Below are 56163 nucleotides of genomic sequence, written 5' to 3'. Positions count from 1 at the left end.
CGCATTGCTGTGCGACCGCTTCAGCGTCGCGCGCGGCGAGACGCTGACCCCGGCAGGCACGAGCTGCCCACGCGCCGCGCGCGGGCTCGCCCAGTTCGGCGCCACGCCTTCGTCGGCCACGCCCATGCTGAACGGTCAGCCCGCCGATGCGCCAACCGCGCTCGACACGGCGGCGCAATGGCTGGCCCGTGCGCGCCAGCCGCTCTTCGGCGGCATGGCCACCGACGTCGCCGGCGCGCGCGCTCTCTATCGGCTGGCCAACGCGTGCGGAGCCATCGTCGATCACGCGCATGGCCGCTCGCTGATGCACGGCCTGACTGCCCTGCAGGACCGCGGCGCCTTCACGACGACGCTCGCCGAGATCCGCAATCGCGCCGACCTCATCGTCTGCATCGGCGCGTCGCCTTCGGTGCGGTATCCGGAATTCTTCGCGCGCTGCGCAGTCGGCGCCGATGCGGCTGGCGTGGGACCGGCGCACCGCACCGTAGTCTTCTTCGGCTGCGAGGCCGACCCGGCGCTGGCAAGCCGGGCCGATGTCGAGGCGTTGACCGTGCCGCTGCAGGGCGACCTCTACGACGCCCTCGCCACCACCAACGCGCTGCTCAACGGCAAGTCGCCGCGCGAGACGTCCGTATCCAGCATGGCCGCCCTGACCTCGCTGATCGAGCGCATGCGCGCGGCCGACTACACCGCGATCGTATGGACTCCCGCCGATTTGCCAGGGCCGCACGCCGCGCTGCTCGTTGAAGGCTTCGATCGTCTGCTGAAAACGCTCAACCGCACCCGCCGCGCGGGCGGCCTCGCGCTCGGCGGCGACGACGGCGGCGCGAGCGTCAACCAGACGCTCACCTGGCTCTCCGGCCTGCCGCTGCGCACGGGTGTGCATCGCAGCGGCCTCGAGCATGCGCCGCAGCGCTACGACACGGCGCGCCTGCTCGCCGACCATGCCGTGGACGCGCTCGTTTGGGTCGCGAGCTTCGGCGCGGACCTCCCGCCGCCGCGCACCGCGGTCCCAACGATCGTGCTCGGCCATCCGGGCCTCGCCGCGGCGTGCGCGGACCGTGCCGGTCCCACGCTCTTCGTGCCCGTCTCCACGCCGGGCATCGGCTCGCCGGGGCACCTGTTCCGCGCCGACGGCGGGGTCGTGTTGCCGCTCACGCCGGTCTACGAAGACACGCTGCCCACTGTCGCCGCTTTCGCCGCCACGCTCGGCGAAAAGCTCGCATCCCGAAGGGAGAACGCCGCATGAGCACGTTTCGTCTGCGCGGCGGCCGCGTATTCGATCCCGCAAGCCGGGTCAATGGGCAGATCGCCGATATCTGCGTGCGCGATGGCCGCATCGTCGAGCTTCCCGCCAACGAGCCCGTGGATCGCGAATACGACGCCACCGGCATGGCCGTGATGGCGGGCGGCATCGACATGCATTCGCATATCGGCGGCGGCAAGGTCAATCTCGCCCGCATGCTGCTACCCGAGGACCACCGGCTGCGCATGCAGCGCGAGGAAGCCGAAAATGCGCTGGAGCTGGCCTCGTGCGGCGTCTGCACGCCCGGCACGCTGGCGACCGGTTACCGCTACGCCGAGATGGGCTACACCGCCGCGTTCGAGCCGGCGATGATCGCGTCGAACGCGCGGCACACGCATCTGGAGATGGGCGACACGCCGATCATCGACCACGGCGCCTACGTGATGCTGGGCAACGACGAGCTATTCCTGCGCCTGCTTGCGCAGGGCGCGGACTTCGAGAGGCTGCGCGATTACGTGGGGTGGTCCATCAACGCGACGAAGGCGCTGGGCGTGAAGGTCGTGAACCCGGGCGGCATTTCCGCGTTCAAATTCAACCAGCGCAGCCTCGACGTCGATGAAGCGCACACGCAATACGCGATCACGCCGCGCCAGGTCCTCCATACGCTCGCGCGCGCGCTGACCGAACTGGGCATTCCGCATCCGCTGCACATTCACGCGAGCAATCTGGGCGTGCCCGGCAACGTCGAGTCCACGCTCGCGACCATTGACGCGCTCGAAGGGCTGCCAGGCCACATCACGCACATCCAGTTCCATAGCTACGGCGCCGAGGGGCCACGCAAGTTCTCGTCGGCCGCCGAGCGCATTGCCGAGGCCGTCAACGCGAATCCGCACATCTCCATCGACGTTGGCCAGATCATGTTCGGACAGACCGTCACGGCCTCCGGCGACATCATGAAGCAGGTGAAGCAGGCCGAGTTCGCCTCGCCGCGCAAGTGGATCGCGGGGGATATCGAGTGCGACGCGGGCTGCGGCGTGGTGCCGTTCCGCTATCGCGAAGCGAGCTATGTGAATGCGCTGCAATGGACGATTGGTCTCGAGCTCTTTCTGATGGTGAAGAACCCCTGGCAAATCACGCTGACCACCGACCACCCGAACGGCGGCCCGTTCACCAGCTATCCGCATCTGATCCGGCTGCTGATGGACAAGTCGTTCCGCAACGAGCAGCTCGCGAAGCTGCATCCCGAGGTGGTTCATCAGTCGGCGCTCGCGGGCATGACGCGCGAACTGAGCCTCGACGAGATCGCGGTCCTCACGCGCGCCGCGCCGGCCCGCTTGCTCGGCCTGCGCGAGCGCGGCCGGCTGAGCCCCGGCGCCGCCGCCGACATTGCCGTGTATCGCGAGAACGCCGACCGTGAAGCCATGTTCAGCACACCGGAGTATGTCTTCAAGGACGGCGAACTGGTTGCGCGCCTTGGCCGCATCGTCGCGACTCCCGTGGGCGGCACGCATTTCGTCGAGCCGGAGTTCGACCGCTCGATCGAGCGCACGCTGAGCGAGTATGGCGAGCGCCACCTCGCGTACAACATCCGCCACGCCGCGATAAGCCGCGACGAGCTGTGTTCGTGCTGCAACGGCGGGCGCCTGCTGCCAACAGCGTGCGGCGTGCACCACGAGACGACCGGAGGACAGCCGGCATGAGCGCAACCCCGGGCACCGCGGAAAAGCCGCCGCTCACGATCAACGGCGTGACGATCGACGACACCTTCGCAGAAGCCTTTCCGATGAAGGCCACGCGGCTCGTCATCACCGCGCACAATGCCGTTTGGGCGCGCCACGCGGCGGTGGCGGCCACGGGCTTCGCGACCTCGGTGATCGCCTGCGGCTGCGAAGCCGCCATCGAGCGCGAATTCGCGCCAGACGCCTCGCCTGACGGCCGGCCTGGCATCGCGATCCTGCTTTTCTCGATGTCGGGCAAGGAACTGGCCAAACAGGTCGAGCGCCGTGTCGGCCAGTGCGTGCTCACCTGCCCGACCACGGCCGTTTATGCGGGGATCGCAGAGGGCGAGGCCATCGCGCTCGGCAAGAACCTGCGCTTTTTCGGCGACGGCTGGCAAGTCTCGAAGATGATCGACGGCGTGCGCTACTGGCGCGTGCCCGTCATGGACGGCGAGTTCGTTGCGCAGGAAACGACTGCCGTCATCAAGGGGGTGGGCGGCGGCAACCTGCTGCTGCTCGCACGCGACACCGACGCGGCGCTCGCCGCCGCCGAGGCCGCGGTCGAGGCGATGCGGCGCGTGCCCAACGCCATCATGCCGTTTCCAGGCGGCGTGGTGCGCTCGGGCTCGAAGGTCGGTTCGAAGTATGCGGCGCTGCCCGCCTCGACCAACGACGCGTATTGCCCCACGCTTGCGGGCCTCGCGCCGCGCACCGCGTTGAACGGCGAGACTCGCTGCGTGCTGGAGATCGTGATCGACGGGCTCAGCGAGACGGACGTCGCGAATGCGATGCGCGCCGGCATCGAAGCCGTGACCGCGCGCGGCGCGCAAGCGGGCGTCACGCGTATCGCAGCGGGCAATTATGGCGGCAAGCTCGGCCCCTTCCACTTTCATCTGCACCGGCTGTGCGGCCACGGAGAGACGCCATGAAGCGCATCACGCTGCGCATCAAGCAGCCGCCCGCGCTGCGCATCGACGCGCGCACCCTGCTGCCCGCGGCGCTGGCCGCTTCGAGCGAAGCGGAGATCGAACGCGTGGGGCTCTGGCATGGGACGGAACGCATCGCGCTCGCAGACCTGTTCGACGTCCGCGCGCACGCGACGCCCGACGCGCCGCCGTGCATCGCCTTCGAAGGCGACTTGCGCCGCTTCGACCGCATTGGCTGCGCGATGAGCGGCGGCACGATCATCGTGGAAGGCGGCGTAGGTGACCTCGTGGGCGCGCAGATGAGCGCCGGATCGATCGTCGTGAGCGCGGGCGCCGGCAGCTTCGCGGCCTGTGAGATGGCGGGCGGGCGCATCGAGATTGGCGGCGACACCGGCGATTTCGCGGCGGCGCCGTTGCCGGGCAGCATGGACGGCATGCGCGGCGGCATCCTCATCGTGCGCGGCCACGCCGGCGAGCGCTTCGGCGACCGTATGCGGCGCGGCACGGCGCTCGTGTTCGGCAACGCGGGTGCGTTCGCGGCCTCGCGCATGGTGGCGGGCACGATCGGCATTTCGGGCAGCGTGGGCGAGCACCTCGCCTATGGCATGCGGCGCGGCTCGCTGCTGCTGCCCGGCCAGCGGCAGGCGCCGGGCACCAACCGCTTCGTCGAAAACCATGCCGAAGCGAGCGTCTTCTGGCGCCTGCTCACGCGCAGCCTCGCGCGCGAAGGGGGCGTGTTCGGCGAGCTGGCGAGCGAGGCGCCGAGGCGTTTCCTGGGCGACATTTCCGTGGACGGCAAGGGGGAACTCCTCTTCGCGCGCTAGACGGTTTGGCGAAGCAGCGCGTGCGCGTCACCTTACCGAGACGCGCTACGCCGTGTCGGCCACCTTCTGCGCCTCGTCGATCAACGTCCGCTTGAACGCCTCGATCGCCGCCGAAAGATGCTTGTTCTCGCGATGCACGATATACAGGTAGCGGACGATCGGAAAACGCTCCACGTCCAGCACCTTCAGGCGCAGCGTCTCCAGCTCCGGCAGGATGGTCTGCAACGGCACGATCGATAGCCCCATGCCGGCGTGGACGCAGCACTTGACCGCGTCGTTGCTGCTCACCTCGAGCCCGGGGCGAAAACGGATGCGGTGCTCCGCAAAAAAACGCTCCATGACGCGCCGCGTGCCCGAGCCCGGCTCGCGCACGACGAAGATTTCGTCCTCCAGCGCAGCCAGCGGTATGGCGCGCTGCCGCGCGAGCGGGTGATCGGGCGGCGCGATCGCCACCAGCGGGTTCTTCATGAACGGCTGCGCAACGAGCCCCTGCCCTTCGGGCGGCTGGCCCATGATCGCCAGATCGGTTTCATTGCTGGCCAGTGCGCCCAGCACGGCCTCGCGGTTCGCGAACTTCAGGCGCACACGCACGCCGGGAAACGCCTTCGTAAAGCGTGAAACGCACTCGAGCGCGAGATGGCCCGCCGTGCCCGTCACGGCGCACACGCGGATCTTCCCCTGCTTCGTTTCGCGCATCTGGTCGAGCGACTCTTCGAGTATCTTGAGCTGCTGCTGGATCGAGCGCGTATGGCTATACACCTCGCGGCCCGCCTCGGTGAGGAAGATGCGCCGCCCGATCTGCTCGAACACCGGCATGCCGATGGCTTCTTCGAGGTGCTTGAGTTGTGCCGATACGCCCGGCTGGGTGAGGTGCAGCTCTTCGGCCGCGCGCGAGAAGCTCAGGTGACGCGCCGCCGCCTCGAAAACCCGCAATTGCCGCAATGTCAGGTTAAGCATGCGCTTCCTCTATTCGTCGCCAACCTTCAGCCCCCCCTCGCGGCCGCGCAGAAAAGCGCCCGCACCATGCCTTCACTGTACCAGCGGCGGCTAGTGCGGCAATGCCTACGACGGGGTATTCCTCGCAGGCGCGAGGCCCGCGGCTATTGGCTTGCGCGGCTGGTTATGGGTTGGATAAGAAACCGGAATGAGTCTTTTCGGCCTCGCGCCACTACCATCATTCTCAAGTTTCCCACATCGACCATCCACACAAGGGTGCCCCATGTTCAGCTTCCAGCAGACCATTGCAGCGACCGATCCGGAATTGCGTCAGGCCATCGTAGCGGAGTCCGTGCGGCAGCAGGACCACATCGAGCTGATCGCATCGGAGAACTATACGTCCCCCGCCGTGATGGAGGCGCAGGGCTCGCTGCTCACCAACAAGTATGCCGAAGGCTATCCGGGCAAACGCTACTACGGCGGCTGCGAACATGTGGACGTGGCCGAGCAGCTCGCTATCGACCGCGCGAAAACGCTTTTCGGCGCCGAGTATGCGAACGTGCAGCCGCACTCCGGCTCGCAAGCGAATCAGGCCGTGTATCTGTCCGTGCTCAAGCCCGGCGACACTATCCTCGGTATGTCGCTCGCCCACGGCGGGCACCTGACCCACGGTGCTTCGGTGAACGCGAGCGGCAAGCTCTTCAACGCCGTGGCCTACGGCCTGCATCCGCAAACCGAGGTGATCGACTACGACGAGGTCGAGCGCCTCGCGCGCGAGCACAAGCCGCGCATGATCGTCGCGGGCGCTTCCGCGTATTCGCTCGTGATCGACTGGCAGCGTTTTCGCGCGATCGCGGACAGCGTAGGCGCGTGGATCTTCGTCGACATGGCGCATTACGCGGGCCTGATCGCGGCGGGCCTCTACCCGAGCCCGGTCGGCATCGCCGACTTTGTCACCTCGACGACGCACAAGACGCTGCGCGGCCCGCGCGGCGGCCTGATCCTCTCCAGCGCCGAGCATGAGAAGGCGCTCAACTCCACGATTTTCCCCGGCATTCAGGGCGGCCCGCTCATGCACGTGATCGCGGCGAAGGCGGTCGCATTCCGTGAAGCGATGAGCGACGAATTCAAGCAGTACCAGCAGCAGGTGATGATTAACGCGAGCGCGATGGCCGAAACACTCCAGGAGCGCGGGCTGCGGATCGTCTCGGGCCGCACGGAGTCGCATCTCTTTCTCGTCGACCTGCGCGCGAAAAACATCACGGGCAAGGACGCCGAGGCCGCGCTGGGCCGTGCAGGCATCACCGTGAACAAGAATGCCATTCCGAACGACCCGCAAAAGCCGTTCGTCACTAGCGGCATTCGCGTGGGCTCGCCCGCGATGACCACGCGCGGCTTTGGCGCGGTCGAAGCACGCCAGCTCTCTCATCTGATCGCCGACGTGCTCGAAGCGCCAGCCAACGATCTCGTGATCCGCCGCGTGGCCGACGCCGTGCATTCCCTCACCACGCGCTTCCCGGTTTACGGCGATGCGCCCAAAGAGCGCCACAGCACGGCGGCGAGCCACTCCGCAACCTGATTCGCCACTGCCATCATCCGACCGATACCGTTCTTCATTACATAGGAGTACAGACATGTCGAATACCACTGGAACGCGCATCCCGGGCCGCAACATCCTCGCTGTTCCCGGCCCCACGAACATTCCCGACGCCGTGCTGCGCGCCATGGTCGTGTCGATGGAGGATCATCGCTCGTCACGCTTCCCCGAGCTTGCCAACGGCCTGCTGTGCGACCTCAAGCGCCTCTACAAGACCACGAGCGGGCAGCCGTTCATCTTCCCCTCTTCGGGCACGGGCGCCTGGGAGGCCGCGCTGACCAATACGCTCTCGCCGGGCGACCGCGTGCTGGTCGCGCGCTTCGGGCAATTCAGCCACTTGTGGGCGGACATGGCGCAGCGCCTTGGCTTCGAGGTCGAGATCATTGACGTGGACTGGGGCGAAGGCGTGCCCGTCGAGCGCATCGAAGAGGTGCTGCGCGCCGACAAGAAGCATCAGATCAAGGGCATCCTCGCGTGCCACAACGAAACGGCCACTGGCGTGACGAGCGACATCGGCGCGCTGCGTCACGCGATGGACAACGCCCATCACCCGGCGCTGCTGTTCGTGGACGGCGTGAGCTCGATTGGCTGCATCGACTTCCGCATGGACGACTGGCGCGTCGATCTCGCCGTGACGGGCTCGCAAAAGGGGCTGATGCTGCCCGCGGGCCTCGGCATTCTCTGCGTGAGCCCGAAGGCGCTCAAGGCAATGGAGCATGCGAAGTCGAAGCGCTGCTACTTCGATCTCGGCGACATGATCAAGGCCAACGCGACCGGCTATTTCCCGTACACGCCGGCCCTCTCGCTGCTCTACGGCCTGCGCGCCTCGCTCGAACTGATCTTCGAGGAAGGGCTCGACAACGTGTTCGCGCGCCATCACTACCTCGCACAGGGCGTGCGCGCCGCGGTCACCGAAGGCTGGGGGCTCGAACTCTGCGCGAAGGCGCCGAAGTGGCACTCGGACACCGTGAGCGCCATTGTCGTGCCGCAGGGCTTCAACGCGGCGCACGTGATCGACGTGGCCTTCCGGCGCTACAACCTCGCGCTCGGCGCGGGGCTCTCGAAGGTGGCAGGCAAAGTGTTCCGCATTGGCCACCTCGGCGACCTCAACGAGCTGATGCTCACGAGCGCGATCGCGGGCGCGGAAATGGCCATGCTCGATGTGGGCATCGACGTCCGCCCGGGCAGCGGCACCGGCGCGGCCACGCAGTACTGGCGCACCCACGACCGCACACGCAAGGCGCAACGCGAGGAAGCCGGGCACGCGGAGTCGGTCGAGCCACTGCGCCGCGTGGCCGCGGCCTGAGCGCTTTCTTCCCACGCACACTGCAAACCGGAAGGACACCGAAATCATGCGACACGACATCGTCTTTCTCGACCGCTCCACATTGAAGGCCAAACTGCGCCGTCCCGCCTTCGAGCATTGCTGGGCGCAGTACGACGTGACCGCGCCGCACGATGTCGTGCGGCGGCTCGAAGGCGCGACCATCGCGATCACCAACAAGGTGCCGCTGCGCGCCGAAACACTCGCGCAGTTGCCGCGCCTCGCGATGATCGCGGTGGCCGCGACGGGCTACGACGTGATCGACACGGCGTACTGCCGCGCGCACGGCATCGCGGTGGCGAACATCCGCAACTACGCCACGCATACGGTCCCCGAGCACACCTTCGCTCTGATCCTCGCGCTGCGGCGCAATCTGCTCGCCTATGGCAACGACGTGCGGCGTGGCCGCTGGCAGGCGTCGAACCAGTTCTGCTTCTTCGATCACCCGATTCGCGACCTGCACGGCGCGACGCTCGGCATCGTCGGCGACGGCGCGCTCGGCCGGGGCACCGCCGCCATTGCACGCGGCTTCGGCATGCGTGTGCTGTTCGCGGAGCATGCGTCGACGAAGGACAAGCCGCGCGATGTCGCGTTCGTGCCGCTCGATCAGTTGCTGCGCGAAGCGGACATCGTCTCGCTGCACACGCCGCTTCGGCCCGAAACGCGCAACCTGATCGGGCTCGATCAGATCAAGACGATGAAGCGCAGCGCGCTCCTCATCAACACCGCGCGCGGCGGCCTGGTTTGCGAGGCATCGCTTGCCACGGCGCTGCGCGAAGGACTGATCGCGGGTGCGGGCTTCGACGTGCTGAGCACCGAGCCGCCGAAAGCCGGCAATCCGCTCCTCGAACTCGATCTGCCGAACTTCATCCTCACACCGCACGTGGCCTGGGCGTCGGACGGCGCGATGCAGTTTCTCGCCGACCAGTTGATCGACAACGTGGAGGCCTACGTGAGTGGCGAACCGCAGCATCTGGTCGCCTGAGCACTCGGCGGCATCCCTTTTCTCATCGGTATGGAACGACCATCATGGACATTCACGAATATCAGGCGAAGGAACTGCTGTCCGGTTTCGGCGTGCCCATCCAGCGCGGGCTCGTTGCTTATACGCCGGACCAGGCCGTGTATTGCGCCACCGAGCTGGGCGGCTGGCACTGGGCCGTGAAAGCGCAGATCCACTCGGGCGCGCGCGGCAAGGCGGGCGGCATCAAGTTGTGCGAAACGTATCACGACGTGCACGAGGCGGCGGCTTCGCTGTTCGGCAAGCGCCTTGCGACCGCGCAGACGGGCCCGGAAGGCAAGGTCGTCGAACGCGTGTATATCGAAGTGGCCGAGAAGTTCGAGCGCGAGATTTATCTGGCCATCGTGCTCGACCGCAAGACCGAGCGCGTGCGCGTGATCGTCTCCGCACAGGGCGGCATGGATATCGAGGAGGTGGCCAGCACGAACCCCGAGGCCATTCTGCAGACGATCGCCGAACCGGCGGTGGGCCTGCAGCCGTTCCAGGCACGCGAGCTGGCCTTCGGTCTCGGCCTGAACATCAAGCAGGTGAGCCGCGCCGTCGCGGCGATCATGGGCGCGTACCGGGCGTTTCGCGACCTCGACGCGACGATGGTGGAGATCAACCCGCTCGTCGTGACCGCCGACGACCGCGTGATCGCGCTGGACGCCAAGGTCACGTTCGACGACAACGGCCTGTTCCGCCACTCGCATGTATCGGAGATGCGCGACGCCTCGCAGGAGGACCCGCGCGAATCGGAGGCGGCGCAGTTCGGGCTCAACTACGTGGGCCTCGAGGGCGACATCGGCTGCATCATCAACGGCGCCGGGCTCGCGATGGCCACGATGGACACCATCAAGTACGCCGGCGGCGAGCCCGCGAATTTTCTCGACGTGGGGGGCGGCGCATCGCCCGAGCGCGTGGCCGCAGCCTTTCGCCTCGTGCTCTCGGACACCAACGTCTCGGCCATCCTCGTGAATATCTTCGCGGGCATCAACCGCTGCGACTGGGTGGCCGAGGGCGTCGTGCAGGCCGCAAAGAACCTGCGCGTGCCGCTCGTGGTCCGGCTCGCGGGCACGCATGTCGAAGAGGGGCGCCGCATCATCCGCGAGAGCGGGCTGCCGATCATCGCGGCCGAATCGCTGCTCGAAGCGGCCCAGAAGGCCGTCGAGGCGTCGAAGGCGCATCGCGCCAGAAAGAGCAAATAGGAGCGCAACCATGAGCATCTTGATCGACGAAAACACCCGCGTGATCGTGCAGGGCTTCACCGGCGACAAGGCCACCTTTCACGCGAAGGAAATGATCGCGTACGGCACCAACGTGGTGGGCGGCGTCACGCCCGGCAAGGGCGGCCAGCGCCACCTCGAGCGCCCAGTTTTCAACACGGTGAAGGAAGCCGTGCAGGCCACGGGCGCCACCGCGAGCCTCGTGTTCGTGCCGCCGCCCTTCTGCGGCGACTCCATCATGGAGGCCGCCGATGCGGGATTGCAGCTCGTCTGCTGCATCACCGACGGCATTCCGGCCCAGGACATGATGCGCGTGAAGCGCTACCTTCTGCGCTATCCGAAAGAGACGCGCACGATGCTGGTCGGGCCGAACTGCGCGGGCATCATCAGCGCGGGCAAGGCGATGCTCGGCATCATGCCGGGCAACATCTACCGGCGCGGGTCGGTCGGCATCGTCTCGCGCTCGGGCACGCTCGGCTACGAAGCCGCCGCGCAGCTCAACGACCTCGGGCTCGGGGTGACGACGAGCGTCGGCATAGGCGGCGATCCGATCAACGGCAGCTCGTTCCTCGACCATCTGCGGCTCTTCGAGAACGACCCCGAAACCGAGGCGGTGATCATGATCGGCGAGATCGGCGGCCCGCAGGAAGCGGAGGCCTCGCGCTGGGTGCAGGAGAACATGACGAAACCCGTGGTCGGCTATGTCGCCGGGCTCACCGCGCCCAAGGGGCGGCGCATGGGCCATGCGGGGGCCATCATCTCGGCTGCGGGCGACAGCGCCGCGGAAAAGGCCGAGATCATGAAGTCGCACGGCCTCCTTGTCGCACCCAGCGCCTCCGAGCTGGGTTCCACGGTCGCGCTCGCGTTGGCTCATCATGATGCCCGCCGCGTCGCTTGAGCCGGCAGAGGCCGCCCGGGGCGAAGCACGTGCCGAAGCGCGGCACGATACGCCGGCTGTGACGCCGCGCGGCGTGGAGGCGCCGCGCCACGCCCCAGCCGCCGCGTCCCCTCCCTCCTCTGCGCTCGAGCGCCTCGCCGCGGCTTCTGCGGCGCTGCCCGCGCTCGATGCGCAGTCCTACGAACCCTGTGTGGTCGACCTGCTCTTCGGCCTGCTGTGCGACGTGGCGCGGCGCCGCCAGCCGCAAGTCGAGCGGGCGCTGCGCGGCGAGCCGCTGCCTCCCGACGTATCACGCGCCGTGTGGCGGCGCAGCCTGCAGGCCCAGGGCATCTGGTTCCAGCTGTTGAGCGTCGCCGAGCAGAGCACCGCCATGCGCCGGCGCCGCGAAATCGAGATCGAGAGCGGCTATGCGCGGCTTTCGGCATCGTTCGCGCGCGTGGTGGCCGACGCGGCTGCGGCGGGCGTGCCCGCCGACGAAGTGCGCACGGTGCTTCAGCACCTGAAGATCCGCCCGGTCATCACCGCGCACCCGACCGAGGCCAAGCGCGTCACGGTGCTCGAAATCCACCGGCGCATCTATCGCAAGCTGATGGATCTGGAGTCGCCGCGCTGGACGCCGCGCGAGCGCCGCGCGCTCGTCGCGCAGCTTGGCAACGAGATCGAACTGCTCTGGATGAGCGGCGAGCTGCGCCGCGAGAAGCCCACGGTCGCGCAGGAAGTGGCATGGGGGCTGCACTTCTTCGGCGAAACGCTGTTCGAGGCGGTGCCGCTGTTGTTCGAGCGCCTCGAAGACGCACTGCGCCAGTTCTACCCGGGCGAGCCCTTCGAGATGCCGCGCTTCTTCCAGTTCGGCTCGTGGATAGGCGGCGACCGCGACGGCAATCCGTTCGTCAACAACGACGTCACGCGCGCGACGCTGCACGAGAACCGCCTTGCGTGTCTCAAGCGCTACCGGCAACGCATCGCCGAACTGGCGCAAACGCTCAGCATCACCGCCGAGGCCCTGCCCGTGCCCGAGGCGTTCGGCACGGAACTGGCGCGCGCACTGGAACACAGCGGCGACGGCGCGGCCATCGCCACGCGCAATCCCGGCGAGGTGTTCCGCCAGTATCTGACCTGCATGCTGCGCAAGCTCGACGCGACGCTCGCCGACGCGCAGCGGCGCGGCGCCGGCACGCCCGTGCCGGGCGGCTATGCCAGCGCGGATGAACTGGCCGCCGAGTTGCGGGCAATGGAGCAGGCGCTGCTCGCAACGGGCAGCGACGGGCTCTGCGTCGCGTATATGCGGCCGCTACGCCACGAGGTGGAGACGTTCCGCTTCTGCACGGTGCAGCTCGATTTGCGCGAGAACTCCACGATCATCAACAAGACGCTGCTCGCGCTCTGGCACGCACGCGCCGCGCCTGGCGCCGAGCCGCCCGACTTGCAGTCCGCGGCCTGGAAAGCGTGGCTGCTCGCGGAGCTGGCGCGTCCGCACGCGCAGGATCGTCAGCCAGGCGAGGAAGGCGACGACGCCACCCTCGCACTGCCCGAGGTCGAAGCGGAAACGCTGCAGATCTTCCGCATGGTCCGCACGATGCGCGAGCAGGTGGACCGCAACGCCTTCGGCGCGTTCATCCTGAGCATGACGCACCACGCCACCGACGTGCTTGGCGTCTATCTGCTTGCGAAGGAGGCGGGCCTCTTCAGTGATGCCGCTTGCGTGGAAAGCTGCACGCTGCCGGTCGTTCCGCTGCTCGAAACTATCGACGACTTGCGCCGCGCGCCCGAGATCCTGCGCGAACTGCTGGCCGTGCCGATGGTCAAGCGCAGCATTCGCGCGCAGGGCGGCGTGCTGGAAATCATGATCGGCTACTCGGACTCCAACAAGGACGGCGGGTTTTTCGCGAGCAACTGGGAGCTCTCGAAGGCGCAAACGAAGATCGCGCGCGTGGGCCGCGAACTAGGCATCGCGATCTCCTTCTTCCACGGCCGCGGCGGCTCGGTGAGCCGTGGCGGTGTGCCCGCGGGCCGTGCCATCGCGGCGCTGCCCGCGGGCTCCGTGAACGGGCGTTTTCGTGTGACCGAGCAGGGCGAAGTCGTCTCGTACAAGTACGCGAACCGCGGCACCGCGCAGTATCACGTGGAGCTGCTCGCCTCGAGCGTGCTCGAGCACACGTTCAAGTCCGAGCGCGAAGACGAACTGCGGCCGCGAGGCGAATTCGACGACGCGATGGAGGCGCTGTCGGGCGCGTCGCGCGCGGCCTACGTCAAGCTCATGGAGCAGCCCGAGCTGATCGCTTATTTCCAGTCGGCGAGCCCGCTCGAAGAGCTCTCGATGCTGAATATGGGCTCGCGTCCCGCGCGGCGTTTCGGCGCCCGCAGCCTGCACGATCTGCGTGCGATTCCGTGGGTGTTCGCGTGGTCGCAGAACCGCCACGCGCTCACGGGCTGGTATGGGGTGGGCAGCGCGATAAGCGCGTTTATCGCGGTCCGCCAGGAGCGCGGACTCGACCTGCTGCGCCGGATGTTCAGCGAATCGCGCTTGTTCAGGCTGATCGTCGACGAGGTCGAAAAGACGCTCGCCCAGGTCGATCTGGAGATTGCGCGCGACTACGCGAGCCTCGTGCCGGACGCGCGCCTGCGCGAGGCGGTGTTTACGCAGATCGAGGCGGAGTACCGGCTCACCGTGGAGATGGTGCTCAAGGTGAGCAGCAGCGCCGAGCTTGCGGAGCGCTTCCCGCAGTTTCGCGAACGGCTCACGCGGCGGCTGCCGGCCATCAACCAGGTGAGCCGCCAGCAGATCGAGCTGCTGCGCCTCTACCGCGCGGCCAGCACCGATCAGGAACGCCGCGGCTATCTGGTGCCGCTGCTCTTGTCCATCAACTGCATCGCATCGGGATTCGGCGCGACGGGCTAAGCCGCGCGAGTCCCATCATCGAGGAGATGACCCATGAGCTTTACCGCGATCGAACCCGCCACGCCGCGCCTGCACCGCTCGGAGCTCGCCGTGCCCGGCTCCAATCCGGCCATGTTCGAAAAAGCCGCGCGCTCCGCCGCCGACATCGTTTTTCTCGACTGCGAAGACGCGGTCGCCCCCGACGACAAGGAGCAGGCGCGCAAACACATCATCGAAGGCCTCAACGATATCGACTGGGGCGCGAAAACGATGATGGTGCGTATCAATGGGCTAGATACGCATTACATGTACCGCGACGTCATGGACATCGTCGAGGCCTGCCCCCGGCTCGACATGATCCTGATTCCCAAGGTGGGCGTGGCGGCGGACGTCTATGCGATCGACATGCTCGTCACGCAGATCGAGACGGCGAAGCGGCGCACGCGGCGCATTGGCTTCGAGGTGCTGATCGAAACGGCGCTCGGCATGGCCAACGTCGAGGCGATCGCGCAATCGAGCCGGCGGCTCGAAGCGATGTCCTTCGGGGTGGCCGACTACGCGGCCTCCACGCGTGCGCGCACCACGGTGATCGGCGGCGTGAACCGCGACTATGGCGTGCTGAGCGACAAGGACGAGCACGGCAAGCGCGCGTACTTCTGGGGCGATCAGTGGCACGCGGCGCAGACGCGCATGATGGTGGCCTGCCGCGCGTATGGACTGAGGCCGGTTGACGGCCCGTTCGGCGACTTCAGCGACCCGGACGGCTATGATGCGGCCGCGAAGCGCGCGGCGGTGCTGGGCTACGAGGGCAAGTGGGCGATCCATCCCTCGCAGATCGAGCTCGCGAACCGCGTATTCACGCCAGGCGACGCCGAAGTCTCACGCGCGCAGCGCATCATGGATGCGATGGCTCAGGCTGCGAAGGACGGCAAGGGTGCGGTGTCGCTCGATGGACGACTGATCGATGCGGCCAGCATCCGCATGGCCGAAGCGCTGCTTTCCTCGGCGCGGGCGATTGCGGCGTCTGAGGGCAAGCGCTGACGCCCGCCGCGCTCGCCGATGGCATATGGCGAGCGCGTGCCCGCATGCTCGTCTGCGGGCGCTATACGTGCGCCGCGTCTGCCGGGGTGTCGGCCGCATTCCGGTACGCTAGCCGCACCGCCCGCCATGACTCGATCATCGAAGTGGCGCTGCGCTCGATATCATCGCCGCTGGTTGGCCAGGCCGTCACCGAGACGCGCATGACGCGGCGCCCCCGCCAATGCGCGCCCGTTGCAAAGCAGACACCGGCTCGCTGGAGGTGCGCGATCGTCAAGTCCGTGAGCGCGTCGCCGCGCGCTGCCGGCTCGTCTGCGCCGAACCGCACGACGACCTGATTCAACTGAACTTCGTTGAGCACCGCGACGCCAGGCTCAGCAGCAAGACGGCGCGCGAGATGCTGTGCGAATACGCAGTGCCGCTCGACCATCGCCGCGATCCCGCGTCTGCCGAACGTGCGCAGCAGCGTCCACAGCGCGAAGCCGCGAGCGCGGCGCGAGAGCTCCGGCGCGTAATGAAGCGGATCGCGGATAGACTCGTCAGCGGCGCTCGGCAGGTAGCCCGCGCCTATCGTCATGGCGCGCCGATGCGCGTCGGCATCGCGCACGAACGCGCAGCCGCACTCATAAGGCGCATTCAGCCACTTGTGAACATCCGTCGCCCACGAATCCGCCAGCTCGACGCCGGCCGCGAGCGGCGCGCGCGAAGGACACGCCCTCGCCCACAGGCCGAAGGCGCCGTCCACGTGCAGCCAGCCGCCGCGCTCGTGCGTGAGCCTGGCGATTTCGTCTACCGGATCGAATGCGCCGGTCATGATGTGGCCCGCCTGCGCGATCACGACAGGCGCTCCGTTGCTGCGAGCCAACGCTGCCCGCAGCGCGTCGGCCTGCATGCGTCCTGCGCTATTATTCGCAATCCTGACTATTGAGCGTTCCCCGAAGCCGAGATAGCGCAATGCCGCGAACACACTCGCATGCGCCTCGTTGCCGATAAATACGGTAATGGGTGGCGCGCCGAACAGGCCGTCGGCCTCGATGTCCCAGCCCACGCGCCGCAGCAGTGCGCCGCGCGCCGCTGCGAGGCAGACGAAGTTGCCCATCGTCGCGCCGGATGTGAAGCCAACGGTACACTCCAGCGGGAGCCGCAGCAGGTCGACCAGCCATTGTGCGGCCACCTGCTCGGCCACGGCGGCGGCCGGTGCGCCCTCGTAGCAGCCGGCATTCTGCCCCCACACGCTCGTGAGCCAGTCGGCCGCCACGCCAGCCGGATGCGAAGCGCCCACCACCCAGCCGAAGAAGCGCGGCCCCGCCGTGCCCATGAGGCCGGGGCCCGCCGCCTCCGCCAGTTGCTCGATCGTCTCGTGCGCCGGCATGCCGGTCTCGGGCGTCGGGCCGCCGAATGCTTCCATCAGCGTCGCAAAGCTGGCTGTCGAGGCAGGCGGCTGCGAATGGCGCGCGCCATAAAAAGCGAGCGCGTGACGATACGCCGCGTCGAGCGCGGCGCGCCCATCGTCCGCATCCATCGTGCCTTCAGCCACGCCCGCTCCTTCCCACGCCTCGCGCGCCACTCACGTACCCACTAGCGTGCCGTCATCTGCCAGAACGGCTGCGCTGGATGAAACGCCTCGCCTTGTGCGAACCGCTCCGCCGAACGCAGCGTATTCTCGATCAGCATCGTCACCGTCATCGGCCCCACGCCGCCGGGCACCGGGGTGATCCACGCGGCGCGCTCACGCACGGCCTCGAAATCGACGTCGCCGACAATGCGCCCGTCGGCCAGCCGGTTGATCCCCACATCGATCACGATCGCGCCTTCCTTCACCATCTCCGCCTTGATGAGCCCGGGCTTGCCGGCCGCCACGACGAGAATGTCCGCGTGAATCGTGTGATGCGCGAGATCGCGCGTCTTCGCGTGGCAGACCGTGATGGTCGCTTCCTTTTGCAGCAGCATGAGCGCCATTGGCTTGCCGACGATGTTGCTCGCCCCCACCACCACCACGTTCTTGCCCGCCACGTCGATGCCCGTGGTCTCCAGCAGCAGTTGTACGCCATAGGGCGTACAAGGCGGAAAGATCGAATTGCCGACCACCAGCGCGCCCACGTTGTACAGGTGAAAGCCGTCCACGTCCTTGTCGACGACGATGCTCTCCAGCACGCGCCGCACATTCACCTGCGGCGGCAACGGCAGTTGCACGAGAATGCCGTGCGTGGCCGGGTCGAGATTCAGCTCGCCAATGCGCTCGAGCAGTTCCGTTTCCGTGCAGGTGGCGGGGAACCGGTGCATGAACGAGCGCACGCGGCTCTCCTCGCACGCCTTCACCTTGTTCGCGACATAGACCTGCGAGGCGGGATTGTCGCCCACCAGCACCACGGCGAGCCCGGGCACGACGCCGCGCATGGACAGCGCGGCGACGCGCTCGCGAAATCGCGCGCGCAGCCGCCGCGCGAGGTGCTTCCCATCGATGATCTGAGCCGTCATCGCGAATCAGACCACGCCCGGGATCCAGTTCGTGCCCGCGAGCGGCACGCGCGCCATTGCCGCCGCCTCCACCGTGAGCGCGACGAGGTCCTCGGGCTCCAGGTGGTGCACGTTCTGCTTGCCACAGGCGCGCGCGATCGTGGTCAGCTCCATGTTCAGCGTCTTCAGATAGTTGCGCAGACGCTTCGCCCCCACGTCGGGCTGCAGGCGCTCCTGCAACACGGGATCCTGCGTCGTGATGCCAACGGGGCACTTGCCGGTATGGCAATGGTGGCAATAGCCGGGCGCGGTGCCGAGGTTCGCGTAGTCGTCGAGCGCCGGAACGTGCTGGCCCTTCTCGAGATACGAGGCGCTGTTGCAGCCCAGCGAGACCAGCACGCCCTGGCCGATCGCCACCGCGTCCGCGCCCATCGCTAGCGCCTTCGCCACGTCCGCGCCGCTGCGGATGCCGCCCGAGATGATGAGCTGCACCGTGCCCTTCATGTTGAGGTCTTCGAGCGCGTCCACCGCCTGGCGCAGCGCGGCGAGCGTCGGAATGCCGACGTTCTCGATGAAACAGGTTTGCGTGGCCGCGGTGCCGCCCTGCATGCCGTCCACCACGATCACGTCCGCGCCCGCGTGCACCGCGAGCTTTACGTCGTTGAACGTGCGCGTTGCGCCCACCTTCACGTAGATTGGCTTCTCCCAGTCGGTGATCTCGCGCAGCTCCTGGATCTTGATGAGCAGATCGTCCGGGCCGGTCCAGTCGGGGTGGCGGCTCGCCGAGCGCTGGTCGATCCCTTCGGGCAGCGTGCGCATTTTCGCAACGCGCGGCGAGATCTTCTGGCCGAGCAGCATACCGCCGCCGCCCGGCTTCGCGCCCTGACCGATCACGACCTCGATCGCGTCGGCCTTGCGCAGGTCGTCGGGATTGAAGCCGTAGCGCGACGGGAGGCATTGATAGACCAGCGTCTTCGACGAGCGCCGCTCCTCCTGGGTCATGCCGCCGTCACCGGTCGTGGTGGAGGTGCCCATCTCGGACGCGGCGCGGCCGAGCGCCTCCTTCACATTGGCCGAAAGCGCGCCAAAGCTCATGCCTGCGACCGTGATGGGGATCGCGAGCTCGATGGGCTTCTTCGCGAAGCGCGTGCCGAGCACGGTCTTCGTCGCGCATTTCTCGCGGTAGCCTTCCAACGGATAGCGCGAGAGCGAGGCGCCGAGGAACAGCAGGTCGTCGAAGTGCGGCACGTGGCGCTTCGCGCCCAGGCCGCGGATCTCGTACAGCCCATGCGCCGCGGCGTTCTGGATATAGTTGATCGTCTTGCGGTCGAAGCCCCAGGATTCTTCCGTGGCGATTTGCTTCAGGTGGATCGGCTTGATTTCCATGGCGGGGTCCTTGGGTCAATATTCCTGGTTCGCGTCCGCGTTCCAGTGATAGAGCGAGCGGGCCGAGGCAATGCGCTTGAACTCCTTCGGCTCGATGCCGGCGAACGCCGGGCCTGCCGCGCGCAGCAGTTGCGCGATGCCTTCGATGTCGGCGGCCGTCATGGGCTCTTCGCGCGCGTCGGCCCCCAGCGACTTGATGTTGCCGCGCACGTACAGCACCGCTTCGTATAGCGAATCACCGAGCGCGTCGCCCGCGTCGCCGCAGATCACCAGCCGCCCGGCCTGCGCCATGAATGCCGAGAAGCTGCCCACCGACCCCTTCACCACGATATCGGCGCCCTTGAGCGAGATGCCGCAGCGCAGGCCCGCGTCGCCCTCGATCACGAGCAGGCCGCCCTGCGCCGACGCGCCCGCCGCATTCGACGCGAAGCCCTTCACGTGCACGCGCCCGCTCATCATGTTTTCGGCGACGCCGGTGCTGGCGCTGCCCGCAATGGTGACCTTCGCCTCCTTGTTCATGCCGGCGGCGTAGTAGCCCGCGTGGCCGTCGATCTCCACCTCGACAGGCAGGTCGAGACCGACCGCGATGTTGTGCGCGCCGTCGGGGTTGGCGATACGCACCATTTGCACGCCCTTGCCGGCGGCGTCCTTGTGCAAGAACCGGTTGACTTCGGTCACCGACGTGCTTGCCAGGTCAAAGTTCACACTTTCCATACGTACATCTCCTCGGGAGCCGGTTCGAACACGCTTGCATGCTTGATGTCGGGCAGGTGCGCCAGCGAGCGGAACTCGGAAGCGATCGCCACGTAGTCATCGGTTTCGGCTACGACCGCCGGCTTGCAGGCGAACGGGTCGCGGATCAGCGCGAGCTTGTCGGGCGTGCCCATCAGGAACGTGTAGAAGCCGTCGAGCTGCTCGAAGCCCTTTTGCAGCGCGGATTCGAGGTCATCGCCTTCGCGCAGCCGGTATTCGAGGAAGCGGCAGGCGGCTTCCGTGTCGTTGTCCGTATCGAAATGAATGCCGTGCGGTTCGAGCATGCGGCGCACGCCGAAGGGGTTCGAGAGCGAGCCGTTGTGCACGAGGCAGAAGTCCTCGCCCGCCGTGAACGGGTGGGCGCGGTCGGGCGTGACCGCCGACTCGGTCGCCATGCGCGTGTGGCCTACCAGGTGCGTGCCGGTGAGCTTCTGGAACGCGTAACGGTCGGACACTTCCTTGGGCGTGCCGATATCCTTGTACAGGTCGATCGCGCGCCCCGTGGAAAGGATGTGCAGGCGCGGATGCTGCTCGGCAATCCAGCGCTTCGCGGTCTCTGGCGAGATATTGACGCTCAGCACCGCATGATTGCCCTGTGCATGGACCGAGGCGCCCGCGCCCAGATGCGCGTTCATATCGTGCGCGAGCCCTTGCCAGTTGAAGTCTTCGGCTTCTTCGGTAAGGCCCGAGTAGAGGCTGATCTTGCGCACGTCGGCGGCCACCGGCTCGGTGAAAACGGCCAGCCCCGCCGAGTCGGGCCCGCGCTCGGTCATGCCGAGCAACATGGGGACCATCAGCTCGCCCAGCCGCTCACGCAGCGACGGCTGCTTGATAAGCAATCCTACAATTCCACACATGAGTGCTCTCCTACACGTGTTTCCTGCGTTTTGTGGGTGACTGGCATAGCGGCGCCCGCGCGGCGCCGCTATGCGCGCTCAGAAAAATTCGAGGTAGGACTTCTGCTCCCAGTCCGACACATGGCGCATGTACTCGATCCACTCCATGTGCTTGAGGCGCAGAAACTCGCCGCCCGCCGGGCCAAGCGCTTCCAGCATCACCTCGTCGCGCTCTAGCGCGTGCAGCGCCTCCTGAAGGTTCTGCGGCAGGATGCTGATCTCGTGCTTGCGCAGGTCCTCCGCGCTCATTTCGTACAGGTTCTTGTTGCACGGCTCGCCTGGATCGAGCTTGTTGTTCACGCCGTCGAGGCCGGCTGCGATTACGGCGGCGGTTGCCAGATACGCGTTGCAGGCGGCGTCGGGCAGGCGCAGTTCGATGCGCCCGCCCGGAATGCGGACCATCGAGGAACGGTTGTTGTCGCCGTAGCTCACATAGGCGGGCGCCCACGTCGCGCCGGTGAGCGAGCGGCCCACCACGAGACGTTTGTACGAATTGACCGTGGGCGCGCAGATCGCCGAGAGCGCCGCCGCGTGCTTGAGCAGGCCGGCCGTCCAGTGGTAGGCGAGCTTCGAGAGGCCGAGGCCGCGCTCGTCGTGCTTGTCGGCGAACAGGTTGCGCTCGCCATCCGAAATCGACATGTGCATATGCATGCCGTTGCCGGGCCGGTTCGAGAACGGCTTGGGCATGAAGGAGCAGATCAGCCCAAGCTCGTTGGCGATTTCGGCGGCCGCCATCTTGAAGAATACGTACGAATCGGCCGATCTCAGGCAGTCGGAATACGTGTAGTTGATTTCGAACTGGCCGTTCGCGTCCTCGTGGTCGATCTGATAGACGTCGATGCCGCATTTGATCAGCGACTCGGTCAGGCGCTCCAGAAATTCGCGCGAGCGCGAGAGCCCTTTGTAGTCGTAGCACGGCTTCGGCAGCGCGTCCGATTCGTCGCACGGCACGATGCGGCCGTCGTCGGTGCGGCGCAGCAGCGAGAACTCCGGTTCGAGGCCCGTGTTCAGAATCCAGCCGTGCTCCTTCAGCCGGTCCACCTGCTTCTTGAGCGTCACGCGGCTCTCGAACTGCCACGGCTCCTTTTTCACGTAGCCGTCGCAGGCGATGCGGGCATAACCCGGCTGCCACGGCACGAGCGTGAGCGTGTCGAGATCGCCGACCGCCATGAAGTCCGGCCCCTGCGGATCGATGCCGAGACCCCACACCGCGAAGCCGGCAAAGCCCGCGCCGTCCGTGAGGATCAGGTCGAGATGCGCTGCCGGCACGGACTTCGTCTTCGCGACGCCGTGAATGTCGACGAATTGCGCGAGGATGTACCTCACGTTGTTCTCTGCAAGGAACTGCTTGGCTTCTGCGGGTGTCATGTCGATTGTCCTCAAGCGTCGTGAATACGGTGTCGAAGAAGCGTCCTGCTGCCTGATGGGCCTAGCTCGATGGTGCCTGGTCGATTTCGTCGATCACGGCGAGACCGACCGGCCCGCCTCCCAGTTCGGCGGCAATGCCGGCGAGGGTTTCCCACAAGTACACGCCGTACGTGCCGTCGGCCCAAAGACGGTAGTACGGCCGCCCCAACCGCTCGCCCGGCAGGACGGTCACAGCGACACCCGCCATCGAAGTCAGCACGACGGGTCGGACTGCAAGATCGAGTGCGCGAAAATTCACGTTGCAGGTCTGCAGCAAGAGCTCGTCGATCGCCTCGCCGCACAGGACGATCGCGAGGTCCTGGCGCAGCACCGGGTAGACCCGCAATGCCGGCTCGCGATGGGCCAGCTTCGCCGACGCCCTGCCGCTGATGCCGTCCTCGATCAGGTACTCGTTCAGGCCGAGGCGCGCGATCAGCCCGCCGTTGCCAAGCGGCGCCCAGCTATTGGGCTGCGGCGGCACCGGCAAACCCTGCTCGGCCAGCCAGGCGGCCACGCCCTGGCCCTTGAAGCCCATGCGGTACAGGTGCGAGACGTCCGCAATTCCCGCGCTGCGTGCGCGCGCTTCGTCGTTCGCACCGAAGCGCTCCACGACCTGCATGTTCTCGACCACACTGCACTGCGGATCGATGCCGTGCAGGGCGTCGCGTACCGGGCTCGTGCGCAGCGACACATTCGCTGCGCTGGCTACGTTCGTTGCGCTCATGCGGTCTCCTTCCTCGGTGCGGTGGCCTGCGCGGGCGCGGCGTCTTTCTGGCGCAGATTGTCGGGGTCATAGAAAGGCAGTGACACCACCGTGGCGCGCACCATGACGCCATCGCTCAGACGGAAGCGTATGTGCGTGCCCGGCTGTGCCATCGCGGGCCGCACGAACGCGAGGCCAATGGTCTTTTGCAACGTCTCGCTCCATGACACGCTCGTCACACGGCCCGCGATCTCCTTGCCCTCGATGGCGAGATGGCACTCGCGCAGCGCCGGGTTCTTCACGCCGTCGTCGAGCGCGAAGCCCACGAGGCGCTGCTGCTGCGTCTGCTGGTCGATCGCCTGCAGGCTGCGCTGGCCGACGAAGAACGGCTTGTCCATCTTGACCGCCCAGTCCATCGCGGCGTCGCGCGGCGTCGTGAGGCCATCGGTGTCCTGACTCACGATCACGTGCCCCTTCTCGAGGCGCAAGAGCCGCTGCGCCTCCACGCCGAACGGCCGGATGTTGAATTCCCTGCCCGCTTCGTAAAGCGCGTTCCACAACGCGGGGCCATATTCGGCGGGAATGTGAATCTCATAGCCCCATTCGCCGACGAAGCCCACGCGCATCAGCCGCGCCGGCACCCGGTTCGCACCGAGGGCGACGCCCGTCACGCGAATGCCGAGATACGGAAACGCTTCGGAGGACAGATCGATATCGACCAGCTTCGAGAGCACGGCGCGCGAATACGGACCCGCAAGGTTGATGGCGGCATAGGCGCCCGTCACGTTGACGATGCCGCAATCGAGCCGCCAGATCGTGTTGAGACGGGACAGCTCGCGGTAGATGGCCGCCGCGCCCGAGGTCGTGGTGGTGAAGTAAAAGTGATCGTCGGAGAGGCGCGCAATCACGCCGTCGTCGATCACCACGCCCGCCTCGTCGCACATCAGCGCATAGCGCGTCATGCCCGCCTTCAGCCCCGCATACTTCGACACATACACGCGTTCGAGAAACTGCGCAGCCTGCGGCCCGCGCGCCTCGAGCTTGCCGAGCGTGCCCACGTCGATCATGCCCACGCCGTTGCGCACCGCCTGGACTTCTTCCTGAATGCAGCGGGCGCGGTCCTTCCCCTGTACCGCGTAATACTCAGGCCGTTGCCACACGCCCGCGGGCATCCACTTCGCGCCGAGGCGCTCATGCTGCGCGTGCATCGGCGTGCGGCGCTCGGGGTTGAAGCCGCGGCCCGCGAGCAGCGCCATCGGCACAGGATGGAAGAATGGCCGCGCCGTGGTCGTGCCCACTTCCTGCGGCGCCTTGCCGGTCAGGCGGGCCAGAATGCGCAGGCCGTTCATGTTCGAGTGCTTGCCCTGGCTCGGGCCCATGCCGTTCGTCGAAAAGCGCTTGAGCAGTTCGATGTTGTCGAAACCTTCCTGCACGGCGTTTTCGAAGTCCTTCAGTTGCAGATCCTCGTCGAAGTCGACGAAGTTCTTGCCCGCCGGATGCGGCACGATCGGCCAGGCGTGGGACGGCGACTCAGGCTCCGCAGGAATGGCGATGGACGGCACGCTGCCCGAGGACGCTTCGAATCCCACATGGGCGGCGGCCTCGGCCCCTGCGCGGCGGCCGTCCATCAGCTTGCTCCCGAACGTATGCACGCCGTTCACGCGGCCGCACGCGAACACCCCTTCGGGCAGGCGCGCGGGAACGAACTGCTCAACGTCCGTGTCATAGCGCATTGCGGTGCCCGCCTGATACAGCAGGTTGGCGGCCGGCGCCCAGCCCACGCTCATCAGCAGCGTGTCGCATTCGATCTGCCGCGTGTGGCCCGTCACGGCGCTCATGCCCGCGGGCGGCGTGGGGCCCACGCGCACCGCCGCGAGGCGGTCGCCCGCTGCGTTGGGCACCGCTTCGATCACGCAGCTCGAGTCCAGCACCTCCACGCCGCGCGCTTCGAGCTCGCGGGCGAGTTCGCCGAAGCGATGCGTGGCGCGCAACTCGATCAGCGTGGTCACGGCAATGCCGCGCTCGAGCATGTCGAGGGCCGCGCGATAGCCGTCGGCGTTGGCGGCCAGCACGGCCACGCGCTTGCCGGGCGCCACGCCATACCGCCAGACGAGGCGCTGCGCCGCCGAGGCGAGCATCACGCCAGGCAAGTCGTTGTTGCGGAACACTGCAGGCTGTTCGAACGCGCCGCTCGCCAGCACCACCGCCTTCGCGCGCATTTTCGTGATGCGCCCGGCGTCCACGAGCGGCACCCAATGGTCCGCGTAATACGCCGCGGCGAGCGTGCGGTTGAGCATGCGCACCCGCGGATGGGCACGCACTGCGGCTTCGAGCGCACGGACCTCTTCGAGGCGCGCCACGTCGCCGCCGGCCTGGTAAGTGCCGCTGCCGCCGGAGCGCGCGTTCTCGTCGACGATCACCACGTCGGCGCCCTGCTGCGCCGCCTCCAGCGCCGCCGCGAGGCCCGACGGGCCAGCGCCGATCACGAGCACGTCGCAGAACCCGTAGCGCTTGGGCGTGCGCACGTGCGGCGCACTGAGGTCCACGCTGCCGAGCCCGGCCATCTTGCGGAACATGCGCTCCCAGCGCGGAAACCAGCGTTTGCTGTAGAACGCCTTGTAGTAGAAGCCCACGGGCAGGAACGGCGCGAGCTTGCCGACCCAGCGCCCACGGTCGGCGGCCACGCCGCCCGCGGTGTTGACCGCATGCCAGTTCGCGCCCGCGATCAGCTCGGTGACGTCGGCGCGCACGTTCAGGCGCGCGCCGTCCTGAAACATCGCGTTGATGTCGTGATTGGCGAGCGAGAGCACGCCGCGCGGCCGGTGATACTTGAAGCTGCGCCCGAGTACCTGGACGCTCGCGCCCCAGAGCGCGCTCGTGATCGTGTCGCCGGCGAAGCCCGTGTAACGCTGCCCCTCGAAGCCGAATTCGATCTGCTTGCTGCGATCGATCCATTCGCCTGCATGCGGTGCCAGACGCATTTAAGCCTCCTCGTCATTCAGATACGTGCGGATGACACGATCCTTCGCGGTGTCACGCTCGGCGATGAACCAGGTGTTGCTCGGCGTGTGGCACCACCATTCTTTCTTCACTCCCGCGGCGCCGTTGCGGCAGAACACGTAGTCGGCCCATTCGTCGTCCGTGGCGCTCGCCGGGTCGGGCATGTCGCGCATTTCGCCCCAGTAGGTGAACTCGGATACGGGGCGCGCGCCGTTCACGGGACAGGTCATGATCTTCATCGTCGTGTCCCCGGGTCAGTGGCCAACCGAAGCCGCGCCCTTCTCGCCCGTGAGCGAGTAGCGGCGGAAGCGATCGAGCGTGAAGCCGTTGATGAGCGGATGGTTCTCGTCGTTCACGACGGTGTGCGACATCGTCTTGCCGCACACCGGCGTGGCCTTGAACCCCCAGGTGCCCCAGCCGGAGTCGAGATAGAAGCCTTCCACCGGCGTCTTGCCCATGATGGGCGCGAAGTCCGGCGTCATGTCGGCCATCCCGGCCCACTGGCGCATGACCTTGGCGTTCGAGAGGAATGGGAACATTTCGAGCATGTGGGCCGTCAGGCCCTCCACGAAATCGAGCGTCGAGCGCGTGGCGTGCAGCTCGTAGGGATCGAGCGAGGCGCCCATCACAAGCTCGCCGCGCGCCGACTGGCTGATATACACGTGCAGGCTGCCCGACACCAGGATGGGGTCGAGCCAGGGCTTGAGCGGCTCGCTCACCATGGCCTGGAGCGGGTGAATGTAGATGGGGGTGCGCAGCCCCACCATGTCGGTCATGCGCGGCGTGGAGCCCGCCACGGCGCACAGCACCTTGTTGGTCGATATATAGCCACGCGAGGTATTCACGCCCTTCACCTTGCCGCCCACCACGTCGATGCCGAGCACTTCGGTCTGCTGATGAATCTCGACGCCGCGCTGGTCGGCGCCGCGTCCATAGCCCCAGGCCACGGCGTCATGGCGCGCAACCGAGCCTGGCGCGTGATAGAGCGCGCCGAGGATGGGCGCCACGCCGCCGCACGAGAGATCGATCATCGGCGCCGCCGCTTTCACCTCTTTCGGCCCGACCACTTCGGAGTCGACGCCGTAGTGCTTGTTCACCTCGGCGCGCCAGCGCATCGTGCGCATTGCCGAATCGGTGTGGGCCAGCGTGTAATGGCCGCGCGTCGAGTAGAACAGGTTCAGGTCGAAGTCCTGCGAGAGGTCCTCCCAGAGCTTGACCGAGGTGTCGTAGAACTGCACGCCTTCCGGCGTCAGGTAGTTCGAGCGGATGATGGTGGTGTTGCGGCCCGTGTTGCCGCCGCCGATATAACCCTTTTCCAGCACCGCCACATTCTTGATGCCATGCTCGCGGGCCAGGTAGTAGGCGCTCGCGAGCCCGTGGCCACCCGCGCCGATGATCACAACGTCATAAGAACGACGCAAAGTGTCATGCCGGGTGAACATCCTCGGCTCGGGGTGTTTCTTCGACACGGCAAAACGCACGAGACGCCACGGCATAGCTTCACTCCTTGTTCGCGCCCGCGCGCTCAGGCGCGCGGGCGATCCGGGTTGGACTGCGGCGCTGGTTCAGCGAAGAACGATCGTCTTGTTGCCGTGTATCAGCACGCGGTCTTCGAGGTGATAACGCAAGCCTCGGGCCAGCACGGCCTTCTCGATGTCGCGGCCAAGGCGCACGAGGTCGTCGGGCCGGTCAGAGTGGCGCACGCGGATCACGTCCTGCTCGATGATCGGCCCTTCGTCGAGGTCCTCCGTCACGTAGTGGCAGGTCGCGCCCGTGAGCTTGACGCCCCGCGTGTACGCCTGGTGATAGGGCTTCGCGCCGACGAAGCTCGGCAGGAACGAGTGGTGAATGTTGATGATGCGGCCCGGGTACGCCGCGCACAGCTTGGGCGAGAGCACCTGCATGTAGCGGGCGAGCACCATCGTGTCGGCGCGCGAGTCCTCGAACAGCCGCTGCACCTCGTCGTAGGCCCGCACCTTGGTTTCCGGCGTGACCGGCACGTAGTGGAACGGGATGCCGTGCCATTCGACGAAGCTGCGCCACGTTTCGTGGTTCGAGATCACGCACGGAATCTCGATGTCGAGCTCGCCGGCCTTCCAGCGCGCGAGCAGGTCGTACAGGCAATGCTCGAGCTTGGAGACGAGGATCACCACGCGCTTTTTCACGGCGTGGTCGGTGACCTTCCAGTCCATGTCGAACTCGCGGCCAATGCGGGCAAAGCGCTCGCGGAAGGTCTCGAGGCTCACCGGCAGCGAGTCGGTCGCGATCTCGTGGCGCATGTAAAAGCGCTTCTCGATCTCGTCGGCGTGGTGAGTCGCCTCGATGATCAGGCCGTGGTGCTCGGCGATGAACGCGCTCACCGCAGCTACGATGCCAACCCGGTCGGGACACGACAGGGTCAGGGTAAAACGACGGGTGGAGGACATGGGCATCGCCTGGTTCTCGACAGGGTTAGATGTTGATTAACAGTAATCAGCGGAATTGTTGTTGTCAATGGGGATAAACTTTTTTTCCTGTCAGGAACCTACTCGGCCGTACCTCCTGAGGGGTAGGCGCTACCTCCCCCGAGTGTCGCGAGGCCAGTGGAACGGTTACGCGCGAGCCGCGCGATGGGTGCGATTGAAGGCTTCCCAGCGATACCGCGCGGTCCCGTAGGCGTCGAGCACCGCGATCGCGTAGACGAAGATACCCCCCGCGTGGCGGCCGACGAACGAGCGCTCTGGCGCCGCCAGTTGCAGGGTGAGGAAACCCAGCGAGAGCATGAAGAAGACCATGGTGAGCGCTCGCGTGGGCATGCGGTTGAGCACCTGCCCCGCCCCCGGCAACAACACCGCCGCGGCGAGCACGACGTAAGGATGCCAGGGGCGGCGCGGGCGCGGCACGGGCAGGTCGTCCCGCGTTTCGTCGATCGCGGCCGCTGCGGCACCGGCTTCAGGCGTTGACATGTTCACCTCCTCGCATCAGATCGGCGCAAACGGCCGTTGCCCGCTCGAGCAGGGACTCGAGCAGCGCCACACTCACCTGTGCACCGCGAAACGTCGCGTTGCGCAGCAACAGGTACTCGCTGCGATCCGCACCCTGCACCTGGTAGACGATACGGACCCCGCGCGGCGCTACAACCAGCTCCTTCGTGCGCGGGTCGGCGAAGAGCGTGCGCACGTGGGCGTCGAGTGCGCCCAGCGGTAATTCGGAGCCCTCACGGTCTGACTTGAGCGTCGCGTGATCGGGCCACTCGCGAGGCAGCGGGATGTTGCGTGGCAGATCCCCCGCCGACGAATAGAATTCGACGTTGCGCCTGCGCGCGAGCAGGTCTACTGTCCCGGCGATCGGCAGGTCCTGCTTCACCGACACGACGAGCCAAAGCGAAGGCACCTGCCGGAAAACGACATGGTCCACGACCGGCTCGATGCGCACGCTGCGCTTGCGGTAGGAGCCGGTGAGCACCGGCCACGCAATGTCGTCCTGCGTGAGCCGCGCATGATCGAAAAGCGCGAGGCAGCCGTCGAACAGTCTCAGGCGCTGCGCCTTGCAGGACCTGTGCTCACGACGGTAGAGGATGACGAGCGCCACGGCGAACACCGCGGCGAGAGCAGCACCTGCGAAAGGCATGACGGGAATCTCCGGTTATGCAGACGGCGCGGGCGGTGTGACCACCCGCCCGCGCCGCCGCCGCCCAATGGAACCGCGGTGATGTCAGTAATCCTTGGGTCTGGGCCAGTTCATCGTGAACTGGTCGCCGCGCTTGACGTATTTGTAGCGGTGCAATGCGAACCAGATCGACGCGACGATGTAGAACGCCATGATCGAGAGCAGCGAGGCGCCGTAGCCGAGGTAAGTCGCGAAATAGGTTGCCGCGCACAGGCATACCAGCACGATGGCCGGGATCGGATGGAACGGGTGGACGTAGCCACGATTGATACTGCCGAGCGGCCACATACGCCGGAACTTCACGATGTTGATCGACATGAACGTGTAGCCGAGCAGGCCGGACAGGATGGAGAACGTAATCACCTGATCCAGCAGGCCCGTGAACGCGAACGAGATCGCAATCGGCACGAGGAAGATGATCGCGCGGTACGGCGTGCGGTAGCGCGGGTGCACCGCGCCGAAGAACATCGGCATGTAGCGGTCGCGCGACATGGAGAACCAGGCGCGCGAAGCGTCGTTGATGCAGCCGTTGGCCGACGCCACCGCGGAGAACAGCGTGCCGACGAAGAGCAGCGTCTGCAGCCCCTTGCTGCCCGTGAGGCGCGCGGCGTCGTAGAGCGGCGTCACGGCCTGGCCGAGGTACTCCCACGGCATGAGCCCCGTGGCGACATACCAGGTGAGCGCCGCGGCAATGAGCAGCGTGATCATGCCGCTCATCGTCCCGAGCGGAATCGAGCGCCCCGCCGAGCGCACCTCTTCGGCGGCCTGGCAAGTGCCCTCGATGCCGAGGTAGTACCACATTCCGAACTGCAACGCGGCAACCACGCCGAGCCAGCCATACGGCAATTGCGTGAGCAACTCGTGATGCAGCAGGACGCGCCCCGGATTCCACGGCTGCACACCGAGGAACAGGACCACGATGGCGAGGAATGCCACGGCTGTGATCACGAAGTTGACCGTCAGCGTGACGAACACGCCGCGATAGTTGAGCCACGCGAGAAAGGCGATCGTGACGAGCGCGAACGGACGCGAGTCGAGGCCCGGATAGCCCGAGTCTGCGGCCACCGCCTTGATCAGGTCGCCGACCACCAGCGCATCGGCCGCCTCCAGCATCGTATAGGCCATCACGAGATAAAGGCCGACGTTGAACGCCATGAGCGGCCCGATGATGTGCTTGGCCTGCGTATATTGCCCGCCGGCCGCGGCGACTGTCGAGGTCACCTCCGAATCGATCATCGCGACGCAGGTATACAGCAGGCCGATGATCCAGCAGGCGATCAGCGACCCATACGCGCCGCCTTTGGCGACCGAAAAATTCCACCCCATGAACTCGCCGACCAGCACGATGCCGACGCCGAGCGCCCACACGTGAATCGGGCCCAGCACCTTCAAGAGCGCGATCCGCTGGTCCTGCTGTACCGACGCTGCTGGATTACTCATGAATGCTCCTGTCCGACGCAAAGCCAAAGAGGTTGAGTACGGCGTGCCAATACGGGGTTCGTCCGGGGTCAGTGCTATTCGGTGCCCTCGGTCGAGCTCATCAGGAAGTCGTCGTCATAGTCGCGGTGGACCCGAAAGGCGTCGACGAGGATCCACACGAACAACAGAATTGCTAGCGCCCACGCGGCTTGACTCAACAGTTGCCAGAAGTTCATCGCATCACTCCGGAAATTTTTCGGCGATCACCTGCCGGTATTGCTTGTCGGAAACACGCAGCACGAACACGAAATAGCCGACGATCACGAGCGCCGTGACGATCAACGAAGCCGGATCGATGACGTAGTCGAACCTGGTCGTGATGATGGGCTTGGCCTGCGCGGCGTCGAAGCCGAGCTTCTGCCATTGCGCCTGCATCGTCGGGTTCTGGCCTAGCGTCTGCCATGAAACCTGCGTTTTCGCGGCCTGGGCGGCGTCCGGCTGCGTGTCCGGCGCCTTGAGCAGCAACGGGACCAGCAGGCTGCAATAAACGAGCACGAGCAGAAACAGGCTATCCACCAGCTGACCAAAGCCCTTCTGTACGGGAGGAACGTATTCGGATGCCATGTCGAGCGACCTCTTGAGGTGGCATTGCGTTGAGTGGTTCAGCGTCGCGGGAAAACTGCAGCGAGGCGCGAGCGCGCCTCGTGACCGTGCTACGCAAGCGCTTCCTCTTCGTTGTCGTCGAGGGCGGCTTTGCGCGCGCGGTTTTCGTCGAGATGGTGGATGTCGAGGCCGTAGATGTGGTCCTTGTCCTCTTTGTAATGCCGCACCATCGCTGTGACCGACGCGGTGTTGAACACGACCACGCCAACGGCGCCGATCGTGAGTGCGACACGCACCGCAGGGTCCACCGCTGCCATGCTCACCGAAAAATACACGTACCCCAGGGTAATCCATAGTCCCAGCAACGCGATGCCCGCCATCAAACGGTCCCGGGCAAACATGCCGTCGATGCGCTTGCGCAGTCCATGATCCATGCTCAAACCCTCCATAGGTAACGCGACACGATTGGGTTGTTCAACGCGGTGCTTCGAGTTTCCTTACCGGCAACTAATTTTCACCGTGGTATTTATTGTGGATGGGCGGCCTGGTGTCAATACTGTTTTTGTGGGTAGATAAAGACCCTGGGTTCGGCGGCATGTCCGGCCGGGGCCGCGCACGCAAGCATGGCGCGGTGCAATAATTTCGTCTTCGCGCGCACACCAGCCAGATACATGACTTATCAACTTTATAACGCCGACGCGGCAGAGTAGCACGAACCAGGCGCGCTAGGCCATGTTGCGTAAGGCGTGGGCCGTGCGGGTGAAATGCTGCATGAGCGTCGCCTCGACATCGGCGTCGTAGCCGAGCGCCGCAATGGCCTTTCGCATGCACGCGAGCCACGCTTGCACCTGCTCGGGTCCGATCTCGATGTGCGCATGCAGCGCACGCAGGTTCGCGTGCCCCATGCGTTCAAGGTAGTACTGCGGGCCGCCGAAGAAGCCCGAGAGGAATTCGAACTGGGCCTGCCGCACGTGCGCGAGGCCAAAGCCCCGCAGATGCAGCGCATGAATGCCCGCGCCCGCGGGATCGGTTTCGATGATGTCGTAAAACGTTTCGACGAGGCATGTCAGACCGGCGTCGCCTCCTATCGTCTGGAATACTGATTGACGTTTTTGATCCACGATTTCCCCACTCAGGCGGTTTGCCCACGGTGTCCGGCGAGCCCCGCCACACACGCACCCACGCGGCGTCGAGCCTTCATTGCCTCGGCCACCATGCGCTCGATCACGTCGCCCGCCGACATGCGCGCGTTCACGAGCGCCGACGACTCGCCCGCGAAGAGCGCCATGCGCTCCAGTTCGCCCGTTGTGCTGCGCAGCGGCGAATCGGTGCTGAACAGGTAAATAGGGCGCCCGTCGTCGTGGCCGATCACCTCGCGCGGCAAATGATCGGGGTGATGTCCGAGGCGTTGCCCGCGCGCCTGCGCGGTTACGCTATTCGCCAGCACGCGCACGGGCGAATGCGGCGGCCAGTTGATGGCGAAGAGGTCCGTGTAGACGGTCTCCCCCGCGCGCGCCGCACAAATGCGGTCTTTGTGATAGTCGTGCGCGCAGGATTCATGCGTCGCAAGAAATGCGGTGCCGCAATGCACGCCCGAGGCGCCCAGCGCGAGGGCCGCGACCAGGCCGCCGCCCGTCGCAATGCCGCCCGAGGCGACCACCGGCACGCACACGCGCTGAGCGACCTCCTGCACCAGCGTGAGCACGCCGGTGCGCCCGCGCACATGTCCACCCGCCTCGATGCCCTGCACGATAACGGCGTCAGCACCGGCCTGCTCCGCGGCCAATGCGTCTTCGAGCGAGCCGACCTGATACAGCACGACGGCGCCGGCGTCCTTCGCGCGTTTCACGGCCCCGGGCACGACGTCCCAGAAGAAGCACATCGCCGGCACGCGGGCCGCGAGGCAGGCATCGAGCTCTGCCGCGAACAAGGCGGGCTCGGTGGCCGCCGGAATCAGGTTGACGCCGAACGGCTGCTGAGTCGCCGCGCGCACGCCGGCGATCTCCCGTTCGATCAGCTCCGGCGATTCGCGCACCATGCCTAGCAGGCCAAAGCCGCCCGCTTCGGAGACGGCCGCGGCGAGTTCGGACCGGGCCGGGCCGCCCATGCCGGCCGACACGATCGGATAACGGCACCCAAGCAAACGGGTCAATCCGGTCTGCAGGCAAGCGGTTTCTGGATTCGCACGCATTGGGCACGCTCCGGCGGTGATGTGGACATGGCAACGATCCTTCAGCGCCGTCTGGATCGACGGGCGTGAGCGGCTTACGCCGCACATTCCAGCGTATATCGGCGCTGCGCGCCCTACCCCCTGGGGGTTACCCACAACGAATCATTGATGACGTAGTTTTGTTCACTGATGCTGGCCGCATTGAATCGTGGCTCCAGTCGCCCCGCCGCTATGGAAACTTGCCGTTTCGACGATTTCGTTGCCGGTCGCGCCCTTGCCATGCATGGCTTGCGCGCGCGGATCACGGCCAGGCGCCGCAGCGAGCTTGCGCACGCGATGGCCGAAGTGGACGCCGCACGCAAGGAGGGTTACTGGGTCGCCCTGATCGTCGATTACGAGGCCGGTTACTGGCTGGAGCCGTCGCTCCACGAAGAGGACGAGGACGAGGTCATGGCCGGTGAGCCCCCCCGCTTGACCGCACTCGTCTACGACCATGCCGGCGAGGAGCCGCCGTGCGAATACGACGGCATGAAATCGGATGGCGACATCATTTCGATCCGGCCACGCATCGACAAAGACCGCTATATCGAGCGTATTTCGGAGATCCGCGACCTGATCGCCGCGGGCGAGGTCTATCAGATCAACTATACGTTTCCGCTCGACGTCAGCACGCGCGGAGACGCCCTGTCGCTGTACCGCCGCCTCGCAAGCGCGAATCCAAGCGCGCATGCGGCGTATATTGAGGACGGCGAACGCCGGATTCTTTCCTTCTCGCCGGAACTCTTTCTCCACTACGGCAGCGGCAAACTCACGACGCGGCCAATGAAGGGCACCGCGCCGCGCGACGCCGACCCCGACCGCGACTTGCGACTCGGCGCGCAGTTGCAGGCGAGCACGAAAGACCGGGCCGAGAATCTGATGATCGTCGATCTCCTTCGCAACGACCTTGGCCGCATTGCGCGGACGGGTTCGGTCGCGGTGGAGAACCTGTTCGCGCTCGAGCAGTACGCAACGGTCTGGACGCTCACGTCGACGGTTACGGCCGACGTTGGCGAGGCGAGTCTCGAACGCATCCTGCGCGCGCTCTTTCCCTGTGGCTCGGTCACGGGCGCGCCGAAGATCGCGGCCATGCGCCACATACGGCGCCTCGAAGTCGCGCCGCGCGGCGTGTACTGCGGCAGTGTAGGCTGGCTCGCGCCAGACGGCCTGTTCTCCATGAACGTTGCCATACGCACGCTTGTCCTCGACCGAAGCGGAGAGGGTGTGTACTGCGTGGGCGGCGGCATCGTCATGGACTCGGACCCAGCGCGCGAGTGGGAAGAATGCAAGTGGAAATCCCGCATCATCGGTTCGTGGTGAAAAGGCATCTTCACGTTTCGGATACCTGAATGGCTGTCGCCGCAGTCCGGCACGGCTCCTGATCGGCCCGATGGCATTTCAATAGCAGCGCGGATCATCTTGTCCGCGCCCAACAAGAAGGCTATCCCCATGAGAAAGCGCGTTCTTTATGCCGCCGTCGCGGCACTCCTCCCCCCTTGCTACGCCCACGCCCAGAGCAGTGTCACCTTGTACGGCACACTCGACGAAGGCCTGAACCACACCTCGAACGCGCGAGGGCATAGCGCCTGGGCGATGGTGAGCGGCGACACCGGCGAATCGAGCTTTGGATTCAAGGGCAACGAAGACCTGGGCGGAGGACTCGCCGCCATTTTCACCCTGGAAAGCGGCTTCAACCTCAACAGCGGCGCGTTGAACGAGGGCGGCAGGCTGTTTGGCCGGCAGGCGTTCGTCGGGCTCCAGTCTTCGTCCTGGGGCACGCTCACGCTCGGGCGCCAGTACGACGCCACCGTCGACCTCTGGAGCCCCTTCACGGCGGCAGGCAGCTCGATCGGCGACCTCGCGGCGCATCCTTTCGACAACGACAACGCCGACCAGGACTTCCGCTTCAATAATGCCGTGAAGTATGTGAGCCCGACTTTCCAGGGGTTCCAGGCCGAAGGCAGCTACGGATTCAGCAACGCCACCAATTTCGCCGACAACCGCGCGTACAGTGCCGCGCTCGGCTACAGCATCGGGCCGTTCTCGGCCGCGCTCGCCTACATGCGCATTGGCAACGGCAACCTCAACACCACGGGCGCCGTGGGCGGCGATGGTGTCTTTACCGCGGCGCGGCAGCAGAACATCAACGCCGGCATCAAGTGGACCTTCAGCGACAGCGCCAACGTTGCCCTCGCCTACTCGCACGTCGACGTTTATCAACCCACCGGCAACGCCTACGCCCCGGACATCGGCAGCGTGGCGTGGTCCTCGTGGAAGTTCGACAATGTCGAGATCAACGGCCAGTACTACTTTGATCCGCAGATCTACGTTGCCGGCGCGTATACCTACACGCATGGCGACCTCAAGGACACCCTGGGGGGAACGAGCCCGAACTGGCATCAGGTCTCGCTCATGTTCGGCTACTTGTTGAGCAAGCGCACGCAAGTCTACGTTCAGGGGGCTTATCAGCACACCAACGGCAAGACCGGTACCGACCTCGATTCCGCGCATATCGTCGGCGCCGCGGACCTTTCTTCGAGCGGAAACCAGACCGTCGTGCGGCTCGGCATCTCGCACCGCTTCTAGGCCCGCGGCGCCAGTCGCTACCACGATGGGCGTACCCCCTCTGCTGGATGGCGGCCGCGGTGCAGATCGGAAAAGATGCAGTCAGGGCGATGGCACGCACGAGCGCCGGCATGCGGTGGTTTTAGGACATGCCCGCGCTGCGCGTCTCGCCGCCTCCTCATCGACAATCTACCGGAGAGTCAACCATGGCAAATTCGTGGCGCATTTCGGCACTCGCGGACCGTCACCGCGCGCTGGGCTCCCGCCTGGAAGACTGGAACGGCATGGGCATGGCGTGGAGCTATGCGACGGATCTCGCAGACCATCACGAGGCGATCCGCACGAAGGCCGGCCTGATGGACGTCTCGGGCCTGAAGAAGGTGCACTATGTGGGCCCGCACGCGCAGAGCCTGCTCGACTGGGCGACCACGCGCGACATCGGCAAGCTCTACCCGGGCAAGTCGGCCTACGCCTCGATCCTCAACGAGGACGGCAAGTTTATCGACGACTGCATCATCTATCGCAACGGGCCGAATGCATTCATGGTGGTGCATGGTGCGGGCACGGGCTACGAGCGGCTCGTGCGCTCCGCAACCGGCCGCCAGGTGGCCGTGCTGTTCGACGACGACCTGCACGATCTCTCGTTGCAGGGGCCGGCCGCCGTCGACTTCCTTGCCGAGCACGTGGCGGGCATTCGCGAACTGCCCTACTTCCACCACATGCATACGCGGCTCTTCGGCCGGCCAGTCACGATCTCGCGCACGGGCTATACGGGCGAGCGTGGCTATGAAATCTTCTGCAAGGCAATGGATGCGCCGCTGATCTGGGACACGATCCTCGCGAAAGGCGCGGGCTTCGGCATTATTCCTTGTGCGTTCGCGGCGCTCGACTGGCTGCGCGTGGAGAGCTACCTGCTGTTCTATCCCTACGACAATTCGGAAACCTACCCGTTCAGCGACGAAAAGGCCGGCGACACGCTGTGGGAGTTGGGTCTCGACTTCACGGTGTCGCCGGGCAAGACCGAATTCTGCGGCGCCGGCGAGCATTTCCGGCTGGCCGGAAAGGAGCGCTTCAAGATCTACGGCGTCGATGTCGCTGCATCGAGAGCCACGGCGGCGGGCGACACGTTATGGCAGAACGGACGGCAGGTGGGCGTCGTCACCTGCGGGATGTACTCGCGCCTGACTGGCCGCTCGCTCGCCATCGCTCGTCTGGGTGTCGAACAGGCACGCGAGGGTGTGCCGCTCGAGGTGAGGGGCAGCATCGAAGCACGCGCCACGGCGGCCGCCCTTCCCTTCGACGATCCGGAGAAGAAAAAACGCACCGCAGTGGGGTGATCGCGGGGCGCCGGCGCTTACGGGAGCGCGCCAAATCATGAGCCGCACGAACACGCGAAGTCTGGTCAGGCGGGTGGCGCAAGACGGCGATCCGCACGCCGCGCTATCGCTCTATGAGCAAAGCATGGTGTCGGGCCACAAGCGGATCGCCTTGCTGCGCTATATGGATGCGCGGGATCTGGCCGTGCCGCTCACGCCGCGGCACCATGCCTACGCCCACGCCATTGCGAGCGTCATGAGCGATCGAGACATGCAAGCCATTGCGCGCGAGGCGCTCAGGCGCAGCCGCGAGCGCCAGGCGAGGCGCGGCTAGTCTCGCCCTAAATTTGCCAGCCGGCCTTCAACCCTTCGTACACGGCTTCCTCTGCCGTGCGCGGCGCCATGCAGTCGCCAATCACATGCAATTCGACCAGCGGCTGCAATGCCGCTTCGAGCCCGGACTCGGGGTGGTGTCCGTGACACCGCACGAGCGTATCGACGCCTTCGAAGATAACGGGCGCTTCGCTCGTGGTGTGCTGCATGAACACGGCAATGTCAAGTTAAGGGCGGCGGTGGCTAGAATGACGGCATGAAGAAGATCAAGTCGCCTTACCACGGTTTCCGTTTTCCGGCAGCGATCATCAGCTGCGCGGTACGCTGGCACCACCGCTTCAATCTGAGCCTGCGGGACATCGAGGAGTTGCTGCTCGAGCGCGGCGTGACGGTCACCTACGAGTCGGTGCGCAACTGATGTGACCGGTTCGGTGCGCAGTGTGCGCGTTGCGCGAAAGCCGTGCGCGGCAAGCCGGGTAGCACCTGGCATCTCGATGAAGTGTTCGTGAGGCTGCGCGGTGAGCCGTATGTGCTGTGGCGCGCGGTGGACGACCACGGCGCCGAACTGGACGTGCTGCTGCAAAAGCGGCGCGACAGGGCCGCGGCCAGACACTTTTTTCAGGAAGCTACTGCGTGCGCACCCGGTGCCCCGAAAGATCGTCACCGACCAGCTACGCAGCTATCCGGCGGCAAAGGCCGAGGTGCCCGAGCTGGTCGGCGTGAAACATGTCTTCGTCAAGGCCTCAGCCCGCGTGAATAACCGCGCTGAAAACAGCCATCAGCCCACACTCCGGCGTGAACGTCAGATGCAGGGCTTCCGCGACCCACAGCGCACACAGGCGTTTCTCTCCCGCTTCGGCCCGATTCGCCAGCACTTTGCCTTGCCCCGGCACCGGGTGAAGGCGGCCTGCCATCGCGCGCAGCTCAAGGCGCGTTTGCTCGCATGGTACGACTGCGCAGGCGTGCAGTTCCCCCATGCAAAGTAATCAGCAATCCATATTATCCGGGAAGTCACGCGCCGTTATCCTAAACTTGACAACGTCGCCAGGCCGCCACCAGTGCGGGCCAGGCGCGCGCCATCACCGAAGACAGCGGCCGCGCCGTGGAAGCCATGACGGTGACGATGCAGTGCATTACCGAGGCCTCGCGCAAGATCGGCGAGATCATTCAGGTGATCGAAGGGATTTCCTTCCAGACCAATATTCTCGCTCTCAACGCGGCCGTGGAAGCGGCGCGCGCGGGCGAGCACGGACGCGGTTTCGCCGTGGTGGCGAGCGAGGTGCGCAATCTCGCGGGCCGCGCGGCGATGGCCGCCAAGGAAATCGCGGGGCTGATCGTCGACTCGACGCAGAAGGTTCAGGAAGGCTGCCAGCTCACCGAAACGGCGCGGGAAAAGATGCAGCAGGCGGTTCAGGCCGTGCGCGACGTGAACGTGCTGATCGACGAAATCAATACCGCGAGCGACGAGCAAAGCGCCGGCATCGCCGAGATCAAGCAGGCTCTCGATCATATCGAGGCGCTCACGCAGCAAGACAGCGCACTCGTGAATCACTTTTCGATTTCGGCCAACACGCTGGGCAGGAATGCGCAGACCGTGATCGAAACGGTGGACGCGTTCAGGATTTGATGGGCTGAGCCGCAGTCAAGCGGAGACGATGCCTCCGCTCTCACGCCAAACAAAAAAACGGCGCGGCAGTGCAATCCGCACCGCCGCGCCGATCAATCCAGCGCTGTTGCTAAACCAGACTCAGTGTGCCGCGCTCACCTGCGTAGCCGGTTCCGAATGACGTGCACGCTGCGAAACCAGGATCGCAATCGCCGCGAGGACGGCCGGTACGGCGAGCATCGCGAGAATCGCCGCGAATTCCCAGCCAAGGCCCAGCAACGCACCGCCGATGGCCGAACCGAAGATGCTGCCAAAGCGGCCCATGCCCAGCATCCAGCTCACACCGGTTGCACGCGCAACGGTCGGATAGCGGCCCGGTGCGTAGGCGTTCAAACCGGTTTGCGCACCGCTCATGCAGAAGCCCGCGGCGAATACCAGCAGGGCGAGCGACGAGGAAAGCGCGCCCACGCCGGCCAACGCCAGCACGCAAATTCCGCCGCCGACATACGCCGCGCTGATCACGCGCGCCGGACGCACCTTGTCCATGATCCAGCCCACCAGCACGGCGCCGATCGTGCCGCCGATCTGGAACATGGCCGTGACGTTCGCCGCCACCGTGATGGACAGGCCCGCGTCCTTGATCAGCGTGGGCAGCCAGCCGGTCAGCAGATAGATGACGAGCAGGCCCATGAAATACGTGACCCACAGCGCGATGGTCATCACGCCATAGCCTTCCGAGAACAGCACGCCGATCGGCTTGCGCGTGGGCAACGGCGGCTCCGTCGAAACGAAGTTTTCGTCGCCGGCGAAGTTCGCGCCGGTCACACGGTTCAGCGTCGCGGCAATACGCTTGCTCGTCGCGCCCCGCACGGCGAGCAGACGCGCCGATTCCGGCAGCAGCCAGGCCTGCAGCGGCACGAGTGCGAGCGGAATGGCGCCGCCGAAGATCAGCACCGCGCGCCAGCCATGGTTCGGCACGAGCCAGCCAGCCGCGAAGCCGATCAACGCGGAGCCGAGGTTGAAGCCCGTGAACATGATCGTGATGAGCAGCGCGCGGCGGCGTTGCGGCGAGTACTCCGAGAGCAGCGTCGTGGAGTTCGGCATGGCTGCGCCAAGACCGATGCCGGTCAGCACGCGCAGCACCGCCATCGAAACCGGCGACTGCGTGAACGCCGTGAGGATCGTGAACACGCCGAACAGGAACACGGAGGTGATCAGCACCCACTTGCGGCCAACGCGGTCCGAGGCCGGGCCGGCGGCCAGCGCGCCGATCACGAGGCCGATGGGCGCCGCGCTCATGACGAGCCCGAACTCGGGGCGCGAAATGCCCCACTCGTGAATGATGGAGGGCGCGACGAAGCCCATGATGGCCACGTCCATGCCGTCGGCGGTCACCGCGAGGAAGCACAGCGCCACCAGTAGCCACTGGTAGGCCGAAATGTGGCGTTCGTCGATGAACGCCTTGATATCGATTGTTTTGCTGCCAGACATCTGTAGTCTCCTGTCCGTTCTGTGGTCTGCCGCTCGCTCGTGCCCGAGTCGAATTTCAACGAACTGCTATCCGTCGGGGGCACGATAGGTGGCCAACCCCTCGCCTGAAAGTGCGGGTTAACCACATATTGGATACATCTGCGCCCGTCTGCATGGGCGAGTTCGGCACGCCCGGACCCGCGATACCGCCCGGGAAGCCGCGCCGCGTAAAGGCCGGGCGCATTCGGCCGGCGCTTTGCCCAACGCGGCCCGGGGCTGGAATCGAATCCAGCGTGATAAGCAAAATCGATGTTCTCCGAAAGGATTCGCAAACGCACTGGACGATCGTGCGGAATTCAGTTGCCGCTACATCGGCGGGCGGCGCTCTCGTGCGCGCCGCTTTTCGAGGCGGCGGCGCCGTTCGAGCCGCCGCGCCTGCTCCGCACTTATCATGCATTTTATTTATCGTGATGCAAACGAAACCAGCCCCGAAGGGCTGGCCGGTTCGACGATGAATCATGCGAGTGTGCCCGAAGTTTGCCCGTTAAGGCGCGGCAACACCCTGCGTCGTCGGCGTGTACGTCGCATAGAAGCTCGAACCTGCCCAGCTATGCGTAGGCTGGTTGTACAGCGGTGCACCCTGCGTCCAGTTCGCGCCAAGGTGCCAGTCGCCGGTGCCCGTGAACTGCGCGACTGCCGGGTACGGATAAACCGGGCGGCTGGCCGTCACGTTGTTCGACGAATCGGTCTGATACGTCATGACCGCGTTCGGCGCGGTGCCCTGCTCGGCCCACGCCGTGATCTGCGAGACGAGGTCGATGTTCGGGAAGCCTTCACCGCCGCCGCAGTGGGCCACGCCGGGCACGAGGTACATTCGCGCGAAATCGCTCACGTTCGAAGCGCCCATCGTGTTCTGCATCGCTTCGTAGTACTGGATCGTGAAGAGCGGCGAAATGTGCTGATCCGCCCAGCCGTGCCACAGGATCAGCTTGCCGCCCGCTTTCCTGAACGCCGACAGGTCGGGGTTCGTCGCGTCCATCAGCGGATGGTTGGCCTGCAGGTAGGTCCGGTAGAAGCTCGCATCCGTGTAGCCGAAGGTGTCGATGGTCGGCATGCTGGGCGAGCCCGTGAAGATCAGGTTGTAGGCACCCGTCACGATCATGTAGCTGAACAGGCTCTTCACCGAAACCGGCGTGGCCGTCGAATTCGTCGTCGGCACTTCCACGCCGACCCAGTTCTCCTCCGAACCCATCTGCGGGGAGCCCGCCAGCATGCGCTCGCCCGTTGTCGCGTCTACCGGTCCGCCATAGATCTTGCTCGCGGTGGCGACTTCGGTTGCGGTCAGGCAGCTGCTCGTGTTCGTCGCGCCCTGCGCACACTGAATCGAGGCGGGATCGAAGTTGCAGGTGCGCGGATCGGCGATCAGGCCATCGGGCACGCCCACCTGGCCGCCGCATGCCGCGACGACGGCCTTGTGCAGCACGAGCGCCTTGTCGGCGTAGAGCGTCGCGTTGCCGGTGCTGTCGCCGGTCGTGCTTTGCGACTCCACGCTCCAGCCGTGATACAGCGAGTTCTGGATCTGGAAGTGCGCCGCCGGCGCGCCCGCGATGATGCCGTTATAGTCGTTCGGGTAGCGTTGCGCGGCCATCAGCGCTTCGCGGCCGCCGTCCGAGCAGCCGATGAAGTACGCGTACTTCTGCGTCTGCCCGTAATAGGCCTTGATGAGCTTCTCCGCCGTGAGCGTCGTGATGTGCTGCCCGCGATAGGCGAAATCGGCCTGTTTTTGCGGGTCCGTGGTCCACGTCGTGTCGTTGCCCGAGTGGCCCATGTCGGTCGCCGCGGTCACGAAGCCGCCTTCCTGCACGAGCGGGCACGTGTAGCTGAAGCTGAACGACGACTGCTGCGTCGGGTCGCTCAGGTTGCCGCACAGGCCCCCGCAGCCCAGCGCCGCAAAGCGCTGCGTCCACGTGTTCACCGGCAGCGCTACTTCGAACGTATTCGAAGGCGCAAGCGTGCCCTTCACGGTACAGAAGTTGACCGAAGCGCCGTTGATGGTCGCCGTGGTCACGCTGGCCGAAGTAATCGCGCTGCCCGTGCCGCCAATATCGGTGATGTCGACCGAAGCCAGCTTCGAGCAATCCACCACGGGCGCGACGACCGCGAGCGGCGCTTTCGAGGCATCGGCGCTACTGCTGCCACTGCCGCACGCGGCCACGAGCGTGGCCGCCGCGAAGAGGGCGCACAGGGAGAGCAGCGAGGCGGCACGAGCGCGCACGCTCGTGAAGAGCCGCCGGGTATGCAGGGTTCTCATGCTTGCCTCCTGGGGTTGTCCGTCCTGGTGTTCTTCTGATTCACTTTTCACGCCTCCGATTCTGTTTTTTCTGATTAGTAAGCCTAATTAATTTGGATACGTGGACCGTGCGACATGAGATGTCCAATCCAATCGCCTTATTGCTCCTTCTATTGCTCTTATTGCCGTCCTGCTGGCGCCCTGCCGCCCTGCTACAGCCCGTATGCCGCGTTGCCGGCCGGCTCCATGCCGAACGCCCGCTTGGTCGCCTCGGCCCGTGCCGAACCGAGGAACGCGACGAAGTCCGCCGCCGCCTGCCGCTGCTGCGACACCGCGCAGATCGCCGCGGAAAAGACCGTGACGAGTTGCGCCCCGGCCGGCAGCGGCCCGATCACGTCAACGCCCGGCACATCCTTTAGCTCGCTCAATTGCTGAAACCCGATCTCGACCTCGCCTTGCGCGATCAGGCTGGCCACCGGCACGCCCGGCTGCGCCATCACGAGGCGCGGGCCGAGCATTTCGGCCACGCCCCAGCGCTCGAGCAGCCGCAGCAGATGGTCGCCGCTAGGCCCCGTCGAGTAGCCGATGCGCGCCGCGCGCAGCATCGTCTCGCGCAGTGCGTCTTCAGTGCCGATATCCGGGTGCGCCGCACCCGCGGCGACGGCCGCCGCCATGCCGGAGCGCACGACGTCCGTGCGCGCGCCAATGAGGTGCCCGCCCGCCGCCAGGCGGTCGATCGCCGCCGACGCCAGCACGGCAAAATCGAACGCCGCGCCGGCCTGCACGCGCCGCGCGGCTTCCACGCCGCCTATCGCGGCAACAGTCAGCCGCTGCCCCGTTTCGCGCTCGTATTGCTCGGCGAGACCGGCGAGCAGGAGGCGCGTCGCCATCGACCCGACCCCCGCCAGCGCGGCGTTGCTTTTCACATCGTCCTTTGTCATTGACTTCCGTTTCAGTCGAGAGTGAGCGAGGCTGCCTTGTCTTGCGCTTCGCTGGTATTGCACGGCTTGCGAGCCGCAGCGTGCGCGCTCACAGCCCCTTTGCCTTCAGCCGCGCGTCGAGGCGCGGATACACGCGGCGCGCGTTGCCTTCATAGATCTTGTAGCGATCCGCGGCATCCACATGCGCAGCTTCGATATAGCGTTTCGTGTCGTCGTAGTTGTGCCCCGTCTCGGGATCGATGCCGCGCACCGCACCGATCATCTCGCTCGCGAACAGAATGTTGTCCACGGGAATCACGCGCGTGAGCAGGTCGATGCCGGGCTGGTGATACACGCAGGTGTCGAAGAACACGTTGTTCAGCAGATGCTCGCTGAGCGGCGGCTTCTTCAGCTCCTGCGCGAGGCCCCGGAAGCGCCCCCAATGGTAAGGCACCGCGCCGCCGCCGTGCGGAATCACGAAGCGCAGCGTGGGGAAGTCGCGGAACAGGTCCGACGTCAGGCACTGCATGAATGCGGTCGTGTCCGCGTTCAGGTAGTGCGCGCCCGTAGTATGGAAGCACGCGTTGCAACTCGTGCTCACGTGGATCATCGCGGGAATGTCGTATTCGACGAGCTTCTCGTAGATCGGGTACCAGCGGCGATCGGAAAGCGGCGGGCTCGTCCAGTGGCCGCCCGAGGGATCGGGATTCAGGTTGACCGCCACGTTGCCGTACTGCTCCACGCATTTGACGAGTTCCGCCACGCACGTGGCGGGATCGACGCCCGGGCTTTGCGGCAGCATCGCGGCCGGCACGAAATGGTCGGGAAAAAGCTCGCTCACGCGGTGGCACAACTCGTTGCAGATGGCGGCCCAGGTGCTCGACACCTCGAAGTCGCCAATGTGATGGGCCATGAAACTTGCACGCGGGCTGAAAATCGTCAGGTCGAGACCGCGCTCGCGCATCAGCTTGAGCTGATTGAGTTCGATGGATGCGCGCAATTCGTCGTCGCTGATCTTCAGCTCCGATACCTTCGGCATCTCCGACGGATGGGCGATGCCCGCTATCTGGCGTTTGCGCCACGCTTCCAGCGCTGCGGGCGCCGTCGTGTAGTGGCCGTGAATGTCGATGATCATTGGGACCTCTGCTGCTGATTCGAATCGTTGCGCTACGGTACGAATTGGCCCCACCGCGCTAGTAGCCAGGGCTATTACCTAGATTGCGCAAAAAATACCGCTCATGCCAATAAGCGGGTGCGGCAGCCGACGGCTGAAAATAGCGGAAACCACGGACGCTGCAGGGTTTGCGCCGCGCCGCGCTGCCCCGATGAGGCGTCGCGTGGCCCCGCCGCGCTGCCCAAACGCCGATAAATGAAATGGATGCCTCGATAAACATCTGGTAAGCGATGGATGGAATTCGAAGGGTCGCTGGGGGCGGCCGATGCGCGGCGGCGAATTCGCTCATAATGGTCAGCTCCCCGGCCTGCCAGCGTGCGGATGAACCACCATGCATATCGACCGATTTGAAATTCGCGTACCCGAAGAGGCACTCGACGACCTGCGCCGGCGTTTGCGCGCCACACGCTGGGCCAACGCTACGCCGTCGCCGGCGTGGCAACAAGGGGCCGATAATGCGTGGCTGCGCGAGCTCGTCGCGTATTGGGCAGATGAATACGACTGGCGCGCCGCGGAACGCGCGCTGAACCAGTTGCCGCAGTTCATGGCCGAAGTGGGGGGTGCGGGTGGCGCAGGCGGCCAGCGCGTGCACTTCGTGCATCGGCGCGGCGCGGGCCCGAAGCCCTACCCGCTCGTCGTCACGCATGGCTGGCCGGGCTCGTTCGTCGAATTCCATGCGCTGCTCGACCGGCTCTGCGACCCCGCCGCATTCGGCGCGGACCCGGCCGATGCGTTCGATGTCGTCGCCCCGTCGCTACCGGGCTTTGCCTTTTCACCCGCGCCGGCGACACCCGGCACCTCCGCGTTCCAGATCGCAGACCTGTGGGCCGCGCTGATGCGCGGTCTCGGCTACGAGCGCTTCGGCGCGCAGGGCGGCGACCTCGGCGCGGGCGTGTCCATCGCGCTCGCCGCGCGGCACAGCCAGGCCGTGGAGGGCATCCACCTGAACTTCCTGCCCAGCTCGTACGAGCCTGCAATCGATGCCGCGCAGGCCCCGCTCACTGAGGCGGAACAGGACTATCTGCGCGAAAAGGCCGACTGGGCAGCGCTGGAGGGCGGCTACGCGCATATGCACAGCACGAAGCCGCAAACGGCGGCAGCATCGCTCAACGACTCGCCCGCGGGGCTGGCCGCGTGGATCGGCGAGAAGTTTCGCGCATGGAGCGACTGCGACGGCGACATCGAGCGCCGGTTCTCGAAGGACACCTTGCTGACGGACCTTTCGCTGTACTGGTTCACGGGCAGCATCGGCACGTCCATGCAGATGTACTGGGAAAATCGTCTCCAGCCGTTTCGCTTCGCGGCCGGGCAACGCGTGGCGCCGCCCGTCGCCTTCGCGCGCTTTCCCAGGGAGATCAATCACCCGCCGCGGTCGTGGCTCGAGCGCGTGTTCGATGTCGCGCAATGGACCGAGATGCCGCGCGGCGGCCATTTCGCCGCCATGGAAGAGCCCGATCTGCTCGCGGCGGACATTCGCCGCTTTTTCAAACGGTTCCGCGAGTGAACGTCACTGCGCGGTGTTGTCGCCGAACGGGTGCGCGGGGGCATCCGTCGCGCGCCACGCGTAACGCCTGAGCAGCGCGGCGTAGCCTTCGATCACGAAACCGCCGCATTTGTGCCGATAGTCGTCGCGCCGCATGCGGTAGGCGCGCGCCAGCTGAAACCACGGCAAGCGCGGCAGATCGTGGTGCACGAGGTGATAGTTGTTGTTCAGATACAGAAAGCGCATGACGAGCCCGGCCTCGTTGATGGCGATGCGCGCCTTGGGATGCGACGCCGCGCGATGCTCGTACAGCGAGCGGACCATCGCGAGCCCGAGCGCGGGCCAGCTGACAGCGACGAGATACCACCACCAGGGCACGCCCGCGTAACGCTGCACCCACGCGAGCAGCAGCACGACAGCTGCGCAGTGCGCGAGCCACATCGGCACGTCTCGCCAGTCGCCGCTTCGCAGCGCTTTCGCCGCGCCGGCGAGCATGGCGGCCACGCTCATCGGCGGCCCGATCACCACCCGGCCCACGAAGCTCTTGCGTGCGTGCCATAGCACGCGATGCCAGCGCGGCAGGCGGGCCCACTGCGCGTGCTGCACGTAGTTCGTTTCGGGGTCGATGCCGGGCACGGTCAACGCTTCGTCGCGATGATGCGCCATATGGCTCTCGCGGTACACCGCATAGGGAAACCATATAGCAAGCGGCGGCCAGCCCAGCGCCATGTTCAGCCAGGCGAACCGGGTGGGATGACCGTGCAGCAATTCGTGCTGGAGCGACATATGCCAGGCGCACAGCACGATGAGGCATGGCGTGGCGGCCACGAGGGTGAGCAGACCTGCACGCACGAACGCCAGCAACGCGAACCAGCCGCCGTAGATCACGGCGATCAGCAGCCACGTGGGCCATTCCGTGCGTGCTGTGAACCCGGTGGCGAGCGCGGCGACTTCCCGCGCGTGGTCTGCGTCGAAGTATTCGGCCATGTTCGCCAGCTCCCGCGATGAAGGATGGTGCCACTCCATACGGAGAGCAAAGCAACGCAGGTCCTCACCCTACCGAACGCGCGGCGCTTCACCAACCAACGAATTGCCATTTGCTTATCTCACCGCGCTGCGCGACGCGCCACGTGCGTGCGGCGTAGAATGCGCCGATGACCCGCTGGATCGCCTCCCTGCCGATGTACAACGTGACGCCGCAACATGCGGCGGCATGGCGCTCGCTATTGAGCGACAGTCTGGCCATCGTTGCGCGCTCGTTCGACATGGGCGACATCGCGATCGAGAACGCGCCGGAGGGCGAACTCATGCCTCACTGGCGCCGCGAGGACTTGCTGCTCTCGCAGACCTGCGGGTATCCGTACCGCATGCTCGGACTCGCCAACGACGTCCGTCTGATTGCGACCCCGATATTCGACGCACCCGGTTGCGAAGGCCCGCGCTATCGAAGCGTGCTCGCCGTTTCGGCGCAGGCGTGGGAGCGCGGCGCGCAAATGCTCGAAGCGTGCCGCGGCCTGCGCGCCGCATGCAACAGCGCGGATTCGCACAGTGGCATGAACGCGTTTCGCCACGCAGTGGCGCCGCTCGCACGCGACGGCCGCTTCTTCGCCTCGGTGCGCTGGACAGGCTCGCACGCGGCCACCTTACGCGCGCTGGCGAGCGGCGCGGCCGACGTGGGCGCCATCGACTGCGTCACGTTCGCATTGCTGCACGATTCGCACCCCGAACGGTTCGACGGCGTGCAAACCATCGGCATGACAGCCAGCGCCCCCGGCCTTCCGCTGATCGCCTCACGCGCGCTCGGCGAGGATCAGGCGCAAGCGCTGCGTAATGCGCTCGACGCCGCACTTTCGGCCGACCCCGAACGTGCGCACAAGCTGCGGCTGCGCGGGTTCGCCAGGCTCACTGGCGAGGCGTACGCCGAGATCGAGGCGTTCGAAAACACCGCCGCCCAACAGGGTTATACCGAGCTGCGTTGAGCCGCAACGTCAGGCGCATCCGCGTAGTCTTCGCTATCGATGTCGTAGCCCGAGGGTTCCCACCGGATCGCGAGCAGCACGAGCAGCGAAGCGAGCGGCGCGATGGCGATCACCCAGAAGACCTTCGTGCCGAGCGCCGCGGCGAGCACGGGAAACAGGAATAGCGACACCGTGGAGGCGGAGCGCACGAGCGTCTGATTGAAACCCACGCCAATGCCGCGCAGCGAGGTCGGATAACTGAGCGATGCATAGGTCATGCAATGCGAACCGGGACCGAACCCCTGCCCGAACAGATAGCCGCCCAGCAGCAGTATGGCGAGCACGACGAAAACGCCGCTGCCCGGATGGCCGATCAGTGCGAGACCGATGAGCGAGACGAACTGCAGCGTGTGGCCGAGCACGGTCATTTTCCACGCGCCGACAGTGGGCGCGGTACGCACGCCGATCAACCCGCCAACGAATGCGAACAAGAGGTTGAGCGTGAGCGAAGCGACGATGGTGGTGAGCGGACCCTGCTGGAGAAAGCTCGCGATGATCACGGGCAGGCCGAAGATGATCGCGTTGTAGCCGAACGAAGACGCCGCGCCGATCGTTGCGGCCAGTATCGTGCGGCGGCGATACGTGGCGTTGAAAAGCACGCCATAGTTGCGCCACGAGGCGGCACGCGGCGCTCGCGTGGGCGCGTCAGCGCGTTCGACCACGGCATCCACGCCATACGCGCGCTTGAGAATGCGCGCCGCGCCTTCCAGATCGCCCTGATTCGCGGCCCACACGGGCGACTCGCTGATATAGCGGCTGCGCACGGCGATGATGACGAGCGCCGGCACCGCGCCGAACGCGAGCGTGATGCGCCAGAGCCAGCCAAGCTGATGTTCGGGCAGGATCGCATAGAGGCCGAGAATGAGCAGATAGCAGGTGCTCGTGGCCGCGTACCACGCGGGGCACCACGCGGCCACGCTGGCCGCCTTGTTGCCCTTGCCCGCCACGCGCGAGAACTCGGCGAGAAACGCCATGGCGACCGGCAGATCGAGCCCCACCCCGAAGCCCATGAGAAAGCGTGCGCCGCCCAGCACCCAGGCGTTGGGTGCGAGGCCGGCCGCGATCGCGGCCACGACGAAGAACAGCATGTCGGCCATGAATACGCGGTAGCGTCCGATGCGGTCCGTGAGATAGCCGCCGAACAGGGCGCCGAGAATCGCGCCGAACGTAATGGCCGCCGAAACGAAGCCGACCTGCACGGGCGACAGCGAGAATTCGCGCGCGATGTCCTTGATGCCATAGGCGAGCGAGGTGAGATCGTAGGCATCGAGAAACACGCCGCCCAGTGCGATGGCGATCACGATGCGCGCGTTGCTGCCCTGCGCGGCCCCGGCGTTGACGATGCGGGAGACGTCCCGAGCGGAACGGATCACGGCATGTTGCGGGGCTTGCGCCAGCCCGGCGGCTTCGACGAGTTCAGAAGCGGGAACGGCGAGAGTGGACATGGAACGAGACTCGCGTGATGGATGGAATCGCTGCATCCTAGCCACGCCGCTGCGCGCCGCAAAACGACGAATATAGCTAAGCAATCCTCCGAAAATTGGTTGTCCGCTTGCCGTGCGCTCTCTAGCATCGCCTTATCCACAACGCTTCGAATAATGGATCCTATGAAGAAAAGAACATTGCTGGGCGCGATGCTGGCTTCGCTCGCGCTGGGCGTAAGTTTCGGGGGCGCGACGCTCGCACACGCGGCCGACCAGACGTTGCGCGTGGGCATCATGTCGGGTGAAGACGAGGACGTTTGGCGCGTGGTCGCCGCCAACGCCGCGAAGCGCGGCCTCACGATCAAGGTGACCACGTTCTCCGAATACACGCAGCCCAACGAAGCGCTTTCGAGCCACGACCTCGACGCCAATTCGTTCCAGCACAAGCCGTATCTCGACGCGCAGATCAAGGCGCGCGGCTACAAGATCGTGCCTGTCGGCTTTACCTACGTGCAGCCGATCGGGCTGTATTCGCGCAAGGTGAGGTCGGTGGCGGACCTGCCGCAGGGCGCGACCATTGGCGTACCGAACGATCCGAGCAACGAAGGCCGCTCGCTGCTGCTGTTGCAGGCGCAGGGGCTCATTACGTTGCGCGACAACGTTGGCCTGCTGCCGACCGCACGCGACATCGCGAAGAATCCGAAGAATATCCATATCAAGGAACTCGATTCGGGTATTGTCGGGCGAGCGATTGGCGATCTGGACGCGGCCGTTGTCAATACGGACTGGGCCGTGAAATCGGGGATCAAGATTCCACAGGAGCGGATTGCTCAGGAGAAGGTGACGGGCAATCCTTACCGCAACTTCATTGCCGTGAATGAGAAGGATGCCAACGCGGCTTGGGTGCATGCGCTCGTGGAGAGCTATCAGCAGCCTAATGTCGCTTCCGAGATTATTGCTGTCTATCACGGGGCTACGCTGCCTGCCTGGAAGGATGCTCCGCAGCAGTAAGGGGGTGGGTGCGGTTTGCCGCGGAGCGCCGTCATGTTTTTTGTTCGCGGCTCCTCGGCGCTTTGGCCTCTCCCATTGGCCTTTCCTTGTTTTCTCGAACACAAGGAAAGGCCAAAAGCACCAAAGATTCCAACAAAAAATCCCAATCAAACCACCTCGGTCCCCCACCGATACCCCGCCCCAGCATGCCGCTGCGGCAAGGTAGCCTCACCACCAAACAACTTCTCCCGCAACGTCCCCGGCGCATAAGCCGTCTTATACCGCCCGCGCGCCTGCAACTCCGGCACGACGAGATCCACGAAATCCTCATAGCTCTCGGGCACGACAGTGCGGCTCAAGTTGAAGCCATCCACATCCGCCTCGTCGATCCATGCCTGCAGCTCATCCGCCACCTGCGAAGCGCTGCCAACAATCGCCGGATAGCGCCCGCCCAGTTCGAACATCTCGAGCAGCTTGCGCCGCGTCCAGCCATGTTGCTTCGCCGTGCGCGTGGCAGATTCGATCGCGTTGCCCGGCGCGTAATCCACGGGCGCGTCGAGATCGTATTGCGCGTAATCGATGCCCGTGCTCGACGCGAAATGCGCCAACCCCGCCTCGCGGCTCGCATACTGGCGGTAGTCGGCATACTTCTCGCGCGCTTCACGCTCGGTCGCGCCCACCACCACCGCAGCGCCAACGAAGACTTTCACGTCGTCGGGCCGGCGCCCCGCCTGCACCAGTTGTTCGCGCAGCGCACGCACCGTCTCGCGCGCGGCAGCGCGTCCGGGCGGCGAAATGAACACGCATTCCGCGTGACGTGCCGCAAAGCGCTGCCCGCGCCCCGAACTGCCCGCCTGGAACAGCACCGGCGTGCGCTGCGGCGAGGGCTCCGCCAGGTGATAGCCGTCGACGCGGTAGTAACGCCCGGCATGCTCCACGCGATGCAGTTTCGCAGGATCGGCGAAAACACGCGCGGCCTTGTCCCGCCGCACGGCGTCCGCTTCCCAGCTACCCTCCCAGAGTTTATAGAGGACTTCCAGGTACTCGTCCGCACGGTCGTAGCGCTCGTCGTGCGGTAGCTGCTGCTCGAGTCCCATGGCGCGCGCCGCGCTGTCCAGATAGCCCGTCACGATGTTCCAGCCGATGCGGCCTTGCGTGAGGTGATCGAGCGTCGAAAAGCGCCGCGCCAGCAAATAAGGCTGCTCGTAAGTGAGGTTCACCGTCACGCCAAAGCCGAGATGCCCGGTCACGGCGGCCATGGCCGGCACGACGAGTGTGGGGTCGTTCACCGGCAACTGGATCGACTCGCGCAGTGTCACATCCACGTTGCGCTGATAGACGTCGTAGACACCCACGATGTCCGCTAGAAAAAGCCCGTCGAAAAGCCCGCGCTCCAGCGTGCGCGCGAGATTCGTCCAGTACGCGAGCGTGCGGTAGTCGGTCGAGCGGTCGCGCGGGTGCGTCCACAGCCCGTGATTGATGTGCCCCACGCAATTCATGTTGAACGCGTTGAGCAAAATGGGTTTGTTCGTCTTCGCCATCGTAAGGCTCGCTCCTGCGGCATCGAAGGTCCAAATGCCCATTGGAACAGCCTGCGTCTCGATCCCCTACCAGTTAATTCGCAATTGCATATCAGCTTTGCGGATGTGAGCCGAACCTACGCTTTCACGGCGTCCTGCGCTTCAACCTGCGCCTCGGCCTGGGGTTCGCGCTTGAGCGCGAAAAGCGAAGCGGCAACGATCAGCATGCCGCCGATCCACGCGGGCAAAGTGAGCCGCTCGCCCAGCCACACGCACGCAAAGAGCGCGCCGAACACCGGCTCGCTGCCCATCAGCAACGCCACGCGCGTGGGGCTGCTGCGGCTCACGGCATAGTTCTGCACGAAGAACGCGAACAGCGTGCAGCCCGCCACGAGATAGATCACGCTGCCCCAGAACACGCCGTGCCCCTGCCAGTGCGGCAGCGGTTGCCACTGTTCGGGCGCGACAGTGATCGCGAGCGCGGCGCAGCCGATCGCCACGACGGCGGACTGGACCGCCGTCACCGTGAGCGCCGGCACGGCGCCCGACTTCATCACGCGCTTGACCGCGCAGGTCGCCAGTGCGCGCAGCAGCGCGGCCAGCACGACCAGCAGATCGCCGGGGCTCGCCGCCACATGGCCGCCCGTCAGGAGCAGCGCGCCAAGCAGCGACACGCCGGCCGCTGCCCATTCCACCGGACGCGGCGCGCGCTTGAGCCACGCCCACTCCACGAGCGGCGTGAGGACCACGCACAGGCTGATGAGAAACGCGGCACTCGAGGCGTTCGTGAGCGACACGCCAAACGTCTCGGCCAGAAAGATGCCGAGCAGCAGGAGTCCCGCGACGAGCACGCCGATCTGCTCGCGCCATGTCACATGACGCAGACCGCGCAACGCGGGCGACAACAGTACGAACGTGATGCCAAAGCGCAGCGCGAGCAGACCCAGCACCGGGTAGACGAGCAACGCACCCTTCACCACGCCATAGCTCGTGCCCCAGATGAGCGCGACGGCCACGAGCAGCAGATCGACGGTGCGAGAACGGGTCAGAGCATTCATGGGGAACGAGCCTGCAGATGAGCCGGGAACGGGCACATTGTCCGATAATGATTTCGCGGCGATAATCCGCTACAACGGAACATCATTTATGCTCCAAGTGCACAGATGACTTCGCCCTGCCTGCCATGAATCCGGCCGACCTCCTGCCGCTGCTGCCCGATCTGGCCACCTTCGCCCGCGTGGTCGACGCCGGTAATTTCTCGGTCGCGGCGCGCCAGCTCGGCAGCACGCCTTCCACCGTGAGCCGCCAGATGCAGCGGCTCGAACGCGCGCTCGGCACACGCCTGCTGGAGCGCTCCACGCGCAGCCTGCGGCTCACGGAATCCGGTGCCGAGGTCTACCGTCACTGCACCGACATGCTCGAAGCCGCCGCGAGCGCGGCGCAAGCCGCCAGCCGCCTGACCGGCCGCCCGCATGGCCGCGTCAGCATCAGCGCGCCGATTTCGTTTGCGCAAAGCGTCATTCATCCGCTGATTTCCGGCTTCCTGCGCGCGTATGAGGAGGTCGCGGTGCAGATCATCTTCACCGACCGCGACGTCGATCCCGTGCGCGACAGCGTCGATATCGTGATTCGCCCTACGCCCACGCCGCCGCCGGGGCTCGCGGCGCGGCGGCTCGGCACGCTGCAGTGGATGCCGTGCGCGTCCCCCGCCTATCTGCGCGCGCACGGCACGCCGAAGCACCCGAAGGATCTCGCCAGCCACGACTGCCTCTATCTCGGCGAAACGCCCGACGACAACCGCTGGACCTTCCGGCGCGGCGCGCAAACGCATGCCGTCGAGGTGAAAGGCCGCTATATCGCCAACGACGTGGGCGCGCGGCGCGATGCGGCGCTTGCGGACTGGGGCATTGCGAGCCTGCCCGAATTCGCGGCGGCGGATGCGCTGCGCGACGGCCTGCTCGTGCGCGTGCTCCCCGAGTGGTCGCTGGAGCCCCGCGCGTACAGCGGCCCGGTGTGGATGCTCTATCCGCCCAACCGGTTTTTGCCGCCGAAGGTGCGCGTGTTGATCGACTGGCTCGCGCAGCACATGCCCGAGTGACCGGCGGCTCGCGCCGCGCCGCCCGTGAGACGATCGGGCATGAACTTGAGCAGCGCCGACATTCACCCGCGCGGGTGGACCTCCTAGACTGGGTCATGGAAACGAATGCATGAACCCCTCAAGGAAACGCGATGCAAACCCTGCGAACGGATGTCGCCATCATCGGCGCCGGCACGGCCGGACTTTCCGCCTACCGCGCCGCGAAGGCGGAAGGTGCAAGCGCAATCATCATTGAAGGCGGCGCTTACGGCACGACGTGTGCGCGCGTGGGTTGTATGCCTTCGAAGCTGCTGATCGCGGCGGCCGAGGCGGCGCACGCGGTGACCATGGCGCCGCGTTTCGGTGTGAATCCGCTCGGCATGGAAATCGACGGCCGGGCCGTGATGGAGCGCGTGCGCAGCGAGCGGGACCGGTTCGTCGGTTTCGTCGTGGACAGCACGCTCGCCTTGCCCGAAGCGGACCGCCTCATTGGGCACGCCCGCTTCATCGACGACGGGCTGCTTCAGGTTGGCGAGCACACGCAGGTGCGCGCGAAAAGCGTCGTGATCGCCACGGGCTCGACGCCCACGGTGCCCGACTCGCTCCGCGGACTCGGCGACCGGCTGATCGTCAACGACGACGTGTTCGCGTGGGAGGACTTGCCGCGCAGCGTGGCGGTGGTCGGCGCGGGCGTGATCGGTCTCGAACTCGGCCAGGCGCTTGCGCGGCTCGGCGTGCGGGTCACGTTGTACGGCGGCTCGCACGGCAGCGTAGGCCCGCTCACGGACCCGCGTCTGATCAGCGAAGCGCACCGCGTGTTCGGCGCGGAAATGCAGTTCGAGACGCAGGGACGCGTCGTATCGGCTACGCGCAGCGATGCGGGCG

49 protein-coding genes and 2 pseudogenes (2 of these 51 only partly in view) are annotated in these 56163 nt (G+C 66.1%); 22 read left to right on the top strand and 29 right to left on the bottom strand.

The annotated features are described in order from the left end of the window. The 4 genes in view from AB4Y40_RS25145 to AB4Y40_RS25130 are tightly spaced (each overlapping or abutting the next) and all read left to right on the top strand, a layout consistent with a single transcriptional unit that may run on beyond the window. Window positions 1-1249, top strand: partial view of a formylmethanofuran dehydrogenase gene (locus AB4Y40_RS25145; RefSeq protein WP_368690114.1) — the 3' portion only. 44 nt of this gene lie to the left of the window's left edge; the window shows 1249 of its 1293 coding nt (coding positions 45-1293); its start codon lies beyond the left edge, outside the window; the stop codon is at window positions 1247-1249. Continuing rightward, entirely contained in the window at window positions 1246-2946 is a 1701-nt protein-coding gene (locus AB4Y40_RS25140; protein ID WP_368690113.1) for a formylmethanofuran dehydrogenase subunit A, read from the top strand. The genes AB4Y40_RS25145 and AB4Y40_RS25140 overlap by 4 nt, the downstream gene beginning before the upstream one ends. Next, the gene (gene fhcD, locus AB4Y40_RS25135) at window positions 2943-3893 is read left to right on the top strand and encodes a formylmethanofuran--tetrahydromethanopterin N-formyltransferase (RefSeq protein ID WP_368690112.1); all 951 of its coding nucleotides are present in this window, start codon (window positions 2943-2945) and stop codon (window positions 3891-3893) included. The genes AB4Y40_RS25140 and fhcD overlap by 4 nt, the downstream gene beginning before the upstream one ends. Next, window positions 3890-4714 carry a formylmethanofuran dehydrogenase subunit C gene (locus tag AB4Y40_RS25130; protein WP_368690111.1) on the top strand — a complete coding sequence of 275 codons (825 nt, stop codon included), beginning with the start codon at window positions 3890-3892 and terminating at the stop codon, window positions 4712-4714. The genes fhcD and AB4Y40_RS25130 overlap by 4 nt, the downstream gene beginning before the upstream one ends. Before the next feature lie 45 nt (window positions 4715-4759). Here the strand turns inward: AB4Y40_RS25130 and AB4Y40_RS25125 are convergent, their stop codons facing one another. Further along, on the bottom strand, window positions 4760-5671 hold the full coding sequence (locus tag AB4Y40_RS25125) for a LysR family transcriptional regulator (protein WP_368690110.1): 912 nt from the start codon (window positions 5669-5671) through the stop codon (window positions 4760-4762). Between the two features lie 262 nt (window positions 5672-5933). Here AB4Y40_RS25125 and glyA point away from each other — a divergent pair, with 262 nt between their 5' ends. From glyA to AB4Y40_RS25090, 7 genes are read left to right on the top strand one after another with little or no spacing between them, the layout of a single operon-like run. After that, window positions 5934-7229 carry a serine hydroxymethyltransferase gene (gene glyA, locus AB4Y40_RS25120; RefSeq protein ID WP_368690109.1) on the top strand — a complete coding sequence of 432 codons (1296 nt, stop codon included), beginning with the start codon at window positions 5934-5936 and terminating at the stop codon, window positions 7227-7229. Between the two features lie 55 nt (window positions 7230-7284). Further along, complete coding sequence (locus tag AB4Y40_RS25115; protein ID WP_368690108.1) at window positions 7285-8553, top strand: aminotransferase class V-fold PLP-dependent enzyme; 1269 nt, start codon at window positions 7285-7287, stop codon at window positions 8551-8553. Window positions 8554-8599: 46 nt separating this feature from the next. Beyond that, a complete protein-coding gene (locus AB4Y40_RS25110; protein ID WP_368690107.1) occupies window positions 8600-9556 on the top strand; it encodes a D-2-hydroxyacid dehydrogenase in 957 nt (318 codons plus the stop codon). A gap of 44 nt (window positions 9557-9600) precedes the next feature. Then, window positions 9601-10779, top strand: coding sequence for a malate--CoA ligase subunit beta (locus AB4Y40_RS25105; RefSeq protein ID WP_368690106.1), 1179 nt, complete (start codon window positions 9601-9603; stop codon window positions 10777-10779). Between the two features lie 10 nt (window positions 10780-10789). Then, complete coding sequence (gene sucD / locus AB4Y40_RS25100) at window positions 10790-11695, top strand: succinate--CoA ligase subunit alpha (RefSeq protein WP_368690105.1); 906 nt, start codon at window positions 10790-10792, stop codon at window positions 11693-11695. Further along, on the top strand, window positions 11673-14594 hold the full coding sequence (locus AB4Y40_RS25095) for a phosphoenolpyruvate carboxylase (RefSeq protein WP_368690104.1): 2922 nt from the start codon (window positions 11673-11675) through the stop codon (window positions 14592-14594). Before sucD ends, AB4Y40_RS25095 begins: the two co-directional genes overlap by 23 nt. Before the next feature lie 33 nt (window positions 14595-14627). After that, window positions 14628-15614 carry a CoA ester lyase gene (locus AB4Y40_RS25090; protein ID WP_368690103.1) on the top strand — a complete coding sequence of 329 codons (987 nt, stop codon included), beginning with the start codon at window positions 14628-14630 and terminating at the stop codon, window positions 15612-15614. A gap of 61 nt (window positions 15615-15675) precedes the next feature. Here AB4Y40_RS25090 and AB4Y40_RS25085 read toward each other — a convergent pair whose 3' ends face one another. The 19 genes from AB4Y40_RS25085 to AB4Y40_RS24995 form a co-directional block, all read right to left on the bottom strand. Next, window positions 15676-17148 carry an aspartate aminotransferase family protein gene (locus tag AB4Y40_RS25085; protein WP_368690102.1) on the bottom strand — a complete coding sequence of 491 codons (1473 nt, stop codon included), beginning with the start codon at window positions 17146-17148 and terminating at the stop codon, window positions 15676-15678. Between the two features lie 41 nt (window positions 17149-17189). Then, the gene (gene folD, locus AB4Y40_RS25080; RefSeq protein WP_368690101.1) at window positions 17190-18089 is read right to left on the bottom strand and encodes a bifunctional methylenetetrahydrofolate dehydrogenase/methenyltetrahydrofolate cyclohydrolase FolD; all 900 of its coding nucleotides are present in this window, start codon (window positions 18087-18089) and stop codon (window positions 17190-17192) included. Window positions 18090-18095: 6 nt separating this feature from the next. After that, entirely contained in the window at window positions 18096-19454 is a 1359-nt protein-coding gene (locus tag AB4Y40_RS25075) for an FMN-binding glutamate synthase family protein (RefSeq protein ID WP_368690100.1), read from the bottom strand. 15 nt (window positions 19455-19469) lie between these two features. Next, window positions 19470-20168 carry a protein glxC gene (locus AB4Y40_RS25070; RefSeq protein ID WP_368690099.1) on the bottom strand — a complete coding sequence of 233 codons (699 nt, stop codon included), beginning with the start codon at window positions 20166-20168 and terminating at the stop codon, window positions 19470-19472. Then, a complete protein-coding gene (locus AB4Y40_RS25065; protein WP_368690098.1) occupies window positions 20156-21064 on the bottom strand; it encodes an amidophosphoribosyltransferase in 909 nt (302 codons plus the stop codon). The genes AB4Y40_RS25070 and AB4Y40_RS25065 overlap by 13 nt, the downstream gene beginning before the upstream one ends. 78 nt (window positions 21065-21142) lie before the next feature. Then, complete coding sequence (gene glnT / locus AB4Y40_RS25060; RefSeq protein ID WP_368690097.1) at window positions 21143-22471, bottom strand: type III glutamate--ammonia ligase; 1329 nt, start codon at window positions 22469-22471, stop codon at window positions 21143-21145. Window positions 22472-22532: 61 nt separating this feature from the next. Next, entirely contained in the window at window positions 22533-23234 is a 702-nt protein-coding gene (locus AB4Y40_RS25055; protein ID WP_368690096.1) for a hypothetical protein, read from the bottom strand. After that, window positions 23231-26194 (bottom strand): glycine cleavage T C-terminal barrel domain-containing protein, encoded by a 2964-nt coding sequence (locus tag AB4Y40_RS25050; protein WP_368690095.1) that lies wholly within the window; start codon window positions 26192-26194, stop codon window positions 23231-23233. Before AB4Y40_RS25050 ends, AB4Y40_RS25055 begins: the two co-directional genes overlap by 4 nt. Continuing rightward, window positions 26195-26452 (bottom strand): sarcosine oxidase subunit delta, encoded by a 258-nt coding sequence (locus tag AB4Y40_RS25045; protein ID WP_368690094.1) that lies wholly within the window; start codon window positions 26450-26452, stop codon window positions 26195-26197. 15 nt (window positions 26453-26467) lie between these two features. After that, on the bottom strand, window positions 26468-27709 hold the full coding sequence (locus tag AB4Y40_RS25040) for an FAD-dependent oxidoreductase (protein ID WP_368690093.1): 1242 nt from the start codon (window positions 27707-27709) through the stop codon (window positions 26468-26470). A 69-nt stretch (window positions 27710-27778) separates the two neighbouring features. Further along, the gene (gene purU, locus AB4Y40_RS25035) at window positions 27779-28639 is read right to left on the bottom strand and encodes a formyltetrahydrofolate deformylase (RefSeq protein ID WP_368690092.1); all 861 of its coding nucleotides are present in this window, start codon (window positions 28637-28639) and stop codon (window positions 27779-27781) included. 165 nt (window positions 28640-28804) lie between these two features. Then, the gene (locus tag AB4Y40_RS25030) at window positions 28805-29158 is read right to left on the bottom strand and encodes a hypothetical protein (protein ID WP_368690091.1); all 354 of its coding nucleotides are present in this window, start codon (window positions 29156-29158) and stop codon (window positions 28805-28807) included. Further along, window positions 29145-29822 (bottom strand): hypothetical protein, encoded by a 678-nt coding sequence (locus AB4Y40_RS25025; protein WP_368690090.1) that lies wholly within the window; start codon window positions 29820-29822, stop codon window positions 29145-29147. The genes AB4Y40_RS25030 and AB4Y40_RS25025 overlap by 14 nt, the downstream gene beginning before the upstream one ends. 84 nt (window positions 29823-29906) lie before the next feature. Further along, window positions 29907-31301, bottom strand: coding sequence for an APC family permease (locus AB4Y40_RS25020; protein WP_368690089.1), 1395 nt, complete (start codon window positions 31299-31301; stop codon window positions 29907-29909). A gap of 74 nt (window positions 31302-31375) precedes the next feature. After that, the gene (locus tag AB4Y40_RS25015) at window positions 31376-31516 is read right to left on the bottom strand and encodes a hypothetical protein (RefSeq protein ID WP_368690088.1); all 141 of its coding nucleotides are present in this window, start codon (window positions 31514-31516) and stop codon (window positions 31376-31378) included. Window positions 31517-31520: 4 nt separating this feature from the next. Continuing rightward, window positions 31521-31904: a hypothetical protein gene (locus tag AB4Y40_RS25010; RefSeq protein ID WP_368690087.1), complete on the bottom strand. Its 384-nt coding sequence runs from the start codon at window positions 31902-31904 to the stop codon at window positions 31521-31523. Between the two features lie 89 nt (window positions 31905-31993). Then, a complete protein-coding gene (locus AB4Y40_RS25005) occupies window positions 31994-32317 on the bottom strand; it encodes a hypothetical protein (RefSeq protein WP_368690086.1) in 324 nt (107 codons plus the stop codon). A 291-nt stretch (window positions 32318-32608) separates the two neighbouring features. Continuing rightward, window positions 32609-33004: a group II truncated hemoglobin gene (locus tag AB4Y40_RS25000; protein ID WP_368690085.1), complete on the bottom strand. Its 396-nt coding sequence runs from the start codon at window positions 33002-33004 to the stop codon at window positions 32609-32611. 11 nt (window positions 33005-33015) lie between these two features. Continuing rightward, window positions 33016-34074 (bottom strand): NAD(P)H-dependent flavin oxidoreductase, encoded by a 1059-nt coding sequence (locus AB4Y40_RS24995; RefSeq protein WP_368690084.1) that lies wholly within the window; start codon window positions 34072-34074, stop codon window positions 33016-33018. A 210-nt stretch (window positions 34075-34284) separates the two neighbouring features. Here AB4Y40_RS24995 and AB4Y40_RS24990 point away from each other — a divergent pair, with 210 nt between their 5' ends. The 4 genes from AB4Y40_RS24990 to AB4Y40_RS24975 all read left to right on the top strand — a co-directional run bounded on the left by AB4Y40_RS24990 (window position 34285) and on the right by AB4Y40_RS24975 (window position 38307). Further along, window positions 34285-35412 (top strand): aminodeoxychorismate synthase component I, encoded by a 1128-nt coding sequence (locus AB4Y40_RS24990; protein ID WP_368690083.1) that lies wholly within the window; start codon window positions 34285-34287, stop codon window positions 35410-35412. A gap of 129 nt (window positions 35413-35541) precedes the next feature. Beyond that, entirely contained in the window at window positions 35542-36678 is a 1137-nt protein-coding gene (locus AB4Y40_RS24985; protein ID WP_368690082.1) for a porin, read from the top strand. Between the two features lie 185 nt (window positions 36679-36863). Next, window positions 36864-37994 (top strand): aminomethyltransferase family protein, encoded by a 1131-nt coding sequence (locus tag AB4Y40_RS24980; RefSeq protein ID WP_368690081.1) that lies wholly within the window; start codon window positions 36864-36866, stop codon window positions 37992-37994. A 37-nt stretch (window positions 37995-38031) separates the two neighbouring features. Further along, window positions 38032-38307, top strand: coding sequence for a hypothetical protein (locus AB4Y40_RS24975; protein WP_368690080.1), 276 nt, complete (start codon window positions 38032-38034; stop codon window positions 38305-38307). A gap of 7 nt (window positions 38308-38314) precedes the next feature. Here the strand turns inward: AB4Y40_RS24975 and AB4Y40_RS24970 are convergent, their stop codons facing one another. Continuing rightward, window positions 38315-38515 (bottom strand): hypothetical protein, encoded by a 201-nt coding sequence (locus tag AB4Y40_RS24970; RefSeq protein WP_368690079.1) that lies wholly within the window; start codon window positions 38513-38515, stop codon window positions 38315-38317. A gap of 47 nt (window positions 38516-38562) precedes the next feature. Here AB4Y40_RS24970 and AB4Y40_RS24965 point away from each other — a divergent pair. Together AB4Y40_RS24965 and AB4Y40_RS24960 are read left to right on the top strand one after the other, a co-directional pair. Further along, a pseudogene (locus AB4Y40_RS24965) lies at window positions 38563-39292 on the top strand (IS6 family transposase). 83 nt (window positions 39293-39375) lie between these two features. Then, a pseudogene (locus AB4Y40_RS24960) lies at window positions 39376-39933 on the top strand (methyl-accepting chemotaxis protein); the annotation flags it as partial. Window positions 39934-40053: 120 nt separating this feature from the next. On the opposite strand, the gene AB4Y40_RS24955 reads toward AB4Y40_RS24960, so the two are convergent. The 4 genes from AB4Y40_RS24955 to AB4Y40_RS24940 form a co-directional block, all read right to left on the bottom strand. Further along, window positions 40054-41403 (bottom strand): aromatic acid/H+ symport family MFS transporter, encoded by a 1350-nt coding sequence (locus AB4Y40_RS24955; protein ID WP_342923110.1) that lies wholly within the window; start codon window positions 41401-41403, stop codon window positions 40054-40056. A gap of 523 nt (window positions 41404-41926) precedes the next feature. Continuing rightward, window positions 41927-43693, bottom strand: a complete 1767-nt coding sequence (locus AB4Y40_RS24950) for a tannase/feruloyl esterase family alpha/beta hydrolase (protein ID WP_368690078.1) — start codon at window positions 43691-43693, stop codon at window positions 41927-41929. A gap of 191 nt (window positions 43694-43884) precedes the next feature. Next, entirely contained in the window at window positions 43885-44613 is a 729-nt protein-coding gene (locus tag AB4Y40_RS24945; protein WP_368690077.1) for a substrate-binding domain-containing protein, read from the bottom strand. 88 nt (window positions 44614-44701) lie between these two features. Then, window positions 44702-45727, bottom strand: a complete 1026-nt coding sequence (locus AB4Y40_RS24940; RefSeq protein ID WP_368690076.1) for an amidohydrolase family protein — start codon at window positions 45725-45727, stop codon at window positions 44702-44704. 370 nt (window positions 45728-46097) lie between these two features. On the opposite strand from AB4Y40_RS24940, the gene AB4Y40_RS24935 reads away from it, so the two are divergent. After that, window positions 46098-47270, top strand: a complete 1173-nt coding sequence (locus AB4Y40_RS24935) for an epoxide hydrolase family protein (RefSeq protein WP_368690075.1) — start codon at window positions 46098-46100, stop codon at window positions 47268-47270. Window positions 47271-47273: 3 nt separating this feature from the next. On the opposite strand, the gene AB4Y40_RS24930 is transcribed toward AB4Y40_RS24935, so the two are convergent. Next, window positions 47274-48236 carry a fatty acid desaturase gene (locus AB4Y40_RS24930; RefSeq protein WP_368690074.1) on the bottom strand — a complete coding sequence of 321 codons (963 nt, stop codon included), beginning with the start codon at window positions 48234-48236 and terminating at the stop codon, window positions 47274-47276. A gap of 167 nt (window positions 48237-48403) precedes the next feature. Between AB4Y40_RS24930 and AB4Y40_RS24925 the strand changes: the two genes are divergently transcribed. After that, on the top strand, window positions 48404-49228 hold the full coding sequence (locus AB4Y40_RS24925; protein ID WP_368690073.1) for a phosphate/phosphite/phosphonate ABC transporter substrate-binding protein: 825 nt from the start codon (window positions 48404-48406) through the stop codon (window positions 49226-49228). On the opposite strand, the gene AB4Y40_RS24920 is transcribed toward AB4Y40_RS24925, so the two are convergent. After that, on the bottom strand, window positions 49210-50712 hold the full coding sequence (locus AB4Y40_RS24920) for an MFS transporter (protein ID WP_368690072.1): 1503 nt from the start codon (window positions 50710-50712) through the stop codon (window positions 49210-49212). The genes AB4Y40_RS24925 and AB4Y40_RS24920 overlap by 19 nt on opposite strands. 189 nt (window positions 50713-50901) lie before the next feature. On the opposite strand from AB4Y40_RS24920, the gene AB4Y40_RS24915 reads away from it, so the two are divergent. Next, window positions 50902-51702 (top strand): MetQ/NlpA family lipoprotein, encoded by an 801-nt coding sequence (locus tag AB4Y40_RS24915; protein ID WP_368690172.1) that lies wholly within the window; start codon window positions 50902-50904, stop codon window positions 51700-51702. A 146-nt stretch (window positions 51703-51848) separates the two neighbouring features. On the opposite strand, the gene AB4Y40_RS24910 is transcribed toward AB4Y40_RS24915, so the two are convergent. Further along, complete coding sequence (locus AB4Y40_RS24910; RefSeq protein ID WP_368690071.1) at window positions 51849-53222, bottom strand: LLM class flavin-dependent oxidoreductase; 1374 nt, start codon at window positions 53220-53222, stop codon at window positions 51849-51851. A gap of 116 nt (window positions 53223-53338) precedes the next feature. Further along, the gene (locus AB4Y40_RS24905) at window positions 53339-54259 is read right to left on the bottom strand and encodes a DMT family transporter (protein WP_368690070.1); all 921 of its coding nucleotides are present in this window, start codon (window positions 54257-54259) and stop codon (window positions 53339-53341) included. 125 nt (window positions 54260-54384) lie between these two features. Here AB4Y40_RS24905 and AB4Y40_RS24900 point away from each other — a divergent pair, with 125 nt between their 5' ends. Together AB4Y40_RS24900 and AB4Y40_RS24895 are read left to right on the top strand one after the other, a co-directional pair. After that, window positions 54385-55299, top strand: a complete 915-nt coding sequence (locus AB4Y40_RS24900; protein WP_368690069.1) for a LysR family transcriptional regulator — start codon at window positions 54385-54387, stop codon at window positions 55297-55299. A gap of 131 nt (window positions 55300-55430) precedes the next feature. After that, a protein-coding gene (locus AB4Y40_RS24895) for a dihydrolipoyl dehydrogenase (RefSeq protein WP_368690068.1) crosses the window boundary here: on the top strand, window positions 55431-56163 show its 5' portion. The gene runs 665 nt beyond the window's last position; the window shows 733 of its 1398 coding nt (coding positions 1-733); it begins with the start codon at window positions 55431-55433; its stop codon lies beyond the right edge, outside the window.

The organism is Paraburkholderia sp. EG287B, assembly GCF_040965595.1.
Classification (GTDB): domain Bacteria; phylum Pseudomonadota; class Gammaproteobacteria; order Burkholderiales; family Burkholderiaceae; genus Paraburkholderia.
Note: the sequence above shows the minus strand (reverse complement) of the source record. Positions and strands in the feature narration are given on the sequence as shown.

What these genes read in the sequence shown, in the direction of transcription:
- AB4Y40_RS25010 (WP_368690087.1), bottom strand. Translation starts at nt 31,904, where the DNA reads ATGGCATCCGAATACGTTCCTCCCGTACAGAAGGGCTTTGGTCAGCTG.
- sucD (WP_368690105.1), top strand. Translation starts at nt 10,790, where the DNA reads ATGAGCATCTTGATCGACGAAAACACCCGCGTGATCGTGCAGGGCTTC.
- AB4Y40_RS25130 (WP_368690111.1), top strand. Translation starts at nt 3,890, where the DNA reads ATGAAGCGCATCACGCTGCGCATCAAGCAGCCGCCCGCGCTGCGCATC.
- AB4Y40_RS25045 (WP_368690094.1), bottom strand. Translation starts at nt 26,452, where the DNA reads ATGAAGATCATGACCTGTCCCGTGAACGGCGCGCGCCCCGTATCCGAG.
- AB4Y40_RS24950 (WP_368690078.1), bottom strand. Translation starts at nt 43,693, where the DNA reads ATGAGAACCCTGCATACCCGGCGGCTCTTCACGAGCGTGCGCGCTCGT.
- AB4Y40_RS25090 (WP_368690103.1), top strand. Translation starts at nt 14,628, where the DNA reads ATGAGCTTTACCGCGATCGAACCCGCCACGCCGCGCCTGCACCGCTCG.
- fhcD (WP_368690112.1), top strand. Translation starts at nt 2,943, where the DNA reads ATGAGCGCAACCCCGGGCACCGCGGAAAAGCCGCCGCTCACGATCAAC.
- AB4Y40_RS25020 (WP_368690089.1), bottom strand. Translation starts at nt 31,301, where the DNA reads ATGAGTAATCCAGCAGCGTCGGTACAGCAGGACCAGCGGATCGCGCTC.
- AB4Y40_RS25065 (WP_368690098.1), bottom strand. Translation starts at nt 21,064, where the DNA reads ATGTGTGGAATTGTAGGATTGCTTATCAAGCAGCCGTCGCTGCGTGAG.
- purU (WP_368690092.1), bottom strand. Translation starts at nt 28,639, where the DNA reads ATGTCCTCCACCCGTCGTTTTACCCTGACCCTGTCGTGTCCCGACCGG.
- AB4Y40_RS24995 (WP_368690084.1), bottom strand. Translation starts at nt 34,074, where the DNA reads ATGCGTGCGAATCCAGAAACCGCTTGCCTGCAGACCGGATTGACCCGT.
- folD (WP_368690101.1), bottom strand. Translation starts at nt 18,089, where the DNA reads ATGACGGCTCAGATCATCGATGGGAAGCACCTCGCGCGGCGGCTGCGC.
- AB4Y40_RS24925 (WP_368690073.1), top strand. Translation starts at nt 48,404, where the DNA reads ATGACCCGCTGGATCGCCTCCCTGCCGATGTACAACGTGACGCCGCAA.
- AB4Y40_RS24955 (WP_342923110.1), bottom strand. Translation starts at nt 41,403, where the DNA reads ATGTCTGGCAGCAAAACAATCGATATCAAGGCGTTCATCGACGAACGC.
- AB4Y40_RS25095 (WP_368690104.1), top strand. Translation starts at nt 11,673, where the DNA reads ATGATGCCCGCCGCGTCGCTTGAGCCGGCAGAGGCCGCCCGGGGCGAA.
- AB4Y40_RS25075 (WP_368690100.1), bottom strand. Translation starts at nt 19,454, where the DNA reads ATGGAAATCAAGCCGATCCACCTGAAGCAAATCGCCACGGAAGAATCC.
- AB4Y40_RS24990 (WP_368690083.1), top strand. Translation starts at nt 34,285, where the DNA reads ATGGAAACTTGCCGTTTCGACGATTTCGTTGCCGGTCGCGCCCTTGCC.
- AB4Y40_RS24920 (WP_368690072.1), bottom strand. Translation starts at nt 50,712, where the DNA reads ATGTCCACTCTCGCCGTTCCCGCTTCTGAACTCGTCGAAGCCGCCGGG.
- AB4Y40_RS25105 (WP_368690106.1), top strand. Translation starts at nt 9,601, where the DNA reads ATGGACATTCACGAATATCAGGCGAAGGAACTGCTGTCCGGTTTCGGC.
- glyA (WP_368690109.1), top strand. Translation starts at nt 5,934, where the DNA reads ATGTTCAGCTTCCAGCAGACCATTGCAGCGACCGATCCGGAATTGCGT.
- AB4Y40_RS25040 (WP_368690093.1), bottom strand. Translation starts at nt 27,709, where the DNA reads ATGCCGTGGCGTCTCGTGCGTTTTGCCGTGTCGAAGAAACACCCCGAG.
- AB4Y40_RS24905 (WP_368690070.1), bottom strand. Translation starts at nt 54,259, where the DNA reads ATGAATGCTCTGACCCGTTCTCGCACCGTCGATCTGCTGCTCGTGGCC.
- AB4Y40_RS24940 (WP_368690076.1), bottom strand. Translation starts at nt 45,727, where the DNA reads ATGATCATCGACATTCACGGCCACTACACGACGGCGCCCGCAGCGCTG.
- AB4Y40_RS24910 (WP_368690071.1), bottom strand. Translation starts at nt 53,222, where the DNA reads ATGGCGAAGACGAACAAACCCATTTTGCTCAACGCGTTCAACATGAAT.
- AB4Y40_RS24915 (WP_368690172.1), top strand. Translation starts at nt 50,902, where the DNA reads ATGCTGGCTTCGCTCGCGCTGGGCGTAAGTTTCGGGGGCGCGACGCTC.
- AB4Y40_RS25070 (WP_368690099.1), bottom strand. Translation starts at nt 20,168, where the DNA reads ATGGAAAGTGTGAACTTTGACCTGGCAAGCACGTCGGTGACCGAAGTC.
- AB4Y40_RS25140 (WP_368690113.1), top strand. Translation starts at nt 1,246, where the DNA reads ATGAGCACGTTTCGTCTGCGCGGCGGCCGCGTATTCGATCCCGCAAGC.
- AB4Y40_RS24975 (WP_368690080.1), top strand. Translation starts at nt 38,032, where the DNA reads ATGAGCCGCACGAACACGCGAAGTCTGGTCAGGCGGGTGGCGCAAGAC.
- AB4Y40_RS25005 (WP_368690086.1), bottom strand. Translation starts at nt 32,317, where the DNA reads ATGGATCATGGACTGCGCAAGCGCATCGACGGCATGTTTGCCCGGGAC.
- glnT (WP_368690097.1), bottom strand. Translation starts at nt 22,471, where the DNA reads ATGACACCCGCAGAAGCCAAGCAGTTCCTTGCAGAGAACAACGTGAGG.
- AB4Y40_RS25025 (WP_368690090.1), bottom strand. Translation starts at nt 29,822, where the DNA reads ATGCCTTTCGCAGGTGCTGCTCTCGCCGCGGTGTTCGCCGTGGCGCTC.
- AB4Y40_RS25055 (WP_368690096.1), bottom strand. Translation starts at nt 23,234, where the DNA reads ATGAGCGCAACGAACGTAGCCAGCGCAGCGAATGTGTCGCTGCGCACG.
- AB4Y40_RS24900 (WP_368690069.1), top strand. Translation starts at nt 54,385, where the DNA reads ATGAATCCGGCCGACCTCCTGCCGCTGCTGCCCGATCTGGCCACCTTC.
- AB4Y40_RS24970 (WP_368690079.1), bottom strand. Translation starts at nt 38,515, where the DNA reads ATGCAGCACACCACGAGCGAAGCGCCCGTTATCTTCGAAGGCGTCGAT.
- AB4Y40_RS24985 (WP_368690082.1), top strand. Translation starts at nt 35,542, where the DNA reads ATGAGAAAGCGCGTTCTTTATGCCGCCGTCGCGGCACTCCTCCCCCCT.
- AB4Y40_RS25015 (WP_368690088.1), bottom strand. Translation starts at nt 31,516, where the DNA reads ATGAACTTCTGGCAACTGTTGAGTCAAGCCGCGTGGGCGCTAGCAATT.
- AB4Y40_RS25030 (WP_368690091.1), bottom strand. Translation starts at nt 29,158, where the DNA reads ATGTCAACGCCTGAAGCCGGTGCCGCAGCGGCCGCGATCGACGAAACG.
- AB4Y40_RS25050 (WP_368690095.1), bottom strand. Translation starts at nt 26,194, where the DNA reads ATGCGTCTGGCACCGCATGCAGGCGAATGGATCGATCGCAGCAAGCAG.
- AB4Y40_RS24930 (WP_368690074.1), bottom strand. Translation starts at nt 48,236, where the DNA reads ATGGCCGAATACTTCGACGCAGACCACGCGCGGGAAGTCGCCGCGCTC.
- AB4Y40_RS24945 (WP_368690077.1), bottom strand. Translation starts at nt 44,613, where the DNA reads ATGACAAAGGACGATGTGAAAAGCAACGCCGCGCTGGCGGGGGTCGGG.
- AB4Y40_RS24935 (WP_368690075.1), top strand. Translation starts at nt 46,098, where the DNA reads ATGCATATCGACCGATTTGAAATTCGCGTACCCGAAGAGGCACTCGAC.
- AB4Y40_RS25125 (WP_368690110.1), bottom strand. Translation starts at nt 5,671, where the DNA reads ATGCTTAACCTGACATTGCGGCAATTGCGGGTTTTCGAGGCGGCGGCG.
- AB4Y40_RS25115 (WP_368690108.1), top strand. Translation starts at nt 7,285, where the DNA reads ATGTCGAATACCACTGGAACGCGCATCCCGGGCCGCAACATCCTCGCT.
- AB4Y40_RS24980 (WP_368690081.1), top strand. Translation starts at nt 36,864, where the DNA reads ATGGCAAATTCGTGGCGCATTTCGGCACTCGCGGACCGTCACCGCGCG.
- AB4Y40_RS25110 (WP_368690107.1), top strand. Translation starts at nt 8,600, where the DNA reads ATGCGACACGACATCGTCTTTCTCGACCGCTCCACATTGAAGGCCAAA.